Consider the following 57,671-nt stretch of genomic DNA (forward strand, 5'->3'; position numbering starts at 1 on the left):
CGTCGCGGTAGCCGGTCAGGTCGGCGATCCGCGTGGCCAGGGCCTGCTCGAAGGTCTCGGCCTGCGGAGCTGGAGTCTCCACGGCCGCCAGCACCGCCTGGCGGTCGATGACGGCGGCCCGGCCCCAGCGGAACGCCGCGAGGTTCTGCTCGGCGGAGGCCCCGTTGAGCCGGATGGCCCGCTCGACGGCCTCGGCGGACACCGGCACGCAGCCGTGCTGGAACGCGGCGCCGACGAGCAGCATGTTGGCGGGCATATGGTCGCCGAACAGCGCCTCGGCGAGCCCGTGGGCGTCGAAATAGAGGTTGTCGGCGCCGCGGGTGGCCGACTCGACGCGGGTGATCGCGTCGGCGGGCGAGTCCGGTACGGTGGCGCGCCCGGTCACCATGGCGGCGGTCGGCACGACGGCGCTGCTGACCACGGCGACGGTACGGTCCGGCGCGGCGACCGCCAGGTTGGCGTCGGCCGCCGCGCCGAGCAGGTCGAAGCCGATCAGTACGTCGGCGGTGCCGCGCGACGCCTTCGGGGAGCCGGCGATCGGGTGCGGGGAGATGCGGACGTCGCTGACGACCGGGCCGCCCTTCTGCGCCAGCCCGGTCTGTTCGAGGCCGGCCGCGTACAGGCCGTCGAGGTGGGCCGCCATCTGCAGGATCTGCGAGACCGTCACGACGCCCGTGCCGCCGATGCCGGGCATCCGCAGCAGCACCTCACGGCCGGGGAAGCGGGCGACCGGCTCGGTGAGCCCTACCGGAAGCTCCGGGATCGGCCGTGGCCCACGATCCACCGCAAGCTCCGGGATCGGCCGTGCCCGCTTGGTGCCCGGCTTGACCAGCAGGAACGATGGGCAGTCGCCCTTGAGGCAGCTCAGGTCGGAGTTGCAGGACGGCTGGTGGATCCGGGTCTTGCGGCCGTACACGGTCTCGACGGGCTGCACGGACAGGCAGGTCGACACCTCGCCGCAGTCACCGCAGCCCTCGCAGACCCGTTCGTTGACCACGACCTTCTCCGCCGGGACGGGCAGTTTGCCGCGCTTGCGCAGGCGGCGTTCGTCGGCCGCGCACCGGTCGTCGTGGATGAGCACGCTCACCCCGTCGAGCTCGGCCAGCTCCTGCTCGGCCGCCGCCAGCCCGTCGCGGTGCCGTACGGTGGCGATCGGCGCGAGCCGGACACCCCGGTAGGTCTCCGGTTCGGGCGTGGTGATCACGATCCGGCGGACCCCCTCGGCGGCCAGCGAGCGCGTCAGCGCGGGCACGTCGAGCCGGCCCTCCGCGCGCTGGCCGCCGGTCATGGCGACGGCGTCGTTGTAGAGCAGCTTGTACGTGATCGGCACCCCGGCCGCGACGGCGGCCCGGACGGCCAGCGAGCCGGAGTGGTGGAAGGTGCCGTCGCCGAGGTTCTGCACGAAGTGCCGGTCATCGGTGAAGGGGGCCAGGCCGATCCACTGGGCGCCCTCGCCGCCCATCTGGGTGAGGCCGACCTGGTTGCCGCGTCCGGCGCCGTCCAGGGCGATCATGGCGTGGCAGCCGATGCCGACGCCGACCAGCGTGCTGTCCGAGGTGCGGGTGGAGGTGTTGTGCGGGCAGCCCGAGCAGAAGTACGGCGTACGCGCGGCGACCACCGGCAGCAGGCGGCGCGGTGCTTTCCGGGCGGGAGCCAGGTGGACGGTGGTGCGCGGGAGCGTGTCGGCGAAGGTGGCCAGCGCCTTGGCCACGTCCTCCGCGCCGAGCGTGCCGCGGGCGGTGAGCAACTCGCGCCCGACGACAGCGGGAGTGCCGGGGGCGGTGAGCAGCTCGCGCTCAGCGATGGCGGAGGAACTGGCGGGCGTGCGGGCGCCCTCGTACAGCGCCTGCTTCAGCTGCCCCTCCAGGAACGGCACCTTGTCCTCCACCACGAGCACCCGGTCCAGGTCCGCGGTCATGGCGGCCAGGTCGGCGGGCGCCAGCGGGTACGGCATGCCGAGCCGGATCAGCCGCAGACCCAGATCCTCGATGGCCGCCTCGTCCAGCCCGAGGTCGGCCAGCGCCCGGCGTACCACCGCGAAGGACGCGCCGGAGGCGACGATGCCCAGGCGGGCGCGCGGCGAGCCGGCCACCACCCGGTTCAGGCCGTGCGCGCGGGCGTAGTCGCGGGCCACGTCGAGCCGCCGGGTCAGCATGTCGTGCTCGGCGTCCAGCGCGGCCGGACCGACCAGGGCGCCCGGGGTGGCCCGGCTCGGGTGGTCGGGGGCCGGGATGCCGTCACGCAGCGAGCCGAGCTCGACGGTGGCCGACGCGTCGGCCAGGTCGGCGACGATCTTCAGGCCGGTCCACAGGCCGCTGGCGCGCGAGAGGGCGACCGCGTGCAGCCCGAACTCGATGATCTCCGCCACCGAGCCCGGCGCGAGCAGCGGCACGCACAGGCTCTGGCACATCGGCTCGCATGTGCTCGGCACGGTCGAGGACTTGCTGCCGGGGTCGTCGCCGATCCAGGCCACCGCGCCGCCGAGCGCGGCGGTGCCGGCCAGGTTGCCGTGCCGGATGGCGTCGGCGGCCCGGTCGAGGCCGGGGCTCTTGCCGTACCAGAAGCCGGTCACGCCGTCGTGCCGCCGGCCCGGCAGGCGCTCCAGGAGCTGGGTCCCCGCCACGGCGGTGGCGGCCAGTTCCTCGTTGAGCGCCGGCCGGACGACCACGCCCGCGGGTTCGAGCAGCCGGGCGGCCCGGCCCATCTCCAGGTCGACGCCGGCCAGCGGCGAGCCCGGGTAGCCGGAGACGAACACGCGCGTGTCCAGCCCGCGTTCCTGGTCCAGGCGGCGCTGTTCGAGCGTCAGCCGGACGAGGGCCTGCAGGCCCGACATGAGCACCCGGCCGTCCTCAGCCGTGTACTTGTCGTCGAGGGTGACGCTCACGCGGGCCTCCCTGGGGTTCGTGGGGACCCCAGCACAGCAACGCGGACGGGCATCGCGCAAGTATCGGCCAAGAAGACACGACAAAGACGCAAAACCTTTGCGGCCTGTGCCTCTTTCGCTAGGGTTCTTTCCACCAAAAGCTGAGGAGTGCCCACATGACAGAAATAGATGATATTGATCATCGGCTGTTGCGTCTGCTGCGCGAGGACGGGCGCCGCACCTTCTCCGACATGGCGGGCACGATCGGCCTTTCGGTGGCCGCGGTCAAGCGCCGGGTGGACCGGCTCAAAGAGCTCGGCGTCATCACCGGTTTCAGCGTGCAGATCGACTACGCGAAGCTCGGATGGGGCATCGAGGCGTTCACCGAGCTGCGTTACGCGGGCACGACACCGGTGAGCGAGATCGTCCGCACGGCGACCGACGTGGCGGAGGTTCAGGCCGTTTTCACCATCGCCGGCGACCCCGACGCGCTGATCCACGTACGGGCCCGCGACCTCGGTCATCTTCAGCAGGTCATCGATCACCTGCGCCGCGCCGGGAACGTCACGGGCACCAAAACGCTGTTGGTGCTGGGCTCGTGGACCCGCGACGCACTGACGCCGCGACCGCCCCGGATAGCGGGAATGAAATAGCTCGCTATGCAATTAGCCGAGCTTTCTTTGTCCTGGCTATCCACCGCCCCAGGGGTGCGCCGGACAACGGCACCATACGCTACAGTACTCATTGTCTTCTCGCCTCTGAATTCGGAGCACCAGCATGGCCAAGCAAATTCAAGAGATCTTCCTTGACGACCTCGACGGATCCGCCTTGTCGTCCGAGAACACAATCAGGTTCGGCCTCGACGGCTTTGCCTACGAGATCGACCTGTCGGATAAGAACGAGGAGAAGTTGCGCAAAGCCCTTGCCCCGTTCCTGGTCAAGGCACGTCAGGTCCGCAAGGAGCGCGGTGGTAAGGTCCGTCGCGGAGTCGGCTCGGCGCGCACGGTCAGCCGCGACAAGTCCACCGAAATTCGCCAGTGGGCGAAGCAGGCGGGACTACCCGTGAGCGAGCGCGGACGTATCGCCGCGACCATCGTGGAGCAGTACGAGGCGGCTCACTGAGATTGCCGCTCCGGCAATCACTGCGGCGATAATGACCGGCACCTCCTGAATTCGAAATGCGCCCGCCCACCGGCCTTTGGCCGCCGCGGCGGCGGGTGCGCGGCGGGAGATGGCGATCAGAGTCGGCCGGCTGCCTTTAAGGCCGTACGGCCCGCCGGTCCAGGCGAGGGGACCGGTGGCACGGCCGTCAGCCGACGTTGCCCAGACACTCCAGGTTCGCTCCGAATGTCCGACCGCCTCACCGCTTGACCAAAAGTGAGTCGCCAACTTCCAGGCGACCCCTCAGGCGCGGGTCGACTCCCGCAGCACCAGGCTGCACGGCATCCGCCGTACCCCTCCCTGGTGCGGTACGCCGCCGATCACGTCCAGCAGGTGCGTGGCGGCCGCGCGTCCGATCTCACCCAGGTTCATGTCGACCGTGGTGAGCGGCGGCCGTGAGCCGAGCGCCATCGGCGCCCAGTTGTCGAAGCCCACCAGCGCCACGTCGTCGGGGATGCGCCGGCCACGATCCCTGAGCGTCTCGGCGACCCCTCTGGCGATCTGGTCGCTGCCGCAGAACACCGCGTCGACCTCCGGCTGGGTGCGGAGCAGGATGTCGGCGCCCTGCCGCCCCCACTCCTCCGACCACTCCCCGAACAGCGTCTCGCCCGCCGCCGTCGCCCCCGCCTCCGCCAGGGCGTCGGCGAACCCCGCCGCGCGCGTCCGCGCGGCCAGGAACCGCTGCGGCCCGGTGATGTGGCCGACCCGCCGCCGCCCGGTGGCCAGCAGATGCCGTACGGCCAGGAGGCTCCCACCCAGGTCGTCGGGGATCACCGAGAAGTCGGTGGGCTCCGTCGACTGGGTCATGGCGTAGACGACCGGGACGGGCAGGCCGGTGCCGATGCTCGGCCGGGGCTCGGTACGCCGGCCGGTGACGATGATGCCCTCCACCCGCCTGGCCAGGAGACGCTCGACGTAGTGCTGCTCCCTGATCGGGTCGTCGCGCGTGTCGCACATGAACACCGAGATCTGGCCGGCGCCCAGCGCGTCCTCGGCGCCGAGCATGACCGGGATGCTGAAGCGCCCGAAGCTGTCGCACGTCACCAGGCCGACGGTGAAGGTACGGCCGTGCAGCAGTCCCTGGGCGAGCTTGTTCGGCCGGAACTCCAGACGCTCGGCGGCGGCGATCACCCGCGCCCTGGTCTCCTCGCGCAGCCGGCCCTGGCCGTTGAGCGCCTTGGACGCCGTGCCGATCGACACTCCGGCGGCCGCGGCGACCTCACGGATGGTCACTGCGCGCTGGGAAAATTCAGACAACCGGTTTCCCTTCCTCAACATCCTGGTCACGGTCCAACCACCCAGAGGGTTGACCAGTGATGTGTAACACCTTACTGTTCGCCAAGGAAAGCCTATTCCCCATGTGCGAGGAGTTCGATGGACCAGGCCTGCGGCCCTGCCGTACCGACCGCGGAATCGAAGGCCGTGCAGCGGCCGCTGGGCATCCACGACGTCGTGATCACCGGTGGTCCGTTCGGACGGTGGCAGAGCGTCAACCGCGCGGCGAGCATCCCGCTCGGGCTGGAGCAGATGGAAGAGGCGGGCAGCCTGCCCAACCTGCGACTGGCCGGAGCCGGTGCGGCCGGCGAGGGCGAGTTCCGCGGCTACCGCTTCCAGGACTCCGACCTGTACAAGCAGCTCGAGGCCGTCGCCTGGGAGCACGCCAGGCGCCCGTCGGCGGAGTACCCGCAGTTCGTCGAGCAGGCGGCCGAGGTGCTCAAGCGCGCTCAGCGGCCCGACGGCTACCTCAACTCCCACTACCAGGTCGTCAAGCCGGACAAGATCTACGCCGAGCTCGAGTACAGCCACGAGATGTACTGCGCGGGCCACCTGTTCCAGGCCGCCGTCGCCGCCACCCGCGCGGGCACCGGCGCGGAGCTGCTCGAGGTCGCCCGGAAATTCGCCGACCACCTGGCGGAGGTCTTCCTGCGCGGTGGCGACGACGGCATCGACGGGCACGCCGAGGTCGAGACCGCGCTGGTGGAGCTCTATCGGGTCACCGGCGAGCGCTCCTACCTGGACCTGGCCGCGAAGCTGATCGACAACCGGGGCAAGGGGCTCATCCGCGACAGCGGGCTCGGCATCCTGTACGCCCAGGACCACCTTCCGGTCAGGGAGGCGGACACGGCGGTCGGGCACGCGGTGCGCCAGCTGTACCTGGAGGCGGGCATCGTCGACGTCTACCTGGAGACCGGCGACGAGTCGCTGCTGGAGTGCTCGGTCCGGCGCTGGGAGGACCTGGTCGCCACCAAGACCCACCTGACCGGGGGCATGGGCAGCCGCCACTCCGACGAGGCGTTCGGTGACCGCTGGGAGCTGCCGCCGGACCGCGCCTACAACGAGAGCTGCGCGGCCATCGCCAGCATCCACTGGAACTGGCGGCTGCTCCTGGCCACCGGCCACGGCCGCTACGCCGACCTGATCGAGCGCACGCTCTACAACGCCTTCGCCGCCTCGACCTCGGCGGACGGCATCCGCTTCTTCTATGTCAACCCGCTCCAGCGCAGGGACGACCACGTCGAAGGAGCCTACGCCGGTCGGCGGCGCGAGTGGTTCGCCTGTGCCTGCTGCCCGCCCAACATCATGCGGCTCGTCTCCTCCCTCGGCGGCCACGTCGCGACGACCACCGAGAACACCCTGCTCGTCCATCAGTACATGCCGGGGACCATCACCGACGGCGAACTCACGCTGGCCGTCGCCACCGACTACCCCTGGGACGGCCGCGTCACGTTCACCGTGGAGCGCGCGCCCGGCACGCCGTGGTCGCTGGCGCTGCGGGTGCCCGCGTGGAGCGCCTCCACCACGGTGACGGTCGGCGGCGAGTCGGCGGTGGCCGTGCCGGACGAGCGCGGCTACGTCGTGCTGACCCGCGAGTGGCGGGCGGGCGACAGCGTCGAGCTGGAGCTGGACATGGCGCCCCGGCTCGTCCACCCGCATCGCCGCGTCGACGCCGTCAGGGGATGCGTCGCCGTGGAGCGCGGGCCGCTCGTCTACTGCTTCGAGCAGGCCGACCAGCCCGAAGGCGTGGACCTTCCGGACCTGGCGCTGCCCGCGGGCGCCGAACTGCGCGTCCTGGACAAGGACGACCTCGACGGCGTCGGGCGCACCGTCCTGATCGAGGCCGACGCCCAAGTCGTTTCTCAGCCGGTGGGCGGCCTGCCGTACACCACCACACCCCCCGGGGAGCTCTCCACCGGCTCCCGCGTGACCGCCACGGCGATCCCCTATTACCAGTGGGACAACCGCGACGGCCGCGGGATGCGGGTCTGGATCCCCCTCGCGTAAAGGAATCACCGCATGAATAGACGTGACCTCTTCAAGATCGGCGGTCTCGCGGCGCTCGGCGCGGCGGCGTCCGCGTGCGGGAGCGGCGGCGGCGGAGCATCGAGCGGCGCCAAGCAGCTGCAGTTCATGTACTGGGGCTCCACCTTCGAGCAGAAGGCCGTGGAGAAGATGCTCAGGCAGTTCGAGCAGAAGAAGCCGGGCGTCAAGGTCAAGGCGCTGTTCACCCCCGACGAGTACGACGTCAAGCTCAACACCCTGGTGGCCAGCGGCCGGGTGCCGGACGTCGGCTACGTGCCGATGGCCATGTCCTTCCGCTTGGCCGAGCAGGGCAAGCTGGTCGATCTGTTCCCCTACCTGAAGAAGTATCCGCAGCTGGCCGGCTATCTGCCGGATGCCTACCTCTGGTACGGCCAGGACAAGCTACACGGCGTGGCCACGGCCAACGAGGTCGAGCTGCTCTGGTACAGCAAGCAGGCCATCGCCGATGCCGGCATCGCTCCCCCACCCGCTGACGCCGCCTCCGCCTGGACGTGGGACCAGATGGTGCAGAACGCCTACAAACTCACCATCGACCAGAACGGCAAGCATCCCGACGAGTCAGGCTTCGACCCCAAGCAGATCAAGCAGTTCGGCATCTCCAGCAGCATCACCTACGGCGCGGCCTGGTACGGCTTCCTGCGCGGCAACGGCGGCGACTTCGCCGACGAGGCCGGCAAGCGGTGCCTGCTCGACTCACCCGAGGCGATCAAGGTGTTCCAGAACCTGCAGGATCTCATCTACAAGCACCGGGTCATGCCTGGCCCAGGCCAGCTCGCCGCCACCGGCGACGACGTGCCCGGCACGAACATCCTGCTCAAGACCAAGCGCGTGGCCATGGTGGTCGACGGCCACTGGTCACTGCTCGACATGAACGAGAGCAAAACCGACTTCGGCCTCGGTGTGCTGCCCAAATACGCGGAGCCGTTCACCGCCACCCAGGTGGCGGGCGCGTCGGCGGTGTTCGCCGGGACCAAGCACGTGGAGGAGGCCGTCGAGCTGTTCGCCTTCCACAACGACCCGCGCTACGTCGACCTGTACAAACAGGGCCTGTGGATGCCGCAGGAGAAGAAGTACTACGAGGACCAGGCGTCCATCGACTCCTGGACGAAGAACGACGTGCACCCACCGGAGTTCAGGACCGCGGTCGTCGACTTCGCGCGCGACCACGGCGTGCCGGTCTTCGGCAACCGGGTCAAGAACATGACGACGATCAGCTCTGACGTCCTCACTCCCGCCCTCCAGGAGATCGAGTCCGGCAAACGGCCCGCGGCGGAGATACTCAAGGCCGCGGCGCCCAAGATCACCGGGATGCTGCAGGGCTGGCAGCACACGCAGGCGCTCTGATGCGCAGGTTCGAGACGCGGTGGGGCATCCTCATGGCGTTGCCGGCCATCCTCGGGTTCGTCATCTTCACGCTCGGCCCGATGGTCGCCTCGTTCTTCTTCAGCCTGACCGACTGGCAGATCGGCGGCAGCCCGTCGTTCGTCGGCCTGGACAACTACACCAGGATGGCCAATGACGAGCTGTTCTGGAAGTCGCTGAGCGCCACGACGTACTACACGCTCGGCGCGGTGCCGCTCACGCTGATCGTCAGCTTCGCGGTCGCCATGCTGCTCAACCAGAAGGCGCGCGGTCTGTCGCTCTGGCGGACGATCTTCTATCTGCCGACGCTGGTCCCGGCGATCGCCAACGTGGTGCTCTGGATCTGGATCTTCAATCCCGACTTCGGGCTGCTCAACTCGCTGCTGCGCCAGGCGGGGCTGCCGACCTCCCAGTGGGTCTACAGCGAGGAGATGGCGATCCCGTCGCTGATCATCATGAGCACCTGGGGCTTCGGCAACACCATGGTGATCTTCCTGGCCGGGCTGCAGGGCGTGCCGCGCCACCTGTACGAGGCGGTGTCGATCGACGGGGGCGGCCCGTTGCGCCGCTTCTGGCACGTGACGCTGCCGATGATGACGCCCACCATCTTCTACAACCTGGTGGTGGGCGTGGTCGGCACCTTCCAGGTGTTCAACCAGGCGTACGTGATGACCGAGGGCGGGCCCAACCACGCCACGCTCTTCTACGTCTACTACCTCTTCCGCAAGGCCTTCACCGAGAGCGAGATGGGCTACGCCAGCGCGCTCGCCTGGGTGCTTTTCATGATCATCATGGTGGTGACGTTCCTGATGTTCCGCAACGCCCGCCGCTGGGTCTACTACGAGATGGCAGGTGCCCGATGACCACGCTGGCGGCGCGGGAGAGGACCCGCGCGAAGGGCGTGGCGCCGACCCAGGGCCTGCGGCGGCCGCGCAGGTACGGCAGGGCGCTGCTGTACGTGGCGCTGGTCGCGGGCGCGATCCCGACCCTGCTGCCCTTCGTCTGGCTGGTGCGCAGCGCGCTGATGACCGACAGCCAGATGTTCGTCGCGCCGCCGGAATGGATCCCGCGCCCGTTCCAGTGGTCGAACTTCGGCGAGGCGCTCACCGCCCAGCCGTTCGGCCTCTACCTGGTCAACACGGTGATCATCGCGGTGATCTGCGTGCTCGGCACGGTGTTCACCTGCTCGGTGGCCGCCTTCAGCTTCTCCCGGCTGCGGTGGAAGGGGCGCAACGTCGTCTTCGCGCTGCTGCTGACCGGCGTCATGCTGCCGTACGCGGTGACGATCATCCCGACGTTCGTCATGTGGCAGGAGCTGGGCGCGCTGAACACCTTCGTCCCGCTCACCGTGCCCGCCTGGTTCGCCGGGGCGGGCGGCGGGGTGTTCAACGTGTTCCTGCTGCGGCAGTTCTTCCTGACGATCCCCTTCGAGCTCGACGAGGCCGCCTACATCGACGGGGCGTCGCCGTGGCGGGTGTACTGGACGATCGTCATGCCGCTGTCCAAGCCGGCCATCATCGTGGTCACCATCTTCACCTTCATCGGCACGTGGAACGACTTCCTCGGCCCGCTGCTGTATTTGCAGGACGAGGAGAAGTACACGCTCTCGCTCGGGCTGGCCTCGTTCCAGAGCGTCTTCATCACCCAGTGGGGCTACCTGATGGCGGCCTCGGCGGCCGTCATCGTGCCCATCGTGGCCCTGTTCTTCTTCCTCCAGCGGTACTTCATCGAGGGAGTCACGCTCACCGGCATCAAGAACTGAAAGGTGGCACGCCATGAAGCGATTAGCCGTCGCGCTCCTGTTGCTGAGCTCCTTGTTCGTCGGAGTGCAACCCGCGCACGCCCTGTCCGCCGCCCAGGTCGTCGACATGTTCGGCAGAACGGTCAACACCTACGGCGTCAAGCTCGTCGACTGGGAGGGGTACCTGGCCAACCCGTACATCCAGCTGACCGTCAAACCCCCGCAGGACGCCCAGTTCCCCGTCACGATCGACCTCAAGGCCGAGGGCACCTCGCGGCTGATGATGGACCTGCCCAGCCAGCTCACCGCGACGGGCGCCACCAAGACGCTGACGTTCGCGAACGCGTCGGAGCAGAAGACGTTCAAGCTGGAGATCGCCTCCAAGCGCGGCGCGGGCCAGGACGAGCTGCACACGCTGAAGCTGGCGATCAGGGACGGCAGCGGCGCGACGTTCCAGCAGTCAATGCCGATCAGGGTCCAGCAGGACGAGAAGACCGCCCTGCAGCCGACGATCCCGATCAACTTCGACTACCGCTATGACACGGTCACCGGTTACTTCTCCGACCCGGCCTTCAGGACCGCCGCCGAGGAGGCCGTCAAGGACTGGTTCAGGTTCTTCGACGTGACGCCCTTCGACACGGTGGCGGCCGGGACCGAGAACAACCACCTGCCGGGCAACGACTGGCAGAACGAGATCACGGTCACCAACAACGCCGCCTACAACGGCATGTACGTCTTCTTCCGCGGCATCCAGTCGCCCTACTCGACCGGCTACCCGGCCGCCAACGGCAAGTACTTCACCAGGAACAACCAGCAGGTCGCGGGCCCGCTCCACCGCTCCACCGCGATGATCTTCGAGTACGACGAGGCGAACAAGCAGCTGTTCACCTCCCTGGCCGACGAGGACTGGTACAAGACCGACATCGCCGGCTCGGTCCTCGACGTCGAGGGCCTGGTCATGCACGAGTACGGCCACGCCGTCGCCTACCACAGCGACTGGGCCGGGATGCGCTCCTACGTCAGCGGCGGCGGCAACGACCCGGACGTCGTCGACTACATGGGCTACGCCGTCCCGCTCGACAGCAGCTACCACATCCCCGGCGACCAGCGTAACTGGGACCGGCTGAGTGGGCAGAGCGGCGGCTGGACGCACTACTTCCCGACCCGCCGGTGGATGCTCACCAAGCTCGCCCTGCTGGTGGCCGAGAACGCGGGCTGGAAGCTGAACCGCAACCTGACCCCGTTCCTCAAGCCGTCCATCACCACCGCCTCCCTGCCGCAGGCCACGCCCGGCCAGAGCTACACGCAGACGCTCGCCGCCAAGGGCGGGGTGCCGTTCTACGACTGGCAGGTCACCAGCGGCTCGCTGCCCGCCGGGCTCAGCCTCGACCGCTTCACCGGCACGATCAGCGGCACGCCCACCACGGCCGGGACCTCGACCTTCACCGTGCAGCTGCGTGACTACGACAGCAGGAGCACGCCGGTGACCAAGTCGTTCCAGCTCCAGGTCGGCGGCGGTGGCCCCACGCCCGTCAACCTGGCCACGAGCGCGACGCCGTCCGCGTCCTACACCTCGTCGTGGGAGAGCGTCGCGGCGATCAACGACGGCATCGACCCGCCGAGCTCCAACGACACCGTCAACCGCCGCTGGGGCACCTGGCCCAACACCGGCGCGCAGTGGGCCGAACTGACCTGGCCGGCCGCGCAGACGATCCGGTCGGCGGACGTGTACTTCTTCGACGACAACGACGGTGTGCGCCTGCCGGCCTCCTGGAAGCTCCAGTACTGGAACGGCACCGCGTACGCGGACATCCCGGGCACTTACCCGACCGCGCTCAACGCCTACAACCACGTGACGTTCACCGGTGTGAACACCACCAAGCTCAGGGTCGCGCTCCAGAGCGGCCAGGCATCCGTCGGACTGCTGGAAGTGAAGGCATTCGCTTGAGAAGAAAGAACGCTCAGTGAAAAAAATCGGCGTAGTTACCGTCCTGGCCGGGCTCGTGGGCGCGCTCTCCGTGCCCACGCCCGGCCTGGCGGCCCGCCAGGCGGCCCCGGCGCTGGACGTGTTCGACATCTTCTACCGCAACGTCAACGACCATGGCGTCCGGCTCGTGGACTGGCAGGGCTACCTGGCCAACCCGTACATCGAGCTGACCGTGCGGGCGCCGAAGGTGGCCGGCATCGCCTACCCGCTGACCGTCGACCTCAAGGCCGAGGGCACCTCCAGACTGATGCTCAACATGCCGAGCGAGCTCACCGCGACCGGCGCGACCAAGACCTTCACCCTCACCGGCCCGGCCGACCGCGAGGTCGTCCGGCTGGCCATCCACTCCAAGCAGGGCCCCGGTCAGGACGAGCGGCACAAGTGGGTCATGAAGACCACCGACGCGACCGGCGCCACGATCACCCAGACGATGCCGATCACGGTCCAGCAGGACGAGAAGACCGCCCTGCGGCCGACGATCCCCATCGACTTCGACTACCGCTACGACACGATCACCCGCTACTTCTCCGACCCGGGCGTGCGCAAGGCCGCGGAGACGGCGGTACGGAACTGGTTCGCCTTCTTCGACCTCAAGCCGTTCGACACCGTCCCCGCCGGGGACGAGGTCAACAAGCTGCCGGGCGACGACTGGCAGAACGAGGTCGAGGCCACCAACGCCAAGCCGTACAACGGCATGTACGTCTTCTTCCGCGGCATCCAGACGCCGTACTCGACCGGCTACCCGACCATCAACGGCAAGTTCCACACCCAGAACGGCAAGCCCACCCCCTACCACCGCTCGACCAGCATGATCCTGGAGTACGACGAGCAGCTCATGAAGCTGGTCAGCTCGCTGGCCGACGAGGACTGGTACAAGAGCGACCTCGGCCAGGTCATCGACGTGCACGGCCTGGTCATGCACGAGTACGGCCACGCCGTCGCCTTCCACAGCGACTGGGAGGGCATGGCGAAGTACGTCGAGAGCAAGGGCAAGGACGACCAGGAGGTCATCGACTACCAGGGCTACCCGGTCCCGCTGGACACCAGCTATCACGTGCCCGGTGACGAGCCGTACTGGGACCGGCTCAGCGGCCAGAGCGGCGGCTGGCGCCACGTCTTCCCGACCAGGCAGTGGGAGCTGACCAAGCTGACACTGCTGATCGCGGAGAACGCCGGCTGGAAGCTGAACAGGAAGCTGACCCCGTTCCTCAAGCCCTCGATCGAGACCGCCTCGGTCAAGGCCGGCAAGGCGGGCGCCGGCTACGACCAGCGGCTCCAGGCCAAGGGGGGTGTGCCCTTCTACGACTGGCAGGTCACCGGCGGCGCGCTGCCCGAAGGGCTGGTCCTCGACCGGTTCACCGGCGCGATCACCGGCAAGCCCGCCGCGGCGGGCACCTTCTCCTTCACCGTGCAGCTAAGGGACTACGACAAGCTCAGCACGCCCGTGACCCGCGACTACAAGCTCACCGTCAACGCGTGAGAAGGGCGGCGGCCACGGAGGCCGCCGCCCTCTTTCAGGTCAGCGCCCGTAGCGGCTCTTCAGGTGCCGCCACCAGTCGCGCAGCATCCAGGCGTCGAAGTCGGTGATCGAGGTCGCGCTGCCGGCCTTCATCAGGAAGCAGCACACCCCCGTCGGAGTCCAGTCGTAGAAGTCATCCAGACCGAACGAATGGCCCATCTCGTGCAGCAGGATGTGCACGTTGTCGGTGTTGAGGTTGCTCATGTAGTACTCGCTGCCGATGCGCTGGCCCCAGTCACCGCCCGCGCCACCGCCGAAGCCCGCGGTGAGCCACAGCGACATGTCGTAGTGGTGGGACGCGCCACCGGGACAGTTCGGGTAATTGCCGCTCTGGTTGAAGAAGCGCCCGCACGGCTCGGCGCACTGCGGCGCGTCCTCGCGGATGTTGTTGACGTAGACGTCGACCGAGTTGTCGCTCCACTGGAGCTGGGCGCGGTCGCGCACGGCCCAGCCGACGACCTTGACCGGCACGTTGGTGTAGGGCCAGTTGTTGTGCCCGGCCATCACGTCCATCCACTTCTTGAACTGCCTGGCCAGCGTCGCCTGGATCTGGTCACGCTGGGCGGCGGTCACCGTGGCGGAGCTGTCCCAGCGCACGCAGTAGTTGATCGAGCCGCCGTTGGCCATGACCTGGTCCCAGCCGTAGTTGCGGAAGCCGTACAGGTCGGGATAGGTGCTCTCGACATGCGACCAGACCTCGTTGAGCGGCGTGACCAGGTTGGCGGGCGGGTTCCAGGTGCTCGGGCTGCCGCCGCCACCCGGGTCGTTGGTGAACGCCTTGACCTCCAGCAGGCCGACCGAGCCCTGGCCGCTCTGCAGGAGTACGCGCAGCCGCGTGGTGCTCACCTGGCCGAACGTCACCTTGTTGTAGGCGTTGATCGCCGTGGGGTAGCCGGTCGCGTTCGGCACGTCGTTGTAGGCGCTGCCGGTCCAGTACTGCAGCTTCCACGAGGCGGGGACGCGCACGCCGCCGTTGTCGTCGAAGAAGTACACCTGGGCGGCCCTGAGCGTCTGCGCCTGGGCCCAGGTCAGCTCGGCCCACTGCTGGCCGGTGTTGGGCCAGGTGCCCCAGCGGCGGTTTACGGTGTCGTTGGAGCTCGGCGGGTCGATGTTGTCGTTGAGCGCCGCGACGCTCTCCCACGAGGAGGTGTACGACGCGCTCGGGGTCGCCGTCGTGGCCAGGTTGACCTCGGCGGCCATGGCGCGACCGGCGGGGACGAGGAAGAAGCTCAGTAACAGGATCGGGAGCACTGCCATACGTTTCATCGCGGTACCTGCCATTCGAGGACGCCGGTCGAGAAGCCGGTCTTCGAGGTGACGCTCAGCCGGAGCCTGGTCGTCGAGACCGCCGTGAACGTCGTGGTGTTGAAGGTGTTGGCCGCCACTCCGCAGGCCGACTGTCCGGGCACGTCCACGTACGCGCTGCCGTTCCAGTACTGGACCTTGCACGAGGCGGGCAGGTCGATGCCCTGGTCATCGTCGAACCAGTAGACGCCGACCCGGTTGACGGTCTGCGCGGACGGCCACTGGTACTCCAGCCACTCGGTGCCCTGGTGGTCCCAGTTGCCGTAGGCGCCGTGGCTGTGGTCGGCCGAGTTGGCGGGGGTGAAGCCGTCGTTGACCGCGCCGAGTGTCTCCCACGGCGAGACGTAGGAGGTGGACGCCGTCGCGCTGAGCGCCAGGTTGGAGCTGGCGGGGCCCGTCGTCTGCACGACCTTCTGCATGGTGCCGTCGGCGTTCCAGTACAGCTTGTCGAGCGTCACCGAGCGGCGGAAGTCGCCGCCTCCCGGGCTGCCCGCGTTGTGGTAGACCATGTACCACTGGCCCTTGAACTCGATGATGGCCGGGTGGTTGGTGGTCGAGGAGACCTGGTCGAGCACCACTCCCCGGTGCGTCCACGGTCCCAGCGGGTTGCTCGCGGTGGCGTAGCGGATGCACGCGTAACCGGGCGCGGAGCAGGCCGAGTCGTTGGCGGAGTAGGCGAGGTAATAGGTGCCGTTGCGCTTGAACATCCAGGGCGCCTCCCAGAAGTTCGACACGCCGCTCGGCGTGACCACGCCGCCGTCGAGGTTGATCATGTCGGGCTTGAGCTTGGCGGCGCGCAGGCCGTAGTAGGAGCCCCAGTAGATGTAGGCCTGGCCGTCGTCGTCGGTGAAGACGGTCGGGTCGATGTTGAGCGGCGAGGAATTGGGGGTGCTGTCGCTGATCAGCGGGCCGCCCTTGGCGTCGTGGAAGGGGCCGAGGGGGCTGTCGCCGACCGCCACGCCGATGTCCATCCAGCCGGCGCCGTTGCCGTTGACGGGGGCGTACCAGTAGTACTTGCCGTTGCGCGGCTCGACCTCACCCGCCCACGCATCGGCGCCCGCCCAGGAGAAGTCCGCAAGTTTCAGTTTCGCGCCCTGGTCCGTCCAGGTCGTCGCGTCGCCGGAAGTGAAGACGTGCCAGTCCCGCATGACGAAGTTCGTGCCGCCGGCGGGCGCCTCGTCGTGACCCGTGTAGAGGTACATCGTGTCGCCCACCACCAGCGCCGCCGGATCGGCGGTATAGATGGAGGTGGTGATCGGCGCGGCGGCGGGAGCCGGGACCGCGGTGACGAGGACCAACCCGGCGGCGGCCGCCACGGTCAAGGCCATGGTTCTCAGACGTCTCACGTTAGAGCACTCCTTTTCTGAGCTAGCGATTGCTTGGTTAGCGCTAACATTTTGGATCCCGAATCTGTGCGACTAGCGGGGCGTCGTCGAGTGTTAGCGATACCACCAAGGTCGTCAAGACCCAATGTTTACCGGGATGGTCTTGCGGCTAATCGATAGGTTGCTATCGTTTCTTGTCAGGGTATTTCGTGACGACCGGTCATCCTGGGGGATACGTGAGCGACATCTCAACGCTGCCTCTGTACATGCGGCGGACAGAGTTCAGTCCCGCCGCCGAGCTGGCGGAGGTGCGGGAGAAGGAAGGGATCACCCGCGTCACCACCTCGTTCGGCATCGACGCCTGGCTGGTGACCCGCTACGCCGACACGCGCGCGGTGCTGGGCGACGCCGAGCGGTTCAGCAACGCCCGCCAGACCGTCTTCCAGCCGCCCGGCGCGACGGAGGAGGAGCTCAAGGTGCTCCGCGCCGGCAACCTGCTCTCCTTCGACCCGCCCGAGCACAGCCGGCTGCGCCGGTTCCTGACGCCGGAGTTCACCATCCGCCGGATGAAGCGGCTGGAGCCGCGGATCAAGGACATCGTCGAAGAACACCTCGACGCCATGGAACGAGCCGGCTCACCCGTCGACCTGGTGTCGTCGTTCGCGCTGCCGATCCCGTCGCTGGTGATCTGCGAACTGCTGGGCGTGCCGTACGCCGACCGCACGGAGTTCCAGCGCAGGACCGGCCGGCTGCTGGACGTGTCGCTGCCCATGGACGAGCGCCTCAAGCTGCAGCAGGAGTCGCGCGCGTACATGACCGAGCTGGTCACCGGCATCCAGGCCGACCCCGGCGAGGAACTGCTGGGCATGCTCGTGCGCGAGCACGGCGACGACCTGACCACGAACGAGCTGATCGGCATCGGCAACCTCCTGCTGATCGCCGGGCACGAGACCACCTCCAACATGCTCGGCCTGGGCACGCTGGCCCTGCTCCGGCAGCCGGACCAGCTGGACCTGCTCATGAAGGAGCCCGAGCGGATCGAGGCCACCGTGGAGGAGCTGATGCGCTGGCTCAGCATTCTCCATGCCAGCATCGGCAGGGTGTGCACCACGGAGACCGAGGTGGCCGGTCAGACGATCCAGCCCGGCGACCTGGTGATGTGCTCGCTGCCCCTCGCCAACCGCGACCCCGCCTTCATGGACGAGGCCGACGAGCTGGACATCACCCGCGGCGCGCCCGGCCACCTCGCCTTCGGCCACGGCGTGCACCACTGCCTGGGCGCCCCGCTGGCCCGGATGGAGATGCGGATCGCCTTCCAGGCCCTTTTCCAGCGCTTCCCCGGGCTGCGTACCGTCGCGCCCATCGCGGACTTCCGCTCCTTCCACGTCGTGTACGGGCTGGCCTCGCTCGAGGTGGCCTGGTAACGCTGCCATGGAGTGACGGCGTGGATGCTGCTAGCGTTCGGCATGTGCCAGAGCAGCGACGTCGTGCGGACGCACTGCGTAACTCCGACAGGATCATCAGGGCGGCGATCACCGCCCTGCACGAGTCGGGCACGGCCGTCCCGCTGGAGGAGATCGCCCGCCGCGCCGGAGTCGGCATCGCCACCGTCTACCGGCGCTTCGGCGACCGCGACGGCGTGATCCTGGCCTGCTTCGAGACCTACTTCGCCGAGGAGATCGAGCCGGTCCTCCAGGCCGCCCGCGTGGCCGCCGACCCCAGACAGGGGCTGGCCGACGCGCTGACGGCCGTGGTCGACACGCTGTCCGGCCACCGGGCGCTCCTGTCGGCCGCCAAGGAGGCCGGGGCGTTCACGATCGGCATCGCCGAGCGGTTCATGGGGCCGCTCGGCGACGTGCTGGCCGCCGCGCGGGAGCGCGGGCTGGTCCGCGACGACCTGCTGGTCCGCGACCTGGCGGCGATCGTGGTGATGGCGCTGGCGACGACCCTCCACCACGGGGCCGACTCCGACGACCGCGCCGACCGGCGGCGCTACCTGGCGCTCCTCCTCGACGGCACCCGCCCGTCGGCCGTGCCGCTCCCCCGCCCATCCGCCGTCAACCTCTTCGCCCACAAGCCGACGGACCACTGCCCCGCCAAGGGCACCACACGCCACCACCACCGCTGACCCGACGGGCTGGCTGAGCGGTCAGGTGCTCGCGCGGACCGTCAGACGGGGGACCAGCAGGGTCGCCGGTGGCACCGCCCGGCCCGCCAGCTTCTCCATCAGCAGCCCGACGGCCTCCCTGCCGACCTCCTCGGCCGGGATCAGCACCGAGGTGAGCCGGGCGGGCTCGGCCACGTCGTCCGGGCAGATCGCCACCACCGCGAGGTCCTGCGGCACCTTGCGGCCCAGCTGCCGCAGCGAGCTCAGCACGTGGTTGACGGCCGCCTCGTTGTGCACGACCAGTCCCGACAGGCCGGGCCGGGCGGCCAGCAGTCCGCTCACGGTGGCGTGGACCTCCTCGAAGCTCTCCTCGCACGGCAGCGCCATGCCGTCGAGCCCATGCTCGGCCAGGGCGGCGGTGAAGCCTTCGAGCGTACGGCGGGCGAAGGCGGTCCCCCGCTCGTAGACCACCGCCGGCGCGCCGAGCAGGACCACCTCGTGGTGCCCGCGATCGGCCAGGTGCGCCACGCACAGCGCCCCGGCGGCGGCGAAGTCGAGGTCGACGCAGGTCACCCCGGCGGCGTCGGCGGGGAAGCCGATCAGCACGCTGGGCTCGGCGAGCCGGCGCAGCAGCGGGACCCTGGGGTCGTCGAGCTCGACGTCCATCAGCACCAGGCCGTCGACCAGCGCGCTGGCCGCGGCCCGGCGCAGCCCGTCGAGGCCCTCGTCGGCGGTCAGGAGCAGCACGTCGTGGTCGAAGTGGCGGGCGGCGGTGACCACCGAGGTGGCGAAGCGCATCAGCACCGGCACGTGCATGCCGGCCCGCAGGGGCAGTACCAGCGCGATCACGTTGGCCCGCTTGCTGGCCAGCGCCCTGGCGCCGGCGTTGGGGTGGTAGCCGAGCGTCCGCACGCTGTCGAGCACCCGCCGCCGGGTGTCCGCCGAGATCGCCCGCTTACCACTGAGCACGTACGAGACCGTGCTCACCGCCACACCCGCGTGCCGCGCCACCTCGACGATGGTGACCGCCCTGCCGGTCGCGTGCCCGGCCTCAGCACGCGCGTCCACCGCTCCCCCGTCCTCAGCGCGCGCGTCCGCTGGGTGGCCGTCCGGCATGTCGCGATCCGGCACCTGCCCGTCCACCGAGTGGCCGTCCGTCATGTGGTGGTCCGTCCGGTGCCGGCGCGGTCTCGGTCCATGCGGCCTCTGCCCGTTCGTCCCCGGTCGGCGCGTACGGCACCGGCCGATCGGGGGGCCGCCCGTCCGGTGCCGGTCAGTTCCAGTCTGCCCAGCGTGATGCCCACGTTCTCGAACACGACATAAAGATCGTGCACCCCCGAGGCTTCCGCAAGCTCGCCCGAGGACGCCGCCGGAGCGTAGCGCCCGGCCGGGGGCACCGGGATCGCGCCCAGTGTGGGGCCGTGGAGGAGGTCGTCCAGCCGGAGCGTGACCACCCCGCCCTCAGTGCTCGCGGCCTCGATCAGGCACGACGCGGCCCCGGTGAGCTCGACGTCGCGGAACAGGATCCACGCCCCCTCGGCCTCGGATCGCACCGCGTCGCCCGACACCTTGGCCGCGTCGACGAGGGCGACCGCGTCGTAGGCGTCGTGGTCCGCCGCGGCCAGGGCGCCCCGCCGGGGCGGGATGATCTCGCCCTCGACGTGGAAGGCCGCGCTCAGCCGCAGGTCGGTCGCGCTGCGGCCGACCATGAGCTGGTGCGGCGCGTCCTCGACGGCGAACCCGCCGCGCGTCACGTCCCAGAAGGCCAGGTCCCGGACGGGGAAGGTGAGCGTGACGGCCCGGCTCCCACCGGGTGCCAGTCGTACCCGCTCGAAGCCCCGCAACCGGCGCAGGGGCTGCTTGACCCGGGAACGCCGCTGGTGGGTGTAGAACTGCACGACCTCGGTGCCGGTACGCGAGCCGGTGTTGGTGACCGTGACCGTGGCGGTGACGGTCTCCTCCTCGACCGCGACGGTGAGGCCGGAGTAGTCGAACGTGGTGTAGCTGAGGCCATGGCCGAAGGGGTACAGCGGAGTGCCCCGGTAGTAGAGGTAGGTGGCGTCCGTGGCGATGATGTCGTAGTCGAGCAGGTCGGGCAGCTCGCTGGCCGAGCGGTACCAGGTCTGGGTGAGCCGCCCCTGCGGGTCGGCGTCGCCGAACAGCACGTCGGCCAGCGCGTGGCCGTACTCCTGGCCGCCGTGCGAGGACCACAGCACCGCGGGAACGTCCGGGTCCGACCAGGTGACGGGGTAGCCGCTGGTGATCACCATGACCGTGCGCGGGTTGGCCGCCCGTACCGCCCGGACGACCGCGTCCTGGGCGGGGGCCAGGGCCAGCTCCGTACGGTCCTCGGTCTCGCGGCCGTTGACCAGCGGATGGTCGCCCACCACCACGACCGCCACGTCCGCGGTGGCCGCCAGTGCGGCCGCCGCCGCGGCGCCGCTCTCGACGACCTCCACCGTCAGCCACGTGGCGGCGTCGGCGTCGTCCACCAGCCTGAAGACCCCGTCGGGGGACAGGCCGATGTAGCGGCCCGTGGAGATGTGGCGCAGGACGACGGCGCCGCGGGTGCGCTGTTCCAGCCGGAAGGTCTGGCGCACCTCCCATCCGTTCGGTCCTGGCTGGTCGTTGACCAGGACGCCGTCGTCGTCCACGGACAGGAAGCGGCCGGTGGCGACCGCGCGGAAGGCGAAGGCCCCGCCGCCCCAGTCGAACAGGTCGAAGCGGCCCCCCGGCGTCCCGATGCCCAGGGGTCCGCCGTCGAGCCCGGCCACCACCGGGCCCGCGTCGGCGGTCAGTGTGACGCGGTCGACTGCCTCGCAGAAGACGCTCTCGCAGCGCTCGGCCAGACCGGCGCGGGCGGTCACCTCGTACGGCAGCGTGCCGCTGTACCAGTCCTCCAGCAGGGTGTCGCCGAGCTGGCCGAGCACCGCGATCCGGCGGCAGGCGGCCGGCGCCAGGGGCAGCAGGCCGTCGTTCTTCAGCAGCACGATCGAGCGGGTGGCCGCCTCGCGGGCCAGCGCCTGGTGCTCGGGGCAGTTGACGACCGCCTCGGTGATGTCGTCGTACGGCGTGGCGGGGTCGAACTCGCCGAGCCGGAAGCGGATCGACAGCGTGTGGCGTACGGCGGTGTCGAGGTCGGCCTCGGTCAGCAGGCCGCGCTCCAGCGCCTGGCGCAGGTGGCCGAGGGTGGCCTCGGCGCGGTCGTCGTCCTGGGTGAAGCTGTCGAGCCCGGCCCGTACGGCGTGCGCGTACGCCTCGGCCGGGTCGTCGTAGTACCCCTGCTGCCCGGTGAGGTTGCCGGGGGCGTAGGCGTCGCTGACCACGAGCAGGTCGTCCGGCGCCCAGGCCCGCAGCACCTGCCCGATCAGCGGGCTGAGGTGCGCCGGGCGGCCGTTGACCAGGTTGTAGGAGGGCATGACCGCGACGGCGGCGCCACTCTCCAGAGCGGGCCGGTAGGCGGGCAGCTCGTACTCGTGCAGAACCCGCGGCGGCAGATTGCTGGAGGTGAGGCAGCGGTAGGTCTCGTTGTTGTAGCCGAGGAAGTGCTTGAGGGTGGGCGCCGTCCGCATCACGGGAGCGCTCCCACGGAGCCCTTGCGCGTAGGCCGTGGCCATGACACCGGTCAGCAACGGATCTTCGGAGTAGCCCTCCTCGTTGCGACCCCAGCGCGGATCGCGCAGCAGGTTGACCACGGGGGCCCACACGTTGCGCCCGGCGCCCGAGGGGTCCTTGTGGTGGAAGGCCAGGACCTCCTCGCCCGCTGCCTCCCCCACCCTGCGGACCAGCTCCGGATCCCAGGTCGAGGCCAGCCCCACGGCCTGCGGGAACACCGTCGCCGGACCCAGCCAGGCCAGGCCGTGCAGGGCCTCGGTGCCGGTGCGGAAGGCGCCCACACCGAGCCGCTCGACCGGCGCCTGGTACTGGTGGAGCAGCGCGAGCTTCTCGGTCACGGTCAACCGGGCCTGCAGATCGGCGATCCGCTCGGCGAGGGGGAGGTCCGGGTCGCGGAACGGTTCGTTCATGGAGCCACCTTGCTGAAAGCGTCGAAACGCTTCGACTAGCGGGGGGAGCGCGCTTCGGGTCTCTGTCGAAGCGCTTCGATAGCCGGTCCAGAAAAACCCCGCCCGTTACACGAGTGTTTCGAACGGAGTTCTTCTGAAGGGTGCACGCGTGTGCGAGCGGGGTCAAGAGATTCGCGGCAATCTTCCTGAATCGATGGAATCGAGCACCCGGGCGGCTCCGCCGAGCGCGGCCGCGTCGTAGCCAAGGGAGGAGACCACCACCTGGCAGCCGCCGGCCTCCGGCGCGATGGTGCGCTCGCCTACCTCGGCCTCCACGGCGGGCAGCAGCCAGGGCGCCAGCGGCACGTAGTAGCCCCCGAGGATCACCACCTGGGGGTTGAGCAGGTTGGCCAGGATGGCCACCCCGCGGCCGAGGTCGCGGCCCACGCCGCGGAGCAGGCCCAGGGTATGGGCGTCGCCCGCGCGGGCCCGCCGGACGACCTCCTCGATCTCCAGCTCCACCTCGACCGGCGAGGGCGAGAGGTGCTCCAGGACCGCGCCGATGCCGGCCACCGCTTCCAGGCAGCCGGAACGGCCGCACCGGCACTCCGGCCCCAGCGGGTCGATCTGGATGTGGCCGATCTCGCCGCTGTAGCCGCGCCCGCCCCGGCGCAGCCGCCCGTCCAGGATCACGCCGGCGCCCACGCCCATCTCGCCGGTGAGGTAGACCAGGTCGGTGACCGCCCCGTGGGGGCCGAACCGGTGCTCGGCCAGGGCGCCGAGGTTGGCGTCGTTGTCGGCCTGGATGGGGAAGCCGGGATCGCGCAGCGCCTTGGCGAGGTCGCCGCTGACGTCGGTGTCGAGCCAGCCGAGGTTGGGCGCGACCCGCACCACGCCCTGCCCGTCGACCAGGCCCGGCACGGCCACGGTCAGGCCGAGGATCTGCTTGTCCTCCTTGGCCATGCGGTTGACCACCCGCCGGACGATCGCTGCGACGGCGGCCACCGAACCGGGGAAGGCGCGCCGCCAGGACAGCAGCCGCTCCCCCGCCAGGTCGACGGCGACGGCCGTCACGTAGTCGACGTTGATCTCCAGCCCGATCGCCGCGTACGGCGAGCCGTCCAGCACCAGCATCGTGGCCGGCCTCCCCACCCGGTTCTCGGTCAGGCCGGTCTCCCGGACGAGCCGCCTGTCGATCAGGTCGGCGACCAGGCTCGACACGGTCGCCTTGTTCAGGCCTGTGGAGGCCGCGATGTCAGCCCGCGAGCACGGCGCGTGCTCGCGGACGAAACGCAGCACGACGGCGAGGTTGGTGGCCCGCACATCGGCGAAGTCGGCCGGCTGCGGGTCGGTCGATGAGGTGATCAAAGTCTGTCCCGTCCGTCAGGCCGTCGCGGGCGATCATGCCGCGGTACCAGTGTGCTCTGTCCTCCAGCATGCCCATACCACCCAGCGCCCCCACGCCGTCGGTGAGAGCCGCGCGGGCCCCCAGGTACGGCGGGGAGGGAGCCGTCAGCGAATCTCATCTCACTCCCGACATCAATCTGTGACCGGTGGCACACCTTGTGGTCAGCATCGCCTCGGGTTTAGTTTGTTTGGTCACTAGACGAACTAATTCTAGCCCGTTGACATCCCGTTCCGACACCCCTCACCCTGCTCCGACCAACGAAGGGAGCCGTCGTGACACCGTCGATGACTCGTCGAGGATTTCTCGGCCTGGCCGGTCTGACCACCCTCGCCGCCTGCTCCGCCCCGACCGGGACCCGGCCCGGCTCGAGCGGCGCGACCGCGGCCGCCGCGGACAAGCTGACCGGGCTCACGCCGGCGTACATCGAGTTCGCCGGCGTCAAGCCCGACCTGGCCGGCACGGTCTCCAACCTGCCGGGCGTGCCGGGCATCGCCGGCGGCTTCACCACCTACCCGGCCGGCCCCACCGCGGCGCTCACCCAGAAGGCGGGCAAGGGCGGCAGCTACAAGGCGATGACCCCGCTGTGGGGGCCGCCGCCGCCCGGACTGGCGAGCAACTCCTACTTCCAGGCGGTCAACGCCGACATCGGCGCGACGGTCGAGTTCCAGATCGCCGACGGCAACACCTACGCCGACAAGGCGATCGCCCGGCTGGCCTCCGGCGACCTGCCCGATATCTTCGCCCTGCCGAACTGGGAGATCGACAAGATGGCGGACTTCAACACCGCCGTGGACAAGGCGTTCGAGGACCTCACGCCGTACCTGCAGGGCGACAAGGTCAAGCCGTACCCGCTGCTGGCCAACCTGCCGACCGCCTCATGGGAGTGGTCGGTGTGGAACGGCAAGCTGATGGCGGTCCCCTACCCCACCGAGCCCTTCCCGTACGCCCTGCTCTACCGCAAGGACCTGTTCGACAAGAACGGCTGGAACCAGAACCCCAAGACCGCCGACGAGCTCTACCAGCTCGGCAAGACGATCACCGACGCGAAGGCCAAGCGCTGGGCGTTCGGCGACATCCACGAGATGGCCTGGCCCATCTTCGGCGTCCCGCAGGAATGGCGGTACGCCGGCGGCAAGCTCACGCACAAGTACGAGACGCCGGAGTTCGAGGAGATGCTGGCGTGGATGCGCAAGCTCTTCGCCGAGGGGCTCATCCATCCGAGCGTCGTCGGCAGCAAGGGCGCCAACGAGAAGGACCTGATCGGCGCGGGCCAGATCACCATCTACCGGGACGGCCTCGGCGCCTGGAAGGAGCTGCTCCAGCAGCACACCGGCAAGAACCCCGACTTCGCGCTGGGCGTCTTCCCGCTGTTCGCGCATGACGGCGGCACGCCGATCATGTATCACAACAACGCGGCGGGCATGTTCACCTTCATCAAGAAGGGGTTGCCGAAGGAGAAGATGGAGGAGATCCTGTCCATCCTCAACTGGTGCGCCGCCCCGTACGGGACCAAGGAGTACGAGCTCTCCAACTTCGGGATCAAGGGCAAGCACTTCACCCTCGACGCCAAGGGCATCCCGCAGAGCACCGACCTGGGCCGTAAAGAGGTCGCCTACACCTACGGCTTCCTGGGCGGCCGGCCTCTCTACGTGGACTGGCCCTTCCCCGAGGCGGCCAAGGCCAACATCGACTGGCAGAACGCCTCCTTCAAGTACATCGAGAAGACGCCGTTCGACGGGATCAGGATCCAGCGGCCGTCGAAGTACTCGGGCCTGCAGGTGCCGACCGAGGACAAGTTCACCGACATCATGCGCGGCCGCCGCCCGGTCAGTGACGCCAAGCAGATCGCGACGGAGTGGCGGCGCGACGGCGGCGACGAGGCGCGCGAGTTCTACATGAAGGTCCTTCGGGACAATGGCCGCGCCTGACCGCATCGCGGTCGAGCGGGCTGCGAACGCCGGGCCGGCGGGAGACCTGCCCTCTCCCGCCGGCTCGGGCACCACCCGGAGACGGGTTGGGAGAAGGGCCCAGAACAGGATCAAGCACGGCTCGCTGCGGGCCCGGTTCCGGCGCGACTGGCAGCTGCTGCTCATGACCGTGCCGGCGATCGGGCTGCTGCTCCTGTTCCACTACGTGCCGCTGCTCGGCAACGTGATCGCCTTCCAGGACTACTCCCCCTACGTCGGCGTCAAGGACAGCCCGTGGGTGGGGATGTCGAACTTCCAGTGGCTGATGTTCGACCAGAGCTTCTGGGACGCGACGATCAACACGCTGTCGATCACCATGTTCCAGCTGATCTTCTACTTCCCGCTGCCGATCCTGCTGGCCATCCTGCTCGACAGCGTCGTACGGCCCCGCCTGCGGCTGTTCATCCAGGGCATCGTGTACATGCCGCACTTCTTCTCCTGGGTCCTGGTCGTCACCCTGTTCCAGCAGATGTTCGGCGGCGCGGGACTGCTCGCGCAGATCCTTCGCGACCACGGCTTCGCGGGCGTGGACATCATGACAAATCCGGACACGTTTATTCTGCTGGTCACCGCGGAGACGGTCTGGAAGGACGCCGGCTGGGGGACGATCATCTTCCTGGCGGCGCTGGCGGCCATCAACCCCCACCTCTACGAGGCCGCCGCCGTGGACGGCGCCTCCCGCTGGCGGCGGCTGTGGCACATCACGCTGCCCGGCCTGCGCCCGGTGTTCGTGCTGCTGCTGATCCTGCGGCTGGGCGACGCGCTCAACGTCGGCTTCGAGCAGTTCTTCCTGCAGCGCGACGCCGTCGGCCGCGACGCCGCCGAGGTGCTCGACACGTTCATGTACTGGCGCACGCTGCTGACCGGCGAGTGGAGCTACGGCGCCGCGGCGGGCCTGGTCAAGGGCCTGGCCGGGCTGATCCTGATCCTCATAGCCAACAAGGTCGCCCACCGATTCGGCGAGCAGGGAATCTACAAACGATCATGACTATGCCTGCCTGGGCCGAGCGGCCCACCCGGTTCGGCGCGAGCGTCAAGGGGCTGGTGCTGGCCCTCATCGTGGCCGCCGTACTGTTCCCGATCTACATGGTCGTGCTGACCAGCCTGTCCACGCAGGAGGCGGTGTCGAAGGCGGGTGGCCTGGTCACCGTGCCGGGCGAGCTGTCCTTCGCCGCCTACGAGCAGCTGTTCGCGGGCGGGGTGGTGACCCGGTCGATCGGGGTGAGCCTCGGGGTGACCGTGGTCGGTACCCTGCTCAGCCTCACGGTCACGGTCCTGGCGGCCTACGGGCTGTCGCGGCCCGGCTCGCTGCTGCACCGGCCGATGCTCTTCCTCGTGCTGCTGACCTTCCTGTTCGGGCCGGGCATGATCCCGAGCTACCTGCTGGTCAGCTCGCTGGGGCTGATCGACTCGTACTGGGCGCTGATCCTGCCGACCGCCGTCACCGCGTTCAACCTGGTCGTCATGCGGGCCTTCTTCATGAACATCCCGGAGGAGGTCACCGACAGCGCGCGGATCGACGGGGCGAGCGAGTTCCGCATCCTGTGGCGGATCGTGCTGCCCATGTCCAAGGGCGTCACGGCGGTGATCGGGCTGTTCTACGCGGTCGGCTACTGGAACGCCTTCTTCAACGCCACCCTCTACCTCAACGACAACACCAAGTGGCCGCTGCAGGTGGTCCTGCGGCAGTTCGTGCTCCAGGGGCAGTCGATGTTCGTCGGGCAGACGGGCGACACCGCGGTCGGCGGGCACGCGCTGCCGCCGAGCCTGGCGATCCAGATGGCCATCGTGACGCTGGCGCTGATCCCGGTGCTGGTGATCTACCCGTTCGTGCAGAAGCACTTCACGAAGGGCGTCATCATCGGCGCTGTCAAGGGCTGAGCGAGGGAAGGGCCTGTCCCCGGCCCTGACCGAGAGAGGGGCCTGTCCACAGCCCTGACGGAGGGAGGGGCCCGGGAAGGGGCCCCTCCCTCCTGTTGTCAGGCGGGGGTGCAGGTGAGCGTGGTGGGCGGGTCGTTGGTGCTCGTCCAGTTGCCGGTGAAGCCGAACGTGGTGCTCGCACCCGCATCCAGCGCGCCGTTGTAGCCGACGTTGGTGACCTTGACGGCGGCGCCGGTCTGGGTGTGGGCGCCGTTCCAGAGCTGGGTGATGGTCTGACCGTTAGGGAAGGTCCAGCCGACCGTCCAGCCGGTGATGGCGACGGTGCCGGAGTTCTTCACCGTCACCCCGGCCTGGAAGCCGCCCTGCCACTGGCCGCTGGGCGCGTAGGTCGCCGCGCACGCCTTGCCCGGAACCGGCGTCGGCGTGGGCGTGGGCGTCGGGGTGGGCGTGGGAGTCGGGGTCGGTGTCGGGGTGGGCGTCGGAGTCGGGGTGGGGGTCGGGTTGGGGCCGGTACGGTCGCCGTAGATGATGCCGCGGCCGTTGGTGCCGAGGTAGACGCGGCCGTACACGCGGGGGTCACCGGTGAGCGCCTCGCCCATGTTGGCGTACTGGTGCCGGTCGTCGTTGATCCGCACCCACGAGGCGCCCGCGTCGTCGGAGCGGAACAACCCGTGCACGCCGTCGATCTGGCCGACCAGGTAGATGGCCATGTACGAGCCACCGGGCGCCGCCTTGCCGAAGCCGACGTTCTCGGCCGCGGTGACGTTGGCGAGCTTGGTGAAGGTGGCGCCGGAGTCGGTCGAGCGCCACAGGCCATAAGTGGCCGCGGGGTCGTACTTGCCGGTCGACGGGGAGCCGCCGACGAGCCAGACGTGGCCCTCCTTGCCGGGCACGGCCTTGAACTTGACGGTGGTGGCGCCGGTGGGCAACCCGGTGGCGGCGGACTGGGTGAAGGTGGCGCCCGCGTTGGTGCTGACATAGAACTTGCCGCCGGAGTAGCCGTAGAACTTGTTCGGGTTGACCCGGTCGGAGCGCACCTGCGCCTGGGCCGGGATGCCCGTGGCGGCGGTCCATGAGCTGCCCGAGTCGGTGGAGCGGCTCACCGCCGCGCCGGTCGGCGACCACACCGTGGTGCCGGCGTTGGCCGAGATCGCGACGCTGCCGCCCTGGGTGACCCCACCCGGCTCGCTGCTGGCCTGCCACCAGTTGGCGCCGCCGTTGGAGGAGAACCCGATGCGGGTCACCCCGGCCGTGTCGTTGTCGCCGGCGCGGACCATGTTCGACGGGCTGAGCTCGGCGTAGTCCATGCTCCTGGTGGTGACGAGGTTGGGCTGGGTGTACATCATCGGCGGCACGGCGTCGAGGTCGCTGTGCACGAAGCCGCCGATGTCGCCGACCGCCGAGAGCAGCGGCGCCCCGGTCGGCGGGCTGATCAGGTCGAGGACTGCGGTCTCCTCCAGCCCTTCGATGAACGGCTTGATGGTGATCTTGCCGCCGGCGGCGTCCCACTGCTTGAGGTTGGAGGTGCCGTAGATGGTGGCGCCGGTGCCGTACAGCAGCCGGTTGGAGTCGAATGGGTCGATCTCCATCGCCTCGGTCATCCAGCCGAGCTTGGGCGTGATCTCGGGGGGCTGCGGGTTGCCCATGGCCAGCCACGGGTGGGAGGAGACGTCCTGGGTGTAGCGGAGGGTACGGGCGGGGTAGCCGTTCCAGTCCCAGATCCGCGTCCAGGTGGCGCCGCTGTCGGTGCTGCGGAACATGATGTTGTCCGGCCACCACGACACCTGGCTGGCGACCATGATCGTGCTCGGGTTCTGGCGGTCGATGGTCATGCCGCTGAAACCGTAGTAGCGGTCGGCGTCGGGGGTCGGGGTGATCTCGGTCCAGGTGCCGGTGGCGGTGGCGTAGCGCCACACCTCGCCGTCCTCGCCCACGTACGGCCCGCCGGTGTTGCCGGTGGCCAGGTAGAGGTAGCCGTTGACGGCGTCGAGCACGCCCTTGTGCGGGATGTAGCCGGTCGGCTGGCCGGCCACCCGGCTCCAGGTGGCGCCGGCGTCGGTGGAACGGTAGACGTTGTTGTCCTTGTCCGCCACCCCGGCGTAGATCGTCTTGGTGGCGGTGCCGGCCGAGCCGGTGCGCGGGTCGAAGGTGATCCAGGGGATGCCCTGGGTCATCGTGTTGTAGTTGGAGGTGTCGTTCGGGTCCTGGGCGAAGTTGCCGACATTCGGGAAGCTCGTGACCTTGGCCCAGGTGACGCCGTAGTCGGTGCTCTTCCACAGGCCGTTCTTGTTGGCCGTGCCGTAGAAGAGGATGTTGTTCTTGTTCGGGTCGATGACCAGGCGCTCACCCATGCCGCGGCCCGGCATGTTGCCGGAGCCCTTGAACGGCAGCTCGGTGGCGGCCCAGGTGTTGCCCCGGTCGGTGGAGCGCAGGATGGCCCCGTTGTTGGAATCCCAGTCGTTGGTGTACATGCCGGTGGCGACGTAGACCCGGTTCGGGTCGACGGGATCGGTGGCGACGCTGACGCCCCCGACCCAGCTCCATTTGTCCCAGCCGATGCCGTCGAGCAGCGGCGTCCACTTGGTCTTGTCCCAGCGGTAGACGCCACCGATGTCGGTCCGGGCGTAGATGAGGTCCTTCTCCTTCTGGTTGAAGACGATGCCGGGGACGAAGCCGCCGCCGCCGATCTTCACTCCCTTGAAGGCGTACGGATCCGCGGCGACGGCGCCGACCGGCGCCATCCGCACCACCACCATCGCCACGACGACGACGGCCACCGCGAGCAGGCTGAACAACCTTCTTCGCATGAGCGGTTTCCCTCTCCGGGGCCGAACGCCCCACAGCAGCAGATGACCGCCATGCACGACCGGGTACAGGACCCTGCCGTCGCCGCTCCAGCGCACATGGTCGCGAGGTCCCCGAACCTCACTCAGAGGCTCACACAGCCTCCGAGTGAGGTCAATAGTTTGGTTATTAACCAAACTTACTTGGTGAGGGTCAGATCCTTGATCCGCAGGTCTCCCTTGAAGACCAGGTAGAGGTCCCGGACCCCGTCGGCGCCGGACAGCGTCGCCGACGCGGTGCCGTACTGGTAGATCCCGCCGGTGGCCGGGACCGCGACGGTGGCCAGCAGCACGCCCGACGGGGAGCCCGCGCGGACCTCAAAGGAGCCGCCCGCCACCGAGGACACGCCCGCGGTGATGCCGGTGAGTCCCCCGCGCAGATCCGCGTCGGCGAACTTCAGCCAGTCGCCCGCGACCGCCCCGACCGCTTCGCCGCTCTCCTTCGAGGTGTCGACCAGGTCCACACCGGAGTAGTCGTCGAAGTCGATCGCCCGGGTGCTCCTGGTCAGGTCGCGGGGCGGGATCCGCTCGCCGTTCACCTGGAAGCTCGCGCGCTGCCTGATGGCCGAGGAGGAGCCGCCGACCAGGACGTCGTGGGTGGCCGTCTCCACGGTCCACTTGCCGCGGGTGACGTCCCACAGGGCCAGGTCGGCCTTCTTGACGGTCAGCTTCACCGTACGGCTCTCGCCGGGGCGCAGCGTGACGCGGGTGAAGCCGCGCAACTGCTTGACCGGCTGGGTGACACGTGAGCTCCGCTGGTGGGTGTAGAGCTGGACGACCTCGTCACCAGCCCGCGACCCGGTGTTGGTGACCTTGACGGTGACGTCGTAGGAGTCGCCGCGCGGGGTCACCTTCAGGCTCTGGTAGCCGAAGGTGGTGTAGCTGAGGCCGTGGCCGAAGGCGTAGCGCGGGTCGCCCCGGTGGTAGAGGTAGGTCATCCCGGTCTTGGTGATGTCATAGTTCAAGATGTCCGGCAGGTCGTCGGAGCGGTACCAGGTCTGGGTGAGCCGGCCCGCCGGGTTGCGGTCGCCGAAGAGCACGTCGGCCAGGGCGTGCCCGGTCTCGGCGCCCGCGTGGGTGGTCCAGAGCAGGGCCGGGGTGTCCACGTTCATGGTGGTCGGGTAGCTGTCCTCCAGGACGACCACGGTGTTGGGGTTGGCCGCCCGCACGGCCTTGATCAGCTCCTGCTGGCCCTGGCCGAGCGCGAGGGTGGAGCGGTCGTGGCTCTCGCGGCCGTAGACGAACGGGTTGCTGCCGACCACGACCACCGCCGCGTCCGCGTCCTTGGCCGCCGCCGCCGCGGTCTTGGCGCCGCTCTGGACGACCTCCCTGGCGAAGTGCGCCGCGGCGGCCTTCGTCCCGGTGCCGAGCGTGCCGTCCGCGCCGACGGTCACGTAATGCTCGGGGAAGGGCCACCAGCCCTCGTTGACCTCGTAGCCGACGTACTGGATCAGGTACGTGCCGTCCGCCTGGCCCTCCAGCCGGAACTGCTGCTGGACGTACCAGCCGCCGGGAACGTCGGAGTTGGTGACGTATGGCCCGAAGTTGCCGGTGAGCAGCTTGCCGTTGCCCACGTTGCGCAGGGTCGAGACGTCACCGGTCCAGTCGGTCTGGTCCCAGGTCGAGGCCCCGCCGGGCGCGGTGTCCGACACGACCACGTTCTGGCCCGTGGTGCCGGTCGCGGTGACGTACTTGCCGCTGGCCAGGTCCTTGAGCGCGATCCGGTCCAGCGCGTCGGCGCCGGTCACCGCCGCCCGCGCGCCGAGCCGCTCCTTGATGCCGGCCAGCGGCGTCACCTGGTACGGCATGGTGCCGCCGTACCAGTCGCTGAAGAGGGTGTCCTGCAGCGGCCCGAGCACCGCGACCTTCTTCAGGCCGGGCGAGAGCGGCAGCTTCCTGCCGGAGTTCTCCAGCAGGACCATCGCCTCGCCGGCGGTCTGCCGGTTGAGCCGCTGGTTCGCCGCCGAGTTGATCACGTCCTTGGTGATCTTCGCGTACGGTCCGCCGTCGGGATCGAGCTGGCCGAGCCGGATCCTGATCGACAGCACGTGCCGCACGGCCCGGTCGATGTCGGCCACGGTGATCAGCCCTTGGGACAGGGCGGCCTTGATGTTCGCGGTCATCAGGGAAGGGTCGTCGTTGTTGATCGTGAAGCTGTCCAGGCCCGCCTTGAGCGTCGCGGCGACGGCCTCCGGCTTGGTGTCGTAGTAGTGCTCGTACTCCTGCAGCGCGTCCGGCGCCCAGGCGTCGCTCACGTTGTAGAGGTCCTTGGTCGTCCACGAGCGGACGACCGCGTCGAGGTCGGGGTTGACGGTGTTCGGCCGTCCGTTGACCAGGTTGTAGGAGGCCATCACGCCGGTGGCGGCGTCGTTGGAGATGGCCGGCTTGAACGCGGCCTCGTCGTACTCGTGCTTGATCCTCGGCCGCAGGTTGGAGGAGGTCAGGCTACGCAGGTACTCGTTGTTGTTGGCCAGGTAGTGCTTGAGCACCGGCGCGGTCTTGAGGTAGACGGGGTCGTCGCCGGACAGGCCCTTGCCGTAGGCGGTGGAGATGGCGCCGGTCAGCAGCGGGTCCTCCGAGTAGCCCTCCTCGTTGCGGCCCCAGCGGGGGTCGCGCAGCAGGTTGACCACCGGTGCCCACACCTGGGTGCCCCACAGGACCGGGTCGATGGCGTTGTAGCCGCGTACCTCGTCGCCCACGGCCGAGCCGACCCGCTTGATCAGCTCCGGGTCCCAGGTGCTGGCCAGGCCGACGGCCTGCGGGAAGACGGTGCCGCTGGCCATCTTCTGGTTCCAGGCGTCGTTGTGGTCGTTGGACCAGGCGACGCCGTGCAGCGCCTCGGTCCCGGCCTTGAAGTACGGCAGGCCGAGCCTGGGGATGGCCGGCTGCGACTGGTGCAGCAGTGAGATCTTCTCGTCGAGGGTGAGCCGGCCCAGGAGGTCGCCGACGCGCTGGTCGAGCGGCACGGCCGGGTCCTGGTACGGCAGGACCGCCGCGGCATGGCCGGGCGCGGCGTTGACGGGCGCCGCTTGGGCAGGCGCCGCTAGGGCAGGCGCCGCGCCCATGGTGACCGCCAGCAAGGCGGCCGCCAGGAATCGCTTCATTCGGGAGCTCCTACTTGATGGCGCCGACCGTGATGCCTCGGGTCAGCGTCCGCTGGAAGATGAGGAAGAAGGCGACGGCCGGGACGATGCCGAGCAGCGCCGAGGCGCTGGACATGGTGGCGTCCATGTACTTCTCGCCCTGCAGCACGCCGAGGGCGACCGGAACCGTCTGGGTGTCGTTGGAGACCAGGAAGATGAGCGGAAGGAAGAACTCGTTCCAGGTCCAGATGAAGAAGAAGATCACCAGGACCGACAGCGTGGGCCTGCTGATCGGGACGACGATCCGCCACAGCGCCAGGAACCGCCCCGCGCCGTCCATCCGCGCCGCCTCGAGGATCTCCTTCGGGAACTGCCCGAGCACGGCGCTGAGCAGGTAGGTGCCGAAGGCGGCCTGGATGACGGTGAACACGATGATCACCGACAGCTTGGAGTCGTACAGGCCGGCTGCCTTGGCCAGGTAGTAGAGCGGGTAGGCCAGTGACTCCTGCGGCAGCGTGTTGGCCACCAGGAACAGCACGAGGATCCACAGCCGGCCGCGTACCCGGCCGATGCCGAGGGCGTAGGCGTTGAGCACCGACAGCACCACGGCGAGCACGGCGACGGAGCCACTGATCACGAGGCTGTTCAGGAGCTTCTCGCCGAAGTCGACCCGGGTCCAGAACGCGATGATCCCGTCCAGGTCCAGGCCCTGCGGCGGGCTGAGCGGGCTGCCCGCCGAATACTCGGCGGGCGTCTTGAAGGCGTTGAAGGTGACGATGACGAACGGGAACAGCATGACGACGGCGAGCACCGTCATCGCGGCCAGGATCGGGTAGCGCCTCACGACTCTCGCTCCTGGACCCGCAGGAAGGCGAAGGTCACCACAACGATGATCAACGCCAGGATGGTGGCGATGGCCGAGCCGTACCCGACGTTGGACTTCTGGAAGAAGTTCAGATACGAGAAGTACGAGGGCACCATCGTGGCGTTGGCCGGCCCGCCCCTGGTGAGCACGAAGATCGGCCCGAACACCTTGAGTGCGGCGATCGTGCACGTCAGCAGCACGACGAAGATCTCAGGACGGATCTGCGGGATCGTGATGTGCCAGAACCTGCGCCACCACGAGGCCCCGTCGATCTCCGCCGCCTCGTGCAGGGCCGGGTCGGCCCGCTGCAGCCCGGCCATGAAGATGACGACCGGATAGCCGAGCTGGAACCACACCATCACCGCCATCACGGTGGCCAGCGCGAAGTCGGGATCGCCGAGCCAGTTGACCTTCAGCCCGAAGATCTGGTTCACCGCGCCATAGGTCGGGTGCAGCATCCAGCCCCACACCACTCCGGCCACCGCGACGGGCAGCACCTGCGGCAGGTAGTAGGCCGCCCGCAGGGCCGAGGCCGTACGGGGGCCGAACCTCTTGCCGATGTAGTCGAACAGCGCGGCGGCCAGCACCAGCCCGATCACCGTGGGGATGATCGCCATCGCGACGATCAGCCCCACGTTGTTGCGGAAGGACGTCCAGAACCGCTCGTCCGCGAACAACCGGACATAGTTCTGCAGACCGATCCAGGTGGGTGTACCCACCCCTGACCAGCGGGTGAAACTCGTCGCGACATTCATCACGAACGGCACGACGATGACCGCGGTGAACAGCACCGCGCTGGGGATCAGGTAAGGCCAGTAGCCTCGCTCTGCTCTGCTTCTGGTCGCCGACGCTCTAGTTGCCAAGGTCGGCGAGGTTCTCGTTGTACGGCTGGGCGATCTCGTCGAGGACCTTCGCCGGGGGCTTGCTGCCGTTGATGAGGTTCTGGACGCCGGCCACGAGGACGTCGTAGTAGCCGGGGGCGGGCCAGTCGGGGTAGAAGGCCAGCTGGTCCTGCGAGGTGAGCTTGTTGAAGTTGTCGATGAGCTCCTTGCTCTTGGGATCGGTGATGGCGGCCGGGTCGGCCGCGACGGGGACGCCGCCGGAGTTGCCGAGCAGGTTCTGGATCTCCTTGCTCATCGTGATGTCGATGAAGTCGTAGGCCAGGTCCTTGTTCTTGGACTTCTCGGGGACGACCCAGATGTTGCCGCTGGAACCGGGGGCGAGCTGGTTGCCGGGCCACAGGAACGAGCCCCACTCGAACTTCTTGATCTCCGTCTGGAACCGGCCGTACCACCAGCTGCCGGACACCATGATCGGGAACTTGCCGCCGATGAACGCGGTGGCCATGTCCTCGGCCTTGATCCCGGCCGAGTCCTTGGCGATGTAGCCCTTCTTCACCCAGTCGGCCAGCGTGTCGGCGGCGTAGGTGAGCTCGGGGCCGTGGAAGTCGACCTTGCCCTTGTAGAGCTCGTAGGAGTCGACCCATGCCCGGTTGGCCTTGCTCAGCGCGAGCAGGTAGAAGATCTGCTGGGCGGGGTATTCGGCGCCGGCGGTGGAGATGGGCGTGACGCCGGCCTTGGCGAACTTGTCCAGCGCGGTGGTGAACTCCTCGAACGTCGTCGGCACCGTGACGCCGTTCTTCTTGAACAGGTCCTTGTTGTAGTAGACCATCACGTACTCGCCGTAGTTCGGCACCCCGAACCACTTGCCCGAACCCATGATGCCCCGCTCGTCATACTTGGCGGTGGTCTGCAGGCTGGCCGAAAGCAGCTTGTCCCAGCCGCGCTTGGTCGCCTGCTCCGACAGGTCCGTCAGCAGGCCCTGCTTCGACAGCAGTCCGGCGGTGGCGTTGCCCTTGTTGTACTCCATGACGTCGGGCGCCTCGTCGGAGTTGAGCACCATGCTGGCCGTCTTCTGGATCTGCTCGAAGCCCTTCTCCTCGAACTTCACCGTCACGCCCGGGTGGGTCGACTCGAACTTCTTGATCGCCTCCGCCCAGGCCTTGCCCATCGCGCCCTCGGCGCTCTCGTAGTGCCACAGTTTGAGCACGCGCGGCTGGCCGCTCGCGGCGGGCTGCTGCCCGTCCGAGCCGGAGCCGCAGGCGGTCAGGGTCAGTGCCGCGACGGCGAGCGCCGCCGCGGCACTTCTCAGTTTGATCATGGTGTCTCCTGGGAGGTGATGATCGCCCGGACCGGGGCGCCCGCCACAGGGGCGAACTCGACCCCGGCGACCCGTTTCGGACCGGTGACGGTGACGTGCAGGGTGTCGCCGTCGCGGGTGGCCTCGACGACGGTCTCGCCGTCGAGGTCGTGGACCGTGCTACGGCTGTCGCCGCCCCCGAAGGCGACAAGGGTGATCTCCGAGGGGACGTCCACGGTGTCCCCAGGCGTGGTGACCGGGATGAGCGCGCCGTACCGGACGAACAGCGGGATCCGCTCCAGCGGCGCCGAGACCGCGCGGTAGCGCCCGCCCTCCAGCAGCTCCCCGCTCCAGTAGTCGACCCACCGGCCCTCGGGCAGGTACACCTGCCGGGTGCCGTCGGGCGTGGTCATGGGCGCGACCAGCAGGTCGCGGCCGAGCAGATACTCCAGGTCGGCCTGCCAGGCGACCGGGTCGCCCGGATGGTCGACGCACAGCGCCCGCATCATCGGCGCGCCGGTCCGCGCCGCGTCCACGGCCGCCGAGTAGAGGTAGGGCATGAGCCGGTACCTCAGCCGCAGCGCGGCCACCGCCTCGGCCTCCACCGCGGGGAACTCCCACGGCTCGCGGCTGGTGGTGCCGTGCAGCCGCAGCAGCGGGGACAGCGCGCCGAACTGGGTCCAGCGGACGTAGAGGTCGTCGGCCGGGCGGCCGGTGAAGCCGCCCGCGTCGTGGCTCCAGAACGGCACGCCCGACAGGCCGTGGGCCAGGCCGCCGCGTAGCGTGCTGCCCATCGCCGGGTAGCTGGTGAAGGTGTCGCCACCCCACTGGGCCGAGTGCCGCTGGCCGCCCAGGAACGACGAGCGGGCCCAGACCAGGCCATGCCCGTGGATCTCGCGGGTCACCTCGGCGACGGCGTCGTTGAACAGCAGCGTGTAGACGTTGTGCAGGTCGGTGCCGGTCATGCCGTTGAAGGCCGTCGCGTCGTGCGGCACGCCCTCGGCGAAGTCGGTCTTGAACGCCTGCGCGCCCTGCTGGAGCAGGGGGCGGAGCAGCCCCTGGAACCAGGTGACGGCGGCCGGGTTGGTGAAGTCGACGATGCCGCAGGCCGGGTAGGACCCGTGCCAGCAGTCGGCGACGTACGCCTCGCCATCCTTATTTTTCAGGAAATATCCGGCTTCGGCGGCTTGGGGGAATGCTGGGCTCAGGTGGGAGATGTAGGGGTTCATCCAGAGGCAGACCTTGAAGCCCATCCCGTCGAGCTCGGCGAGCATCCCGGCCGGATCAGGGAAGCGGGTCTCGTCCCAGCGCAGGTCCGACCAGTGGCCGTCGGTCTGCCAGTAGGTGTCCAGGTGCAGGACGTCGCACGGTATGCCGCGCTCGCGGATCTTCCGGGCCCGCGTCATGACCCGCTCCTGGCTGTCCACGAAGAAGCCCGAGGAGATCCAGGTGCCGAACGCCCACTTCGGCGGCAGCGCCGGACGGCAGGTCAGCCGGTCGTAGCGGTCGAGGATCTCGGGCGGCGTCGGCCCGGCGATCACGTAGTAGTCGATCAGGTCGTCGGGGACGACGATCTGCACGACGCTGTGCGTGGACTGGCAGACGTCGAACTCCGTCGGCGCCCCGCTGTCGACGACGATGCCGTATCCCCTGCTCGACTGGTAGAAGGGCACGTTCTTGTAGGCGCGCTGCGACTCGGCGCCGAAGGCGTCGAAGTTCCACATGACGGGCCGCTGGCCGCGCTTGTCGAGCGGGGTGAACGACTCCCCGAACCCGGTGAACGCCTCGTCGGCCGGCGCGGCGAAGCTCTCGTGGTAGGCCACCGTGACGCCGTCGGCGTGGGAGCGCCCGAACGGCAGCGTGCGCAGCCGCCCGCTGATGTCGGTGTGCCCCCGGTCCTGCTCCACCAGCGTGGCGCCCGCCGCGTCGGTGAACCGCAGCCGCCACGGGTCCAGAGTGATCTCCGCGCGCAACGAGCCCGCGTCGATGGTCAGCCCGCCGGGCCCGGTCTCCACCCGGGCTCCGGCGTACGTGCCCGGCGTCACCAGGGAGGTCGCCCGGGCCGAGCGGGTGCGGGCGTCCGCGTCCTGGCCGAGCCGGACCCGGATCACTCCCTCGCCCGCCACCCGCACCTGTACGACCAGGCTCTCCTCCGCCGAGGTGATGCCCTTCAGCGTCACCCCGGAGTCGTCCACGGCCACCGGCTCGGCGGCGGTCAACGCGGACAGGCCCTGTTCGCCCCGCGTACGGACCGGCAGCTCCGGCGGGTCGGCGACAAAGTACTCGTGCGCGACCAGGGGCGGGCGGTAGGGCATGAAGGCTCCTTCAGGTGACCGGCACGACTTCGCGAGTTAGTTTTCCGTTCCAACGAACAAACGTCAACGGTTATTAGTTTAGATGCCAGCCAAACAAAGGAAGGAGGCGTGACGGCGTCGGAGAGCGCTCGGGGGGCTCGCCTCTGGTCCTGCCACCCCCGCCAGCTCGCCGTCGGCGAGATCTTCATCCACGAGCCGCCGCCTGACAGGACACCGCCCGCGCTCCGCCACGGCCGACCCCGCCGAAGCGGCGGGGATTCCCAGGCCCGGTCGATGAGGGCCGGGCCTGGGTGGGCGTGGTCGCCGGTCAGCCGATGGCGTAGGCGCGGATGATCGTCTGGGTCAGTCCGATGCCCTCCGTGTCGGTCACCGCCGCGCGGAGCGCGACAAACCCGGCCTTACCCGGGTTCGGCACCATGGCGGACCAGCCCGAGCCGGTGCGGACGACCGGGATCCTGCGCCAGTTCGCGCCGTCGTCGACGGACATCTCCAACCGGACCGACTTCGCCTTCACCGGCGCGGACCCGGAGTCGCGCTCGATCCGGATGGGCAGGCGGGTCACACTGCCCGGCTTGGCGCGGTTCGACGCGTCCAGGCCCTCGGGGCTGTAGCGGACCGCGGTCAGCGGCAGCGGCTGCTCCGTGGCCGTGGTCGCGGACGGGAACGACCACACGGACTCCACGCCGGTGGACAGCGCCGAGTGCGGGACCTGCCTGCGCATCGACGCGGTCAGCGTGTACGAACCGCGCCCCGAGGGAAGGTCGGCGCGCAACTGGCACTTTTCCTGCTCGTAGACCCAGCAGCCGGCGAGGTCGGCCTTGGCCAGCACCTGCCCATCCTTGGCGAGGATGGCGACGCCGGTGGCGGCGGTGTCCGACCCCGTCCTGCCTGCGCCCCCGTCGGAGAACAGCCCCACTCCGGAGAAGGTCAGCTTGTCGCCGGTACGGTCGCCGCCCGGCAGCAGAAAGGCCGGCCCGGTGACCGCGCCGTTCCAGACCTCGCTGGTCTGGCCGCGCTTCATGAGCCTGCCGCCGTCGAACATCAGCGAGGTGCCGACCTGAAGCCCGCTCTCATAGATCAGCCCGGGGGTGCGGTAGTGGATGAGCGTGCCGGGCAGAGCGATGTCGTCGACCAGGGACGACAGGGACGAGCCGGGGAAATCAGGCATGCGCAGTCCAGCCATCGGCATGCCCGTGGCCGCCACTCCTGAGGCCCGGTTGGTCGCGGTGACCTTCGCCAGATCCTGCTGCCTGACGTTGTCAACAGGATCCTCGGGGAGGCCGTCGGTGCGGTGGTCGACGATTTGGTAGACATACGGGCTGGGAGACGCGTCCTTGCTGAGCCACCTGGTCTCCACGCCGTAGGTCAGACCTGCCTGGCGCCTGGGAACGACGAAGAGTCCGTTGTTGACATCGCCATTAGTCGACCACCAGGAGTTCCATGCGCCGTGGGTCAGCCCGAGGGCGTAACCGCGCTGAAGTTCAGCGCTCGGATCGTCAAGCGTGATCTTGGCCGCCTTGCCCTGGCGCGCGTCCACCGTCAGCTTCTCGTCGCCGCCGTCGATCTTCAGCGCGGGGTCGGCGATCGTCGAGACCCACTTCCCGTCGATCTTCTCCACGATCTCGGCGTAGACGCTCCAGTCGCCCTCGGGCAGTCGTACCTTGGCCACACCGTCCCGGAAGGCCGGCTGGTGCACGGCTCCGGTCCTCGCGTCGTAGATCTGGCTCTCCCGGGGATTGATGGGCCGGCCCTGCTTGCCGACGGCGGTGATCGTGACGTCGTAGGACTCGGGCTCGACGTAGGCGCCGGCCAGCGTGCGGATCACCGTCTCGCCCGACCTGGCGATGACCGTTCCCGGGTAGTCGCCCGGCGCCTTGCCACCGGCGTCGATGGTGAGCGTGACCGAGGCCTCGCCCTTGGCCGGGACCGTGACCTGGTCGGCCGGCAGCTTCAGCACCTCGCCCTGAGCCGACAGGTCGAGGGTGACCGGAGCGTCGCTCGCGTTGGCGTACGTGATCGTTTTGGTCGTCACCCGCTCGCCGGCGGCGTTCCAGGGGAAGGCCGCCCAGATGTTGCCCTGCGCGGCCACGACCTGCTGCTTCAGCGCGCGCACCAGGTCGATCAGCCCGGCCCCCTGCTGATAGAGCGTCGTGCCCTGAGCGGGCGCGGCGCTGCCGATCAGCGCGGCCTTGAGCTGCGCGCCCGTCCACTCCGGGTGCCGCTGGGCCAGGATCGCCGCCGCTCCCGCCACGTGCGGGCTGGCCATCGAGGTGCCGCTGAGCGGCCGGTGGAGGCCGTCGGCGGTGCCCGCGGCGGCCGCGGCGACGATGTTCACGCCCGGCGCGGTCACCTCGGGTTTGATCGCGTGGTCGCTCACTCGCGGCCCAGGGCTGGAGAATTCGGCCAGGCTGCCCTTCTTGTCCACCGCGCCCACGGTCAGCGCCGCCTCAGCGCTACCGGGACTGCTCACCCGGCCGCTGGCGCCGCCATTTCCCGCCGCCGCGACGAACAGCGTGCCGGTCCGCTCAGAAAGCGTGTTGACAGCCTGCTCCAGTGGATCCAGATCGAGCGCGTCCACGTCGCCGAAGCTCATGTTGACGACTTTGGCCTTGATCTCGACGGCGGCCCACTCCATGCCGGCGAGGATGGCCGAATCGGTCGGGCCCGCGGGACCGCCCACCTTCCCGATGGCCAGCTTCGCCTCCGGCGCCACGCCGCGATACTTCTCATCCCTGCCCGCTACGATCGAGGCGACATGGGTGCCGTGGCCGAGGGTGTCGCGGATGTCGGGGTCGTCGCTGAAGTTGCGCTCCTGTTGTACCGCGTCCTTCAGGTCCGGATGGTCGGGGTCGTAGCCGGAGTCGAGGACCGCGACGGTGACGCCCTTGCCCGTCATGCCCTGCTGCCACGCCTGCGGGGCGCCGATCTGCTTGACGCTCTCGTCCAGTGAGAACGACCTGCGGCCGTCCAGCCACAGCTTGGTACGGCCCGCCGTCAGGGCGCGGGCACCGCCGCCCGTCAGGTCCTTCCAGGTCTGGGCGGCGTTCGCCTTCGGCACGCGCGCCGCGCTCATCCCGAGGCTGGATAACTGCCGGACCCGCTGGGCGCCCTGCGGTGCGACGGCCTGCCCAGCGGTCCCTTGCGAGATCACGGGTATGTCGGGGGTGTCGGCGTCACCGTACTTCCAGGCCAGGAGCTGAGTGACGTCGAACAGCCGCCGGTCCAGCACACCCTGGGCGATCAGCGGCGTGGCGTCGGCGGGTATCACGTACAGGTGGCCTCCGAGCACCTGGCTCGTGAAGTCCGTCTGCCTGCCGGGACCGGGCTCCACACGGTGCCCCGGCCCGGTGACGACGACCCGGTCACCGGTGATCAGGGTCACCCCGTTCTCCTGCTGAGGCGGGGCCTGCAGGGCCCACGCCGGCGTGACGCCGATTGCTCCCGCCGCGAGAGCGGCAATGAGCGACTTGCCTAAATTCACGGTCTACCTCATAGACGTAGGTTGATGATCTTCTCCTCTACTATTCGCCGAAAGGCGCATGCATCTTCCCGATCACAAAACTTCGTGCCGTCTGGGGGAAGCACAGCGAGACGCCCGGCGAGGGGTTTCCCAGCCGAGCGTCTTTTTGAGCGGGGCGTAAAGCTCAACGGCGGTGGCGGCGACGACGGCGCGCAAGCGCCGCTCCGTTGCTATCACTGGACAGACCCGGAGGCTCAGGGTAAGGCGGGCGGATCATGCCGAAGAAGCACAAGATAGACATGGTGTTCTCCGTGGGATTCTGGTGTCAGCGGGGACGGATGCTGCCCCCGCTCTCCAAGGTAGAACACCGCGAGCGCCCCCATCCTGCCCCGCGAAAGGGCTTGTGACTTGGATTTTCATCTCCGGCGCCCATGCAGAGACCCAAGCCTCGGCACCGTCCACCGCGCTTTGCGCCGCGAGGATGTCGTTGTGGCGTTCCGACCCCGATAGGAAAGACTACGCCCGCTCAGAGAGCGGTGCTCTCCCGGACGATGAGGCGGTGGGGGACGACGATCTCCGACGGCGTGGGCGCCGAGCCGTTGATCGACTCGATGAGGACGCCCACCGCCAGCCGGGCGATCTCCGCCTTGTCCGGGGCGACCGTGGTGAGGCTGGGCGTGCTGTACTGGCCTTCTTCGATGTCGTCGATGCCGACCACCGCGACGTCCTCCGGGATGCGGCGCCCGGCCCTGTTCAGGGCGCGCATCGCGCCGAGGGCGAGCAGGTCGTTGTAGCAGAACACGGCGTCGGGCGGGTCGGGCAGCGCGAGCAGGCGCTCCATCGCCTCCAGGCCCATACGCCGGTGGAAGCGCGGGGTCGGGACGATGAGCCGCTCGTCGACGTCCAGGCCCATCCGGGCGTGCGCCTGCCGATAGCCGGACGTGCGCAGCTGCGCGGTCTCGCCGGTCGCGTACGGCTGGTCGCCGATAGCGGCGACGCGGCGGCGGCCCTGCTCCAGCAGGTGCCCGGTGGCCGTACGGGCGGCGGCCACGTTGTCGATGGCGACGTGGTGGAAGCTGCCGTTGAAGATGTGCTCACCGAGCAGCACGATCGGCACCCGGTTGCCCCGGCCGCGCAGCTCCTCGGCGGAGATGGCCAGCGGGCTCAGCAGCAGGCCGTCGAACAACGTGGCCCGCGAGTCACGGGCCAGCAGTTCCCGCTCCCGCTCGGCGTCGCCGTCGGTCTGGTCGACCATCACCACGTAACCATGCGCCCGCGCCGCGGTGATCACCTCGCGCACCAGCTCGGCGAAGTAGGGGACGTCCAGCTCGGGGACGACCAGGCCGATCATCCCGGTACGGCCCTGCTTGAGATTGCGGGCGATCAGGTTGGGCCGGTATCCCACCTCGTCCAGCACGACCTGGACCCGGGCCCGCAGCTCGTCGGAGACTGGCGCGTAGCCGTTGACCACGTTGGACACCGTGCGGATCGAGACGTTCGCCCGCTTGGCGACGTCACGCAACGTTGGACGGGCCATGTTCCTCCTCTGCGGTTGCTGTGATCATAACTCACGCTTGCATCGTTGCAGAGGAGTATGCATGATGTCTGCATCGTTGCAGAGCATTCACCAAGCAGGCTGCGCCGTACCCCCGCCCGAGGAGTAGAGATGTCCACACCCGCCATGGCCCGCCGCGGCTTCCTCAAGGGAGCGCTCGGAATCGGCGCGCTGGCCGCGGCCGGCGCCTGCGCTCCCGGCGGCGGCACCAGCGCGGCACCGAGCAAGCTGGCCAAGCCCACCGCCTCGGCGTCCACGTCCGCCAAGGGCGAGATCACGATCTGGAACCGCTCCGGCGACCTGTTCAAGGTGTTCGACGCGGCGATCGGCAAATTCCGGGAGGCCTATCCCGGGGTCAAGGTGAACCACCTGGCCGTCGACATCGACGCCAAACTGGCCAACACCCTGATCAGCGGCACCGACGTGCCGGACGGCAGCTTCTGGGACGACGCCAAGATCGGCGGCCAGTCCGAGCACCTGTACGACCTGACCGACCTGATCGCCCCCTACCGCGACAAGGTCGCCCCGTACAAGCTGTCCGTCAACACCGTCGGCGGCAAGATCTTCGGCGTGCCGTGGGACCTGGACCCCGGCCTGCTCTGGTACCGCGAGGACATCCTGCAGGACGCCGGCGTCGACCCGGCCGGAATCGGCACCTACGACGACCTGCTGACCGCGGCCCGGACAATCAAGGAGAAGGACCCGAAGACCAAGCCCATCCACCTGGACAAGAACCCGTTCCTCGGCCAGCTCTGGCTGGAGATGCTGGCCAACCAGCAGGGCACGAGCCTCGCCGACGCACAGGGCAAACTCCGGCTGGAGTCGCCGGAGTACCGGCGGACCCTGGGCTGGATCCAGGAGGCGGTCAAGGGTGATCTGGTCACCCATGCGCCCTACCTGGAGGCGGCCGACATCAACACCCTCGACAGCGGGCAGCAGGTGTTCGTCCCGTGGGCGATCTGGTGGTCGTTCGCGCCGCAGCAGCTGCTCAAGGCCACCAAGGGCAAGTGGCGGGCCGCCCCCCTGCCCGCGTGGACGCCCGGCGGCGCCCGCAGCGGCGCCATGGGCGGCAGCAGCTTCGTCATCCCCGCCAAGGCGAAGAACCCGGAGCTGGCCTGGCTGCTGTATGAGTTCCTGTGCTTCACCGAGCCCGGCTGCACCGCCGTCTACGGCCCCAACAGCATCTACCCCGGCGGCCTGTCCACCTCCGTGCCCTCCTTCACCCCGGCACTGAAGGCGGACAAGCCGCTGTTCAAGCCGATCGACGCGCTCGGCGGCCAGGACCTGTGGAAGGTCGCCGTCGAGGCCGCCGCCACCATCCCGGCCGCCGCGCCGATTCCCGTGTGGTGGGCGCAGTCCGTGGACTATCTCGGCGACAACACCCAGCGCCTGATCGAGGGGAAGATGTCCCCCGACGACGTGATCGCCGAGTCGGCCAAGAAGATCCAGCGCAACCTGATCGACCGGGCCTGATGTCGAGTCTCACCGCCACGACGGCCGCGCGGGCCGCCACCGGCTCGCGGCGCCTGCCCCGGCTGTCCCCGTACCTGTTCATCGCGCCGTTCTTCGCGGTCTTCGCGGCCTTCGGCGTCTATCCGCTGGTCTACGCGCTGCGCCTCAGCCTCACCCGCTGGCGCGGCGCGGGCGAGGCCACCTGGGTCGGCGTGGGCAACTACGTCTACCTGCTGACCAACCCCGACTTCTGGGCCTCGCTCGGCAACAGCGCGGTGATGTGGCTGCTGATCGTGCCGGTCCAGGTCATCGCCGGGCTGGGCGCGGCGGTGCTGCTGGCCAACGCGCGGCTGCGGCTGCGCGGGCTGTTCAGGGTCGCCTTCATCGCGCCCTTCGTGACGCCGCTGGTGGCCATGGCGCAGGTGTGGATCGTGGTGTTCGACGAGGACTACGGGCTGGTCAACCACGTGCTCGGGCTGGTGGGCCTGCCCGCCGTCGGCTGGCTGACCTCCACCGCGTGGGCCAAGCCGACGCTCGCGCTGCTGTTCCTGTGGAAGACCACCGGCTTCGCGATCATCATCCTGCTCGCCGGGCTGCAGGCCGTACCGGGTGCCGTGTACGAGGCCGCCTCGATCGACGGCGCCTCCCGGTGGCGGCAGTTCTGGTCGCTGACCGTGCCGCTCGTCCGGCGCAGCATCGCCTTCCTGGTGGTCGTGCAGACGCTGGCGGTCTTCCAGATGTTCGCCGAGCCGTACGTGGTCACCGAGGGCGGCCCCTACGGCTCCACCACCACGGCCGGCCTCTACCTCTACGACCACATCTCGGCATCCGACCTGGGCACCGGTGCCGCCAACTCCTTCCTGCTGGTGCTGCTGGTGTTCGGCCTCTCGCTGGGCGCGGTCCGGCTGCTGCGCCCGAAAGAGGAGGTCTCATGAAGCAGGCCCGGCCCGGTCCGGTGCAGTACGTGGTGCTCGCGCTGCTCGCCGTCGCGTTCCTGTACCCGATCTGGTGGGCGCTCAGCTCCTCGCTCAAGCCCGCCGCCGAGATCATCACCAGCCCGCTGTCGGTGGGCGGTCCGACGCTGGACAACTATCGGGCGATGTTCGCCGACGTGCCGATCGGCACCGGCTTCGTGAACACCGCGCTGGTCCTGGCGGTCAAGGGCGCGATGACGATGGTGTTCTGCCCGCTGGCCGGCTACGCCTTCGCCAAGTACACCTTCCCCGGCAAGAACGCGCTGTTCGGCGTGGTGATGCTCACGCTGATGCTGCCGACCCTGGTGCTGATCATCCCGCTGCTGCTGGAGATGAGCTCGCTGGGCTGGGTCAACACCTACCAGGCGCTGATCCTGCCGGGCAGCGTCGACGCCTTCAGCATCTTCTGGATGCGCCAGGTCATCGCCGCCATCCCGGACGAGCTGCTCGACGCCGGGCGGGTGGACGGCGCGAGCGAGTTCGGGGTCTTCGTCCGGGTCGTCATCCCGGTGATCCGGCCCGGCCTGGCCGCGCTGGCCGTGCTGACCACCATGAACATCTACAACGACTTCGTCTGGCCGGTCGTCGCCGTCAACGACACCGCGCACCAGACGGTCCAGGTGGTGCTGTCGACCCTGGCGCAGAACGTCACCGGCAACCGCGTCGGCGCCGACTTCGCCACCGTCTGGGGTGAGCTGCTCGCCGCCGGCAGCATCGCCATGCTGCCGCTGCTGGTGATCTTCATCCTGCTGCAGCGCCACTTCATCAGCGGAATCCTCGCCGGCAGCGTCAAGGGCTGACCGGGCACACCTTCTCATGATCGGAGCACCCTTCCAATGACGCCGCGTGCGGAATACCCGCGCCCCCATTTCGACCGGTCGCACACCTGGTCGAGCCTGAACGGCGAGTGGGACTTCCGGGCCGACGCCGACCAGGGCTGGGACCGGACCATCCGGGACCGGACCGTCTGGGACCGGACCATCACCGTGCCGTTCGCCTGGGAAACCCCGGCGTCCGGCATCGAGGCCCACTGGCTGCCGGTGGCCTGGTACCGCCGCCGGGTCACCGTCCCCGCCGGCTGGGCGGGGCAGCGGATCGTCCTCCACTTCGGGGCCGTGCACCACGAGGCCACCGTCTGGGTCAACGACACCGAGGTGGCCCGCCACGTGGGCGGTTACACGCCGTTCGAGGCGGACATCACCGACGCGCTGCGCGAGGGCGAGCAGGAGATCGTGGTGCGGGTCTCCTCCCCCGCCGACAAGCGGGAGATCGCGCACGGCAAGCAGCGCAGCATCCCGCGTGACGACTTCGACGGCGTGTGCTTCACCCCTTCGTCGGGCATCTGGCAGAGCGTCTGGCTGGAGGCGCGGCCCGCCACCCACCTGGCCGCGCTGAAGCTGCGTCCGGCCGAGGGGCTGGACGGCATCGAGGTCGAGGCCCGCGTCGAGGGCCCGGCTCCGGCGACGCTCCGGCTGAGCGTGCGCGGCCAAGCAACGACGGTGGAGGTCCCGGTCTCCGGCGGCACCGCCCCCACCGCGCCGCAGACCGATGGCGGCACCGGTGGCCGTGTCGCGCGGGCCGTGCTGCCGATCGCCGAGCCGCGCCTGTGGTCGCCCGAGGACCCGCACCTCTACCACGTGGACGCCGAACTGGTCTCGGCCGACGGCACCGACCGGGTCACCGGCTACACCGGGCTGCGCCGGATCGAGGTGTCCGGCGAGGACCTCTACCTCAACGGCCACCGCCTGTTCGTACGCGGCGTGCTGGACCAGGGCTACTGGCCGCGTACCGGCATCACCGCGCCCGACGACGCCGCGCTGCGCCGCGACCTCGAGCTGGCCGCCGCCGCGGGCTACAACCTGGTGCGCAAGCATCTCAAGCTGGAGGATCCGCGCTTCGTTCACCATGCCGACACGCTCGGCATGCTGATCTGGGCCGAACCCGCCGCCACCGGCCGGTTCTCGGCGGAGTCGGTCGCCGCCTTCGAGGCGCAGATCGCCCCGATGGCCGAGCGCGACGGCAACTCCCCGGCGATCGTCATCTGGGGCCTGTACAACGAGGAGTGGGGCCTGGACTGGGACATTCCCGGCGACCCGGCCAAGCAGGACGCCGCGGCCCGCGCGTACGACCTGCTCAAGGCCCTCGACCCGACCCGGCCCGCGGTCGACAACTCCGGCTGGGCGCACGTGAAGACGGACCTGCTCGACTGGCACTACTACGACGAATCGGCCGCCTCCTGGGGCCGGACGATCGCCGCGCTGCTGAACGGTGACCAGGACGACTTCCCCGTCCCGCTCGGTCCCGACTACGTGGTCCGCAAGAAGCTGGCCGGGACGCCGGCGCAGCCGCTGCGCGGTCTGCCCAACCTGAACAGCGAGTACGGGACCGGCTTCACCAGCGTGCAGCGGGGCTGGCAGTTGCGCTGGCAGACCCAGGAGATGCGACGCCACGACCGGCTGGCCGGCTACGTCTACACCGAGATGTACGACATCGAGCATGAGTCGGCCGGGCTGCTGGACTTCGAGCGCCGCGCAAAGGACCTGGCCGGGGTGGATCCGGCGCACGTCAACGCCACGACGACGCTCGTCCTGGACGTGGTCCCCGTCGCCCCCGGCCGTGACCTGCTCAGCGAGAGCGGGCGGGTCACGGTCCCGGTCCGGATCTCCCATCACGGCAAGGACTCCGTCAGCGGTCACCTGCACACCGCCTGGTCCCCCGTCTTCGGCCCCGCGCCCGCGCGACCGGGGACGGCCGGGGAGCGGGCCGAGGCCAAGCCGTTCCTGCTCGGCGCGCCCGCCGAGGTCCACGCCGAACTGCCCGACGGCTGGACCAGCGGCCGCCTGCACATCGCCCTCGTGTCGGACGACGACACCGTCCTGGCCCGCTCCGCCGTGGACGTGGACACCCACACCGCCCCGGTCATCGGCGACGACCCCCAGGCCCGCCCCTGAACGTCCCGCAGGCCCGGCCCTGAGCACACCCGGAATCTGAGCACACCCGGAATCGGCTTCCGAACGTCCCGGTGAGATCCGCTCACCAGGCCCCCACCCCAGGAGAAACCGTGCGCATCGCACCACCCCCCAGGCGCCCATTACCACTGGTGATGGCGCTCACCCTGATCGCCGGGCTGCTCGTCGCGCTGGCCGGTCCCGCCGCGGCCGCCCCGGCCGGACAGGTGCTCTACTCCCCCAACCTGACCACCTATCCCCAGGGTGACGCCAGCTACCCGAGGGCCGTCCGGCTCGACTACGACGGCTCACCGAACGAGACGATGCTGGCCACGTTCGCCCGTAACAACCACAACGCGCCCAACGCCTTCCCGATCTACCGCAGCACCGACGGCGGCCGCACCTGGACCGCCAACCCCATCTCCACGATCACCTCGCACACCTCCGGCTGGGACCTGGGCGCGCCGGTCCTGTACGAGGTGCCGCGCACCGCGAACGGCCTGAACCAGGGCGACCTGCTGGCGGCGGGCACGGCCTGGCACGTCGGCGACTTCACCGCGCAGAAGGTCGAGGTGTTCAAGAGCACCGACCACGGCCTCACCTGGACGTGGCTGTCCAACTGCACGCAGAGCAGCGGCCAGCCCAACACGGTCGGGCACGGCATCTGGGAGCCGTGGTTCCTGCTCGCCCCGAACAACACCCTGGCCTGCTTCATCTCCGACGAGCGGCCCGCGAACACCCCGACCAACAACCAGATCATCGGCCACTACACCTCCACCAACGGCGGCCAGACCTGGAGCGCCACGCTCACCCAGGACGTGGCCTTCCCCGCCGACAATCTGGCCAGGCCCGGCATGTCCATCCTCACGCCGCTGCCGAACGGTACGTTCCTCATGGCGTACGAGCTGTGCCGCGACGCCACCGACCCGGACCATGCCTGCGAGGTCTACACCAAGACCAGCCCCGACGGCCTCAACTGGAGCGCGGCCGGGACCATCGTCCGTACCTCCGACAGCCGGGAACTGCTGCACACCCCCTATGTCGCCTGGCTGCCCGGCGGCGGGGCCAACGGCACGCTGCTGATGTCCGGCCAGCGCGTGGTCGCCGGTCCCACCGGCAACAAGACCGTGAACGGCGAGTCGGGCCTGGTCCTGTTCGCCAACACCAACCTGGGCACCGGCGCGTGGACCGAGATCGAGGCCCCGGTGAGCGTCAACCCCACCGGCGGCTACGCCCCCGGGGCTCCGGCCTGCCCCGGCTACAGCTCGCCGATCGTGCCCTCCGCCGACGGCACGAGCTTCCTCTACCTGGCCGGCACCCAGCTCACCGGCAACCAGTGCCAGGTCCGCTACGGCATCGGCACACTGGGCGGCCCGGTCGGCCAGATCACCGGCCCGGCCACGGCCGGCAAGTGCGTGGACGTCGACACCAACACCAACGCCAACCGCAACGCCGTCCAGCTCTGGGACTGCGGCACCGCCACCGGCCAGCGCTGGTCCATGCACCCGAACGGCACGATCCGGGCGTTCGGCAAGTGCCTCGACATCGACGCCAACGCCACCGCGAACTTCAGCAAGGTCCAGCTGTGGGAGTGCAACACCGCGGGCGGCCAGCAGTGGCGCAAGCAGGCCAACGGCTCGCTGCTCAACCCGCAGTCGGGCCGCTGCCTCGACAGCCCGCAGGGCGCCACGGCCAACGGCACCCGCCTGCAGATCTACGACTGCAACGGACTCGACCCGCAGAAGTGGACCGTCCCCCAGTAGCCCCTACTTCACCGCTCCCCCGGTGATCCCGGAGATGATCCTGCGCTGCGCCACGGCGAAGACGACCAGCAGCGGCAGGCTCATCAGGATGATGTAGGCGAAGATCAAGTGCCAGTTGTTGAGGTAGAGCCCGGCGTTGGCCACCTGGAACAGGTTCAGGGGCAACGTGTCCATCCGTCCGCCGATGACGAAGAACGCGTAGAAGACGTCGTTCCACACGTACAGGCAGATGAGGATCGTGGCGGTGGCCAGCACCGGGCGCAACATCGGCAGGATGACCGAGACGAAGACCCGCACGGGGCCCGCGCCGTCCATGCGCGCGGCCTCCTCGATCGACAGCGGCACCGTACGGACGAAGCCGGTGACGAAGAAGACGACGGTCGACAGGTAGATGCCGACGTAGACGCCGATCATGCCGGTGAGGGTCCCGGCCAGGCCGAGCTGGCGCAGCAGCAGCACGATCGTCACCACGGCGGGCGGCAGCACGATGCCGCTGATGGCCAGCGCGTACAGGACGGCGTTGAGCCGGGTGGCCCGGCGGGCCAGGACCCAGGCCGCCATGGAGCCGAACGTCAGCACCAGGGCGACGGCCGGGACCACGATCAGTACGCTGCCGAGGAAGGCGGCCGGAATGTCGCCCTGGGTCCACACCTGCGCGAGGTTGTCCCAGAGGAGCCAGCGCGACGGGGGCGAAAGGTCCGGCGAGAGCGCCTCGGACTGTGACTTGGCCGCCGTCGAGACGATCAGCCACAGCGGCACGCCCATCACGGTGGCGACGAGCGCGACGACGGCGAATGGACGCAACCGCGCCGCGAGGCCGCTCGCACGGGGCGGCCGGACCCGGCGGCCGCGGACGCCGTACGCGGGGATGGTCATGGGCGAACACTCCCGCCCGCGCGAACCAGACGGACACTCCCGCCCGCGCGAACCAGACGGACACTCCCGCCCGCGCGAACCAGACGGACACTCCCGCCCGCGCGCACCTCAAGAACGGTCACAGGATCTCCTCCCGCTTGCGCAGGGTCCGGATGACGGGGAAGGCCAGCAGCCCGACCAGCAGGAACAGCACCAGGCTCATGGTCGTGGCCTGCGCGAACAGGCCCTGGCCGAAGGTGCGGTAGATGAAGATGTTGAGGATCTCGGTGCTGCGCGCCGGCCCGCCCCCGGTGGTGGCCTGGACGATGTCGAAGCCGTTCATCGAGCCGAGCAGCGCGGTGGCGACGTTGAAGGTCACCGCCGGTGCCAGGAGCGGGAAGCGGATCGACCAGAACGCCTGCCACGGCGAGGCGCCGTCCATCCTGGCGGCCTCGGTGACGTCCTCCGGTACGGTCTTCAGCCCGGCCAGGTAGATGAGCATGGACAGGCCCATCCACTTCCAGGCGTGGATGACCGAGACCACGACCAGCGTCCAGGTGGTGTCGCCGAGCCAGGCGACGCTCACCGGGTGACCGAACAGGCCGCCGAGCAGGCCGTTCAGGCTGCCGTCGGGTTTCAGCAGCGCCTGGAAGACGTAGCCGACCGCCAAGGCGGACATCAGCACCGGGATGAGGAAGAACAGCCGGGCGATCCGGTTCAGCCAGGTGTCGCGCTCCAGCAGCACGGCCAGGCCGAACCCGAACAGGTTCTGGAACAGCGCCACCAGAACGGCGTAGCACACCGTGATGCGCAGCGCGCTGAACAGCGTGCCGTCCGACAGCAGGTCGGTGAGGTTGTCCAGCCCCACGGGGCGGATCTCGCTCTTGAAGCTGGACCAGTCGGTGAAGGCGTAGATGAAGTTGAACAGGGTCGGCAGGAAGAAGAAGACGAACAGGATCGCGAAGGCCGGGATCAGGAACCACATCGGATGCGTGCGGCGCACGCTGGTAACGGTCATGTGGTCAGAACCCGGACGCGCCGGCCGCCTTCGCGAGCTGGGCGAACTGCTTCTGGGTCGCGGCGGCCACCTGCTCGGGCGTCAGGCTGCCAGTGATCATGTCGGCCAGGTTGAGGTACAGGTCGGGGTTGGCCACCGCCAGCGCCTGCATCGAGCCGACCGCGTCGCCGAGCGACTTGTGCACGTCGAGCAGCGCCTGCGGCACGCCCGCCGGGCTCGGCACGTCGGCGCGCAGCGAGACGGTCTTCCGATCGGCGACGAAGCCCTGGTAGCCGGGGCCCATCCAGTACGACAGCAGCTGGCGGGCCGCCGCCTCGCGCTTGGCGTCGCCGGTCCTGAAGGCCACCAGCGCGTTGCTCTGGTCGGGGATGAAGGTGCCCACGTTGCCGGACGGCGAGACGGGGAAGAAGCCGATCTTCTTGTCCAGGGTCGCGGTGTCGGCCTTGGCCTGGAGCTGGCCGAAGAACGAGTTCACCTGGACGGCCATCGCCGCCTTGCCCGACAGCAGCGCCGCGCCCTGGTCCTCGAACTTCGCCGTCTTGATGTCGGAGTTGAACAGGCCCTCACCGATCAGCGCCTTGTACTTCTTGATCGCGTCCAGGATGGTCTTGTCGGAGAAGGTCTCCTTGCCGGAGTTGACCCGGTCCCACAGGCCGTCGCGGGCGGCGTCGGCGAGCTGCACCTGTACCCACCACTGGGTGGCCCACTTGTCGCCGGCCATCTCGAAGAACGGGGTGACGCCCTTGGCCTTGAGCTTGCGGGCCGTCTCCACCATCTCGTCGAAGTTCTTGGGCGTCGCGGTGACGCCGTTGGCGGCGAAGACCTCCTTGTTGTAGTAGACGCCCTCGACGGCCGGGCTGGTGACGAGGGCGGCGTAGCGGGTCTTGTCCAGCAGGCCGGTGATGTCGCGCAGTTCGGGCGTCATCGAGGCGATCCAGGGGGCGCCGTCCAGCGGCTGGAGGTTGGTCCTGGCGTTCAGGGCGGTGAGCATGGACGCGGTCGGCTGCCAGAAGGCCAGGTCGGGCTTGTCGCCGGTGGCCACCTTGGTCTGCACGCCCTGTTCGTACGGGTCGGGGATGGTGACGACGTCCACCTTGGCGCCGGTGGCCTTGGTGAACGCGTCGATGACCGGCTTGGGCATGGTGTTGCTGTTCTGGGCGGCCCAGATGGTGAGCGTGGTGCCGTCGAGCCGGCCGGTGGGCGCGGCCCAGGCGGCGGGCTGCCCGCTGCCGGCCGGGGTGGCGGCGGGTCCGGAGGCCGGGTCGCTGCACGCGGCGAGGGTCAGGAGCGCGGTGGCGGCCGCGGCCGTGATCGCGGTGAGTTTCACGGGGTGCTTCCTTTTGGTCCGTGGGGGGTCAGAGGGTGCGGAGCTTCAGGATTCGGGCGGTCGGTCCGGTAACGGTGCTGGTCACGGACAGCTCGGCGGTCTGCGGGTCCCACGAGTGGCCCCATCCTGCCGCATCGCCCGGGTAGACGGTCTCGACCTGGACGGCGCGCCCGGCCAGGTGGGGCAGCGACAGGACCGAGGTCTCGGTGGCGCCGGGGCGGCGCCACAGCCCGAGATGGGTGCTGTCCCCGGCGCGCAGGCCGAGGGCGAGCCAGTGGTCGGCCCAGCCGGGCAGGCCGAGCGGCCAGCACGGGAGCGCGCGCACCAGGTCGGCGCGCAGGTCGCGGTGCACGCGTACGCCCGCCCGCACCAGGTCGAGCTGAGCGGCGCTCATGGCGGGCAGGTTGCCCGACAGGTAGAGCCGCCCCAGCACGCCGGTGCACATGGTGAAGACGAGCTCCTCGTCGGTCATCTCCGGTTGCGGGTAGGCCCAGTTGGCGGCCTGTTCCGGCAGCATGGACAGCGGCGCGGCCACGGCTATCGGCGGGTAGCGCAGGAAGTCCTGCTGGTCGCTGGTCGACTGCAGGTTCAGCCGGGACAGCAGCGCGTAGTCCATGCGCATCGCGCCCGACGCGCAGTTCTCCAGGACGAGCGCGGGGTGCCGGTCCAGGATCCCGTCCAGCCAGTCGAGGTGGGCCCGGTTGCAGGCCAGCAGTCCGGCGCCGGCGCTGTCGGCGTCCAGGTCGGTGCCGGCGCCCGGGTTGATGTTGTAGTCGAGCTTGAAGTAGCCGACGCCGAGCTCCTCCACCAGCCGGTCCACCACCTGGTCCAGGTGCCCGGTGGCCGCGGGATGGCGCAGGTCCAGGTGGTAGCGGCCGTGCTCGGCCACGCGCCGGCCGCCACGCTGCAGGAACGCCTCGGGGGGCAGCTTGTCGGCCATCGGGCTGCGTACGCCGATCACCTCGGGCTCCAGCCACAGTCCCGGTGTCATCCCCCGGGCCCTGATGTGGCCGAGTACCTCCTGGATGCCGCCGGGGAAGCGGGTCCGGGACGGCTCCCACGCGCCGACGCTGTCCCACCAGGCGCCGTCGTCGTCGTACCAGCCCGCGTCGACGCAGAAGATCTCCGCCCCGGCCGCGGCGGCGGCGTCCACCAGTGGCAATAGCTTGGCCGTCGTCGGGTCGCCCATCAGGGTGTTCATGTAGTCGTTGAACACGACGGGCAGCGCCGACCTGTCGGGGTGCGGGCGCAGCAGCGCGCGGCGGTGCGCGGTGAGCGCGGCCGCCGCGCCTTCGAGCCCGTCCTCCGAAACCGCGACCGAGACCGGCACCGTCGTGAAGGACTCCCCCGCCGCCAGGGTCTGGCTCCACTGATGGTCGGCGTCGGTGGGGCCGGTGGCCACCACGTACACGCCGTCCAGCCGCTCACCGGTCTCCCACCCCCAGGCGCCGTTGTGCTCGATCTGCCACAGCCAGGTCTGGCCGGTGCGCCGGTCGGCCAGGCCGCCCATCGGCACGTACCGTCCGCTGGACCAGGTGCCGGTGCTGCTCAGCGCGTACCGGCCGCGCCCGTGCTGGCCGTGCGCGGCCAGGTTGAGGTCGGCGATGTGGTCGCCGAGCGGCCGCCTGCTCCACCTGCTCTCGCCCAGCCACTCGCTGTCGGCGGACAGGACGTCCACCTCGCTCACCGGGCGGCCGAGGAACCCGCCGGCGAAGGAGGACACGGCGAGCAGGAGCACCGGGTCCGTGCCCTGGTTCGTCACCCGTACCTGGGCCTGGCAGGCGGCCACGCCGTCGAAGGAGCGCAGCGTCAGCTCGGCGGCCAGCCCGGACACCTCGTCGCGCAGCGCGACGCGCAGCGTGTGCCAGTCGCCGTCGCGGCTCTGCTCGGCGCCCGTGTAACGCAACCGGCAGCCGACCGCCGTCTCCGACAGCCGCTGCGAGGCCTTGGCCCGGCCCTCGCCGGGGATCAGCACCTCGACCAGCGGCTGCGACAGACGGGACGGCTCGCCGCCGGGCGGTCCCAGCCTCTGGAGGGCCACCGGCCGGTCCGGGTGGATCTCCACCACCGCCGCCAGGGCGCCATGTCCCCAGCGCAGGGTCTCGACCACGTCGGCAGGCTTCACGTAACTCTCCTTCGGTTGTGCGGTGGTTGTGAGACAGGCGTCAGCCGAGAGCGGCCGCGACCTGGATCCGGTCGACGTCGGGGCCGTACGCGGCGGCATTGCCGAACTCGATCGTGTTGGCGCCGGCCCTGAGGTCGGCGGTCATCACGGTGGTGCGGAAGTTCGACCAGCCCAGCGTGTTGCGGAAGTAGACCCGGGTGGCCGTGCCGCCGTTGACGCGGATGTCGGCGTAGCGGTCCACGATGTTGGTGTTGTAGTTGGACGCGCCCTCGCCCAGTTCGCCGTTCGCGTAGGTGATCACCACGCGGTAGCGGCCGGCGGCCGGGGCGTTGACGCCGGTGAAGCGCAGGATGTTGGCGGCGCCCTTGCCGATGTAGCCGACGTAGGAGCCGCCGGACGCGGCGCCGTTGGCGCCGACCGCGGCCGTGCCGCCGAGGACGTTGGCGCCGCTCTCGGCCTCGTAGGCGGTGACGGTGCCGGTGGTGGCGGTCACGTCCAGGTAGTCGAGGTTGACGGCGTCGCGATCGTCGGTGGTGAAGGCGTGTACGCCGACCCGGTTGACGCCGGCCTGGAGGAACACCTTGGTCGTCACCGTGTTCCAGGTGTTCCAGTCGGCGGTTCCCGGCAGGGTGAGGTCGGTCAGCGCGGTGCCGTTGAGCACCAGGCGGGCGGCCCGGTCCTGCGGCGCGCCGGTGTACGGGCCGGCCGAGTAACGCAGGCCCAGGTTGTAGTAGCCGTCATTGGGCGCGCTCACCACGAACGTGGTCGCGGCCGTGTCGCTGCCGCCGTAACCCTCGGAGAAGGAGGTGCCGGAGTAGCCGGTGTTGGGGCCGTAGGTGACGCGGGCGCTGCCGCCGAGCGCCGCGTACTCGGCCTGGTAGCGGGTGGCCGGGCCCGCGGGCGTCAGGTCGGTGTTCGGGGTGACGATGACCTGGTACGCGGCGGCGCCGTTCAGTCCGGTGAGCGGGACGGTGATCTGGCCGCCCGAGACGGTGTAG

The 57,671-nt window shown here is 69.6% G+C and carries 38 protein-coding genes (2 of these 38 running past the window's edge); 18 read left to right on the top strand and 20 right to left on the bottom strand.

The annotated features are described in order from the left end of the window. A protein-coding gene (locus AB0H88_RS18550; RefSeq protein ID WP_357645882.1) for an indolepyruvate ferredoxin oxidoreductase family protein crosses the window boundary here: on the bottom strand, window positions 1-2,968 show its 5' portion. 602 nt of this gene lie to the left of the window's left edge; only the first 2,968 of its 3,570 coding nucleotides appear in the window; it begins with the start codon at window positions 2,966-2,968; its stop codon lies beyond the left edge, outside the window. A 71-nt stretch (window positions 2,969-3,039) separates the two neighbouring features. On the opposite strand from AB0H88_RS18550, the gene AB0H88_RS18555 reads away from it, so the two are divergent. Together AB0H88_RS18555 and AB0H88_RS18560 are read left to right on the top strand one after the other, a co-directional pair. Then, window positions 3,040-3,516: an Lrp/AsnC family transcriptional regulator gene (locus AB0H88_RS18555; RefSeq protein WP_357645884.1), complete on the top strand. Its 477-nt coding sequence runs from the start codon at window positions 3,040-3,042 to the stop codon at window positions 3,514-3,516. Between the two features lie 124 nt (window positions 3,517-3,640). After that, window positions 3,641-3,985: an Lsr2 family protein gene (locus tag AB0H88_RS18560; RefSeq protein ID WP_225294690.1), complete on the top strand. Its 345-nt coding sequence runs from the start codon at window positions 3,641-3,643 to the stop codon at window positions 3,983-3,985. A gap of 282 nt (window positions 3,986-4,267) precedes the next feature. Here AB0H88_RS18560 and AB0H88_RS18565 read toward each other — a convergent pair whose 3' ends face one another. Continuing rightward, the gene (locus AB0H88_RS18565; RefSeq protein ID WP_357645886.1) at window positions 4,268-5,257 is read right to left on the bottom strand and encodes a LacI family DNA-binding transcriptional regulator; all 990 of its coding nucleotides are present in this window, start codon (window positions 5,255-5,257) and stop codon (window positions 4,268-4,270) included. Between the two features lie 141 nt (window positions 5,258-5,398). Here AB0H88_RS18565 and AB0H88_RS18570 point away from each other — a divergent pair, with 141 nt between their 5' ends. Genes AB0H88_RS18570 through AB0H88_RS18595 form a run of 6 tightly spaced genes read left to right on the top strand, consistent with a single transcriptional unit; the run spans window position 5,399 to window position 13,915 of the window. After that, window positions 5,399-7,306 carry a beta-L-arabinofuranosidase domain-containing protein gene (locus tag AB0H88_RS18570; protein ID WP_357645888.1) on the top strand — a complete coding sequence of 636 codons (1,908 nt, stop codon included), beginning with the start codon at window positions 5,399-5,401 and terminating at the stop codon, window positions 7,304-7,306. Between the two features lie 12 nt (window positions 7,307-7,318). After that, window positions 7,319-8,689: an extracellular solute-binding protein gene (locus tag AB0H88_RS18575; protein ID WP_357645890.1), complete on the top strand. Its 1,371-nt coding sequence runs from the start codon at window positions 7,319-7,321 to the stop codon at window positions 8,687-8,689. Then, window positions 8,689-9,570 (top strand): sugar ABC transporter permease, encoded by an 882-nt coding sequence (locus tag AB0H88_RS18580; protein WP_357645892.1) that lies wholly within the window; start codon window positions 8,689-8,691, stop codon window positions 9,568-9,570. Before AB0H88_RS18575 ends, AB0H88_RS18580 begins: the two co-directional genes overlap by 1 nt. Beyond that, on the top strand, window positions 9,567-10,469 hold the full coding sequence (locus AB0H88_RS18585; protein ID WP_357645894.1) for a carbohydrate ABC transporter permease: 903 nt from the start codon (window positions 9,567-9,569) through the stop codon (window positions 10,467-10,469). The genes AB0H88_RS18580 and AB0H88_RS18585 overlap by 4 nt, the downstream gene beginning before the upstream one ends. A gap of 13 nt (window positions 10,470-10,482) precedes the next feature. Continuing rightward, window positions 10,483-12,396: an Ig domain-containing protein gene (locus AB0H88_RS18590; RefSeq protein ID WP_357645896.1), complete on the top strand. Its 1,914-nt coding sequence runs from the start codon at window positions 10,483-10,485 to the stop codon at window positions 12,394-12,396. A 16-nt stretch (window positions 12,397-12,412) separates the two neighbouring features. After that, entirely contained in the window at window positions 12,413-13,915 is a 1,503-nt protein-coding gene (locus AB0H88_RS18595) for an Ig domain-containing protein (protein WP_357645897.1), read from the top strand. Between the two features lie 39 nt (window positions 13,916-13,954). On the opposite strand, the gene AB0H88_RS18600 is transcribed toward AB0H88_RS18595, so the two are convergent. Continuing rightward, window positions 13,955-15,220 carry a hypothetical protein gene (locus AB0H88_RS18600; RefSeq protein WP_357645899.1) on the bottom strand — a complete coding sequence of 422 codons (1,266 nt, stop codon included), beginning with the start codon at window positions 15,218-15,220 and terminating at the stop codon, window positions 13,955-13,957. Beyond that, on the bottom strand, window positions 15,217-16,605 hold the full coding sequence (locus AB0H88_RS18605) for a glycoside hydrolase family 43 protein (protein ID WP_357645901.1): 1,389 nt from the start codon (window positions 16,603-16,605) through the stop codon (window positions 15,217-15,219). The genes AB0H88_RS18600 and AB0H88_RS18605 overlap by 4 nt, the downstream gene beginning before the upstream one ends. A 215-nt stretch (window positions 16,606-16,820) precedes the next feature. Between AB0H88_RS18605 and AB0H88_RS18610 the strand changes: the two genes are divergently transcribed. Beyond that, entirely contained in the window at window positions 16,821-18,008 is a 1,188-nt protein-coding gene (locus tag AB0H88_RS18610; protein ID WP_357645904.1) for a cytochrome P450, read from the top strand. Window positions 18,009-18,052: 44 nt separating this feature from the next. Further along, entirely contained in the window at window positions 18,053-18,712 is a 660-nt protein-coding gene (locus AB0H88_RS18615; protein ID WP_357645905.1) for a TetR/AcrR family transcriptional regulator, read from the top strand. Between the two features lie 21 nt (window positions 18,713-18,733). Here the strand turns inward: AB0H88_RS18615 and AB0H88_RS18620 are convergent, their stop codons facing one another. From AB0H88_RS18620 to AB0H88_RS18630, 3 genes are all read right to left on the bottom strand, one after another. Beyond that, window positions 18,734-19,852: a LacI family DNA-binding transcriptional regulator gene (locus tag AB0H88_RS18620; protein WP_357645907.1), complete on the bottom strand. Its 1,119-nt coding sequence runs from the start codon at window positions 19,850-19,852 to the stop codon at window positions 18,734-18,736. Further along, a complete protein-coding gene (locus tag AB0H88_RS18625) occupies window positions 19,849-22,716 on the bottom strand; it encodes a glycoside hydrolase family 3 C-terminal domain-containing protein (protein WP_357645909.1) in 2,868 nt (955 codons plus the stop codon). The genes AB0H88_RS18620 and AB0H88_RS18625 overlap by 4 nt, the downstream gene beginning before the upstream one ends. Window positions 22,717-22,878: 162 nt before the next feature. Next, complete coding sequence (locus AB0H88_RS18630) at window positions 22,879-24,063, bottom strand: ROK family transcriptional regulator (protein WP_357645912.1); 1,185 nt, start codon at window positions 24,061-24,063, stop codon at window positions 22,879-22,881. Window positions 24,064-24,375: 312 nt separating this feature from the next. On the opposite strand from AB0H88_RS18630, the gene AB0H88_RS18635 reads away from it, so the two are divergent. From AB0H88_RS18635 to AB0H88_RS18645, 3 genes are read left to right on the top strand one after another with little or no spacing between them, the layout of a single operon-like run. Beyond that, window positions 24,376-26,031, top strand: coding sequence for an extracellular solute-binding protein (locus tag AB0H88_RS18635; protein ID WP_357645914.1), 1,656 nt, complete (start codon window positions 24,376-24,378; stop codon window positions 26,029-26,031). After that, on the top strand, window positions 26,018-27,058 hold the full coding sequence (locus AB0H88_RS18640) for an ABC transporter permease subunit (protein ID WP_357645916.1): 1,041 nt from the start codon (window positions 26,018-26,020) through the stop codon (window positions 27,056-27,058). Before AB0H88_RS18635 ends, AB0H88_RS18640 begins: the two co-directional genes overlap by 14 nt. A 2-nt stretch (window positions 27,059-27,060) precedes the next feature. Next, window positions 27,061-27,951 carry a carbohydrate ABC transporter permease gene (locus AB0H88_RS18645; RefSeq protein WP_357645917.1) on the top strand — a complete coding sequence of 297 codons (891 nt, stop codon included), beginning with the start codon at window positions 27,061-27,063 and terminating at the stop codon, window positions 27,949-27,951. 98 nt (window positions 27,952-28,049) lie between these two features. Here the strand turns inward: AB0H88_RS18645 and AB0H88_RS18650 are convergent, their stop codons facing one another. The 8 genes from AB0H88_RS18650 to AB0H88_RS18685 form a co-directional block, all read right to left on the bottom strand. After that, window positions 28,050-30,758, bottom strand: coding sequence for a cellulose binding domain-containing protein (locus AB0H88_RS18650; RefSeq protein WP_357645919.1), 2,709 nt, complete (start codon window positions 30,756-30,758; stop codon window positions 28,050-28,052). 176 nt (window positions 30,759-30,934) lie between these two features. Beyond that, window positions 30,935-33,898 (bottom strand): glycoside hydrolase family 3 C-terminal domain-containing protein, encoded by a 2,964-nt coding sequence (locus tag AB0H88_RS18655; RefSeq protein ID WP_357645921.1) that lies wholly within the window; start codon window positions 33,896-33,898, stop codon window positions 30,935-30,937. A 10-nt stretch (window positions 33,899-33,908) separates the two neighbouring features. Further along, window positions 33,909-34,721, bottom strand: a complete 813-nt coding sequence (locus AB0H88_RS18660) for a carbohydrate ABC transporter permease (RefSeq protein ID WP_357645923.1) — start codon at window positions 34,719-34,721, stop codon at window positions 33,909-33,911. Continuing rightward, the gene (locus AB0H88_RS18665) at window positions 34,718-35,533 is read right to left on the bottom strand and encodes a sugar ABC transporter permease (RefSeq protein WP_357645925.1); all 816 of its coding nucleotides are present in this window, start codon (window positions 35,531-35,533) and stop codon (window positions 34,718-34,720) included. Before AB0H88_RS18665 ends, AB0H88_RS18660 begins: the two co-directional genes overlap by 4 nt. A 61-nt stretch (window positions 35,534-35,594) precedes the next feature. Then, window positions 35,595-36,902 (bottom strand): extracellular solute-binding protein, encoded by a 1,308-nt coding sequence (locus AB0H88_RS18670; protein ID WP_357645927.1) that lies wholly within the window; start codon window positions 36,900-36,902, stop codon window positions 35,595-35,597. Then, window positions 36,899-39,196, bottom strand: coding sequence for a TIM-barrel domain-containing protein (locus AB0H88_RS18675; protein ID WP_357645929.1), 2,298 nt, complete (start codon window positions 39,194-39,196; stop codon window positions 36,899-36,901). The genes AB0H88_RS18670 and AB0H88_RS18675 overlap by 4 nt, the downstream gene beginning before the upstream one ends. A gap of 307 nt (window positions 39,197-39,503) precedes the next feature. Further along, window positions 39,504-42,677: a S8 family serine peptidase gene (locus AB0H88_RS18680; RefSeq protein WP_357645931.1), complete on the bottom strand. Its 3,174-nt coding sequence runs from the start codon at window positions 42,675-42,677 to the stop codon at window positions 39,504-39,506. Window positions 42,678-43,182: 505 nt separating this feature from the next. Continuing rightward, window positions 43,183-44,193: a LacI family DNA-binding transcriptional regulator gene (locus tag AB0H88_RS18685; RefSeq protein WP_357645933.1), complete on the bottom strand. Its 1,011-nt coding sequence runs from the start codon at window positions 44,191-44,193 to the stop codon at window positions 43,183-43,185. Between the two features lie 129 nt (window positions 44,194-44,322). On the opposite strand from AB0H88_RS18685, the gene AB0H88_RS18690 reads away from it, so the two are divergent. From AB0H88_RS18690 to AB0H88_RS18710, 5 genes are all read left to right on the top strand, one after another. Further along, a complete protein-coding gene (locus AB0H88_RS18690) occupies window positions 44,323-45,684 on the top strand; it encodes an extracellular solute-binding protein (protein ID WP_357645936.1) in 1,362 nt (453 codons plus the stop codon). Next, on the top strand, window positions 45,684-46,598 hold the full coding sequence (locus AB0H88_RS18695) for a sugar ABC transporter permease (protein WP_357645938.1): 915 nt from the start codon (window positions 45,684-45,686) through the stop codon (window positions 46,596-46,598). The genes AB0H88_RS18690 and AB0H88_RS18695 overlap by 1 nt, the downstream gene beginning before the upstream one ends. After that, the gene (locus AB0H88_RS18700; protein ID WP_357645940.1) at window positions 46,595-47,437 is read left to right on the top strand and encodes a carbohydrate ABC transporter permease; all 843 of its coding nucleotides are present in this window, start codon (window positions 46,595-46,597) and stop codon (window positions 47,435-47,437) included. Before AB0H88_RS18695 ends, AB0H88_RS18700 begins: the two co-directional genes overlap by 4 nt. A 36-nt stretch (window positions 47,438-47,473) precedes the next feature. Beyond that, a complete protein-coding gene (locus tag AB0H88_RS18705) occupies window positions 47,474-49,588 on the top strand; it encodes a sugar-binding domain-containing protein (protein ID WP_357645942.1) in 2,115 nt (704 codons plus the stop codon). 152 nt (window positions 49,589-49,740) lie between these two features. Continuing rightward, window positions 49,741-51,348, top strand: coding sequence for a ricin-type beta-trefoil lectin domain protein (locus tag AB0H88_RS18710; RefSeq protein ID WP_357645943.1), 1,608 nt, complete (start codon window positions 49,741-49,743; stop codon window positions 51,346-51,348). 3 nt (window positions 51,349-51,351) lie between these two features. Here AB0H88_RS18710 and AB0H88_RS18715 read toward each other — a convergent pair whose 3' ends face one another. The 5 genes from AB0H88_RS18715 to AB0H88_RS18735 all read right to left on the bottom strand — a co-directional run. Continuing rightward, entirely contained in the window at window positions 51,352-52,224 is an 873-nt protein-coding gene (locus AB0H88_RS18715; protein WP_357645944.1) for a carbohydrate ABC transporter permease, read from the bottom strand. Window positions 52,225-52,342: 118 nt separating this feature from the next. Beyond that, complete coding sequence (locus AB0H88_RS18720) at window positions 52,343-53,221, bottom strand: sugar ABC transporter permease (RefSeq protein ID WP_357645945.1); 879 nt, start codon at window positions 53,219-53,221, stop codon at window positions 52,343-52,345. Window positions 53,222-53,225: 4 nt separating this feature from the next. After that, window positions 53,226-54,548, bottom strand: a complete 1,323-nt coding sequence (locus AB0H88_RS18725; protein ID WP_357645946.1) for an extracellular solute-binding protein — start codon at window positions 54,546-54,548, stop codon at window positions 53,226-53,228. A 28-nt stretch (window positions 54,549-54,576) separates the two neighbouring features. Beyond that, window positions 54,577-56,673: a glycoside hydrolase family 36 protein gene (locus AB0H88_RS18730; RefSeq protein WP_357645948.1), complete on the bottom strand. Its 2,097-nt coding sequence runs from the start codon at window positions 56,671-56,673 to the stop codon at window positions 54,577-54,579. Window positions 56,674-56,713: 40 nt separating this feature from the next. After that, window positions 56,714-57,671 carry the end of a CBM35 domain-containing protein gene (locus AB0H88_RS18735; RefSeq protein ID WP_357645950.1) on the bottom strand. 1,208 nt of this gene lie beyond the right edge of the window, so 958 of the gene's 2,166 nt are visible here — the last part of the coding sequence; its start codon lies off the right edge, out of view — the gene reads right to left on this strand; its stop codon occupies window positions 56,714-56,716.

Source organism: Nonomuraea sp. NPDC050680 (genome assembly GCF_040654555.1).
GTDB lineage: Bacteria > Actinomycetota > Actinomycetes > Streptosporangiales > Streptosporangiaceae > Nonomuraea.

Coding starts and splice junctions, on each gene's coding strand:
- AB0H88_RS18555 (WP_357645884.1), top strand. CDS start 3,040: ATGACAGAAATAGATGATATTGATCATCGGCTGTTGCGTCTGCTGCGC.
- AB0H88_RS18560 (WP_225294690.1), top strand. CDS start 3,641: ATGGCCAAGCAAATTCAAGAGATCTTCCTTGACGACCTCGACGGATCC.
- AB0H88_RS18570 (WP_357645888.1), top strand. CDS start 5,399: ATGGACCAGGCCTGCGGCCCTGCCGTACCGACCGCGGAATCGAAGGCC.
- AB0H88_RS18575 (WP_357645890.1), top strand. CDS start 7,319: ATGAATAGACGTGACCTCTTCAAGATCGGCGGTCTCGCGGCGCTCGGC.
- AB0H88_RS18580 (WP_357645892.1), top strand. CDS start 8,689: ATGCGCAGGTTCGAGACGCGGTGGGGCATCCTCATGGCGTTGCCGGCC.
- AB0H88_RS18585 (WP_357645894.1), top strand. CDS start 9,567: ATGACCACGCTGGCGGCGCGGGAGAGGACCCGCGCGAAGGGCGTGGCG.
- AB0H88_RS18590 (WP_357645896.1), top strand. CDS start 10,483: ATGAAGCGATTAGCCGTCGCGCTCCTGTTGCTGAGCTCCTTGTTCGTC.
- AB0H88_RS18600 (WP_357645899.1), bottom strand. CDS start 15,220: ATGAAACGTATGGCAGTGCTCCCGATCCTGTTACTGAGCTTCTTCCTC.
- AB0H88_RS18620 (WP_357645907.1), bottom strand. CDS start 19,852: ATGACGGACGGCCACTCGGTGGACGGGCAGGTGCCGGATCGCGACATG.
- AB0H88_RS18625 (WP_357645909.1), bottom strand. CDS start 22,716: ATGAACGAACCGTTCCGCGACCCGGACCTCCCCCTCGCCGAGCGGATC.
- AB0H88_RS18640 (WP_357645916.1), top strand. CDS start 26,018: ATGGCCGCGCCTGACCGCATCGCGGTCGAGCGGGCTGCGAACGCCGGG.
- AB0H88_RS18645 (WP_357645917.1), top strand. CDS start 27,061: ATGCCTGCCTGGGCCGAGCGGCCCACCCGGTTCGGCGCGAGCGTCAAG.
- AB0H88_RS18650 (WP_357645919.1), bottom strand. CDS start 30,758: ATGCGAAGAAGGTTGTTCAGCCTGCTCGCGGTGGCCGTCGTCGTCGTG.
- AB0H88_RS18655 (WP_357645921.1), bottom strand. CDS start 33,898: ATGAAGCGATTCCTGGCGGCCGCCTTGCTGGCGGTCACCATGGGCGCG.
- AB0H88_RS18670 (WP_357645927.1), bottom strand. CDS start 36,902: ATGATCAAACTGAGAAGTGCCGCGGCGGCGCTCGCCGTCGCGGCACTG.
- AB0H88_RS18675 (WP_357645929.1), bottom strand. CDS start 39,196: ATGCCCTACCGCCCGCCCCTGGTCGCGCACGAGTACTTTGTCGCCGAC.
- AB0H88_RS18685 (WP_357645933.1), bottom strand. CDS start 44,193: ATGGCCCGTCCAACGTTGCGTGACGTCGCCAAGCGGGCGAACGTCTCG.
- AB0H88_RS18690 (WP_357645936.1), top strand. CDS start 44,323: ATGTCCACACCCGCCATGGCCCGCCGCGGCTTCCTCAAGGGAGCGCTC.
- AB0H88_RS18695 (WP_357645938.1), top strand. CDS start 45,684: ATGTCGAGTCTCACCGCCACGACGGCCGCGCGGGCCGCCACCGGCTCG.
- AB0H88_RS18700 (WP_357645940.1), top strand. CDS start 46,595: ATGAAGCAGGCCCGGCCCGGTCCGGTGCAGTACGTGGTGCTCGCGCTG.
- AB0H88_RS18705 (WP_357645942.1), top strand. CDS start 47,474: ATGACGCCGCGTGCGGAATACCCGCGCCCCCATTTCGACCGGTCGCAC.
- AB0H88_RS18710 (WP_357645943.1), top strand. CDS start 49,741: ATGGCGCTCACCCTGATCGCCGGGCTGCTCGTCGCGCTGGCCGGTCCC.
- AB0H88_RS18715 (WP_357645944.1), bottom strand. CDS start 52,224: ATGACCATCCCCGCGTACGGCGTCCGCGGCCGCCGGGTCCGGCCGCCC.
- AB0H88_RS18720 (WP_357645945.1), bottom strand. CDS start 53,221: ATGACCGTTACCAGCGTGCGCCGCACGCATCCGATGTGGTTCCTGATC.